At 44.0% G+C, this 57,671-nt stretch carries 48 protein-coding genes and 4 pseudogenes (1 of these 52 running past the window's edge); 9 read left to right on the forward strand and 43 right to left on the reverse strand.

The genetic code is table 11. The features are described 5' to 3' along the window. From HMPREF9412_RS21350 to HMPREF9412_RS21385, 8 genes are all read right to left on the reverse strand, one after another. A partial coding sequence (locus HMPREF9412_RS21350; RefSeq protein ID WP_009593843.1) for a family 20 glycosylhydrolase occupies positions 1-1,888 on the reverse strand: 1,888 nt, incomplete at its 3' end. Positions 1,889-3,264: 1,376 nt separating this feature from the next. After that, positions 3,265-4,431: an epoxide hydrolase family protein gene (locus tag HMPREF9412_RS21355; protein ID WP_009593889.1), complete on the reverse strand. Its 1,167-nt coding sequence runs from the start codon at positions 4,429-4,431 to the stop codon at positions 3,265-3,267. A gap of 646 nt (positions 4,432-5,077) precedes the next feature. Next, positions 5,078-5,716, reverse strand: coding sequence for a L,D-transpeptidase family protein (locus tag HMPREF9412_RS21360; RefSeq protein WP_254664093.1), 639 nt, complete (start codon positions 5,714-5,716; stop codon positions 5,078-5,080). Positions 5,717-6,047: 331 nt separating this feature from the next. Then, positions 6,048-7,745, reverse strand: a complete 1,698-nt coding sequence (locus tag HMPREF9412_RS21365) for an ABC transporter ATP-binding protein (protein ID WP_009593850.1) — start codon at positions 7,743-7,745, stop codon at positions 6,048-6,050. A gap of 155 nt (positions 7,746-7,900) precedes the next feature. After that, positions 7,901-8,953, reverse strand: coding sequence for an ArsR/SmtB family transcription factor (locus tag HMPREF9412_RS31775; protein WP_009593883.1), 1,053 nt, complete (start codon positions 8,951-8,953; stop codon positions 7,901-7,903). A 293-nt stretch (positions 8,954-9,246) separates the two neighbouring features. Continuing rightward, a complete protein-coding gene (locus tag HMPREF9412_RS21375; RefSeq protein ID WP_036673005.1) occupies positions 9,247-9,840 on the reverse strand; it encodes a histidine phosphatase family protein in 594 nt (197 codons plus the stop codon). Positions 9,841-10,194: 354 nt separating this feature from the next. After that, positions 10,195-11,472 (reverse strand): MFS transporter, encoded by a 1,278-nt coding sequence (locus tag HMPREF9412_RS21380; RefSeq protein WP_009593847.1) that lies wholly within the window; start codon positions 11,470-11,472, stop codon positions 10,195-10,197. Between the two features lie 616 nt (positions 11,473-12,088). After that, on the reverse strand, positions 12,089-12,907 hold the full coding sequence (locus tag HMPREF9412_RS21385) for an SDR family NAD(P)-dependent oxidoreductase (protein ID WP_139084038.1): 819 nt from the start codon (positions 12,905-12,907) through the stop codon (positions 12,089-12,091). A 186-nt stretch (positions 12,908-13,093) separates the two neighbouring features. On the opposite strand from HMPREF9412_RS21385, the gene HMPREF9412_RS21390 reads away from it, so the two are divergent. Beyond that, a complete protein-coding gene (locus HMPREF9412_RS21390) occupies positions 13,094-13,690 on the forward strand; it encodes a TetR family transcriptional regulator (protein ID WP_009593888.1) in 597 nt (198 codons plus the stop codon). A 479-nt stretch (positions 13,691-14,169) separates the two neighbouring features. Here the strand turns inward: HMPREF9412_RS21390 and HMPREF9412_RS21395 are convergent, their stop codons facing one another. From HMPREF9412_RS21395 to HMPREF9412_RS33700, 5 genes and pseudogenes are all read right to left on the reverse strand, one after another. Then, positions 14,170-14,601 carry a universal stress protein gene (locus HMPREF9412_RS21395; protein WP_036673008.1) on the reverse strand — a complete coding sequence of 144 codons (432 nt, stop codon included), beginning with the start codon at positions 14,599-14,601 and terminating at the stop codon, positions 14,170-14,172. Positions 14,602-14,606: 5 nt separating this feature from the next. Further along, a complete protein-coding gene (locus HMPREF9412_RS21400; RefSeq protein ID WP_009593859.1) occupies positions 14,607-15,839 on the reverse strand; it encodes a CynX/NimT family MFS transporter in 1,233 nt (410 codons plus the stop codon). Between the two features lie 208 nt (positions 15,840-16,047). Continuing rightward, positions 16,048-16,608, reverse strand: coding sequence for a helix-turn-helix domain-containing protein (locus HMPREF9412_RS21405; protein WP_036673013.1), 561 nt, complete (start codon positions 16,606-16,608; stop codon positions 16,048-16,050). A gap of 443 nt (positions 16,609-17,051) precedes the next feature. Next, on the reverse strand, positions 17,052-17,483 hold the full coding sequence (locus HMPREF9412_RS21410; protein WP_217492368.1) for a TetR/AcrR family transcriptional regulator C-terminal domain-containing protein: 432 nt from the start codon (positions 17,481-17,483) through the stop codon (positions 17,052-17,054). Positions 17,484-17,573: 90 nt separating this feature from the next. After that, positions 17,574-17,708: pseudogene (locus tag HMPREF9412_RS33700) on the reverse strand (TetR family transcriptional regulator); the annotation flags it as partial. Between the two features lie 125 nt (positions 17,709-17,833). Here HMPREF9412_RS33700 and HMPREF9412_RS21415 point away from each other — a divergent pair. The 3 genes from HMPREF9412_RS21415 to HMPREF9412_RS21425 all read left to right on the forward strand — a co-directional run bounded on the left by HMPREF9412_RS21415 (position 17,834) and on the right by HMPREF9412_RS21425 (position 21,140). Next, positions 17,834-19,408: an FAD-dependent monooxygenase gene (locus HMPREF9412_RS21415; protein WP_009593865.1), complete on the forward strand. Its 1,575-nt coding sequence runs from the start codon at positions 17,834-17,836 to the stop codon at positions 19,406-19,408. A gap of 209 nt (positions 19,409-19,617) precedes the next feature. Continuing rightward, positions 19,618-20,433 carry an ABC transporter ATP-binding protein gene (locus HMPREF9412_RS21420; RefSeq protein WP_009593845.1) on the forward strand — a complete coding sequence of 272 codons (816 nt, stop codon included), beginning with the start codon at positions 19,618-19,620 and terminating at the stop codon, positions 20,431-20,433. Then, complete coding sequence (locus HMPREF9412_RS21425; protein WP_009593890.1) at positions 20,430-21,140, forward strand: ABC transporter permease; 711 nt, start codon at positions 20,430-20,432, stop codon at positions 21,138-21,140. Before HMPREF9412_RS21420 ends, HMPREF9412_RS21425 begins: the two co-directional genes overlap by 4 nt. A 1,017-nt stretch (positions 21,141-22,157) precedes the next feature. Here the strand turns inward: HMPREF9412_RS21425 and HMPREF9412_RS21430 are convergent. The 4 genes from HMPREF9412_RS21430 to HMPREF9412_RS21445 form a co-directional block, all read right to left on the reverse strand. Beyond that, on the reverse strand, positions 22,158-23,027 hold the full coding sequence (locus HMPREF9412_RS21430; protein ID WP_009593862.1) for a deoxyribonuclease IV: 870 nt from the start codon (positions 23,025-23,027) through the stop codon (positions 22,158-22,160). Between the two features lie 378 nt (positions 23,028-23,405). After that, positions 23,406-24,029 (reverse strand): hypothetical protein, encoded by a 624-nt coding sequence (locus HMPREF9412_RS21435; protein WP_036673017.1) that lies wholly within the window; start codon positions 24,027-24,029, stop codon positions 23,406-23,408. 611 nt (positions 24,030-24,640) lie between these two features. Beyond that, positions 24,641-25,282: an NAD(P)H-dependent oxidoreductase gene (locus HMPREF9412_RS21440; RefSeq protein WP_009593842.1), complete on the reverse strand. Its 642-nt coding sequence runs from the start codon at positions 25,280-25,282 to the stop codon at positions 24,641-24,643. 17 nt (positions 25,283-25,299) lie between these two features. Then, positions 25,300-25,776, reverse strand: a complete 477-nt coding sequence (locus HMPREF9412_RS21445) for a carboxymuconolactone decarboxylase family protein (RefSeq protein ID WP_036673018.1) — start codon at positions 25,774-25,776, stop codon at positions 25,300-25,302. Between the two features lie 195 nt (positions 25,777-25,971). Between HMPREF9412_RS21445 and HMPREF9412_RS21450 the strand changes: the two genes are divergently transcribed. Then, a complete protein-coding gene (locus tag HMPREF9412_RS21450) occupies positions 25,972-26,838 on the forward strand; it encodes a sigma-70 family RNA polymerase sigma factor (protein ID WP_009593864.1) in 867 nt (288 codons plus the stop codon). Positions 26,839-27,482: 644 nt separating this feature from the next. Here the strand turns inward: HMPREF9412_RS21450 and HMPREF9412_RS21455 are convergent. The 4 genes and pseudogenes from HMPREF9412_RS21455 to HMPREF9412_RS21465 all read right to left on the reverse strand — a co-directional run. Beyond that, a pseudogene (locus HMPREF9412_RS21455) lies at positions 27,483-27,617 on the reverse strand (DUF2277 domain-containing protein); the annotation flags it as partial. A gap of 155 nt (positions 27,618-27,772) precedes the next feature. Next, on the reverse strand, positions 27,773-28,600 hold the full coding sequence (locus HMPREF9412_RS21460; protein ID WP_009593855.1) for a copper amine oxidase N-terminal domain-containing protein: 828 nt from the start codon (positions 28,598-28,600) through the stop codon (positions 27,773-27,775). Positions 28,601-29,043: 443 nt separating this feature from the next. Then, positions 29,044-29,187: pseudogene (locus tag HMPREF9412_RS32620) on the reverse strand (ABC transporter ATP-binding protein); the annotation flags it as partial. A gap of 108 nt (positions 29,188-29,295) precedes the next feature. Continuing rightward, positions 29,296-29,745, reverse strand: a complete 450-nt coding sequence (locus HMPREF9412_RS21465) for a MerR family transcriptional regulator (protein ID WP_009593877.1) — start codon at positions 29,743-29,745, stop codon at positions 29,296-29,298. 171 nt (positions 29,746-29,916) lie between these two features. Between HMPREF9412_RS21465 and HMPREF9412_RS21470 the strand changes: the two genes are divergently transcribed. Next, positions 29,917-30,768, forward strand: a complete 852-nt coding sequence (locus HMPREF9412_RS21470; RefSeq protein ID WP_009593878.1) for an aldo/keto reductase — start codon at positions 29,917-29,919, stop codon at positions 30,766-30,768. Positions 30,769-31,094: 326 nt separating this feature from the next. Here HMPREF9412_RS21470 and HMPREF9412_RS21475 read toward each other — a convergent pair whose 3' ends face one another. The 13 genes from HMPREF9412_RS21475 to HMPREF9412_RS21535 form a co-directional block, all read right to left on the reverse strand. Then, complete coding sequence (locus tag HMPREF9412_RS21475) at positions 31,095-31,601, reverse strand: prolyl oligopeptidase family serine peptidase (RefSeq protein ID WP_254664091.1); 507 nt, start codon at positions 31,599-31,601, stop codon at positions 31,095-31,097. Positions 31,602-31,777: 176 nt separating this feature from the next. Then, positions 31,778-32,032 carry a phosphotransferase gene (locus HMPREF9412_RS33705; protein WP_009593840.1) on the reverse strand — a complete coding sequence of 85 codons (255 nt, stop codon included), beginning with the start codon at positions 32,030-32,032 and terminating at the stop codon, positions 31,778-31,780. Further along, positions 32,032-32,379, reverse strand: a complete 348-nt coding sequence (locus HMPREF9412_RS21480) for a conserved domain protein (RefSeq protein WP_009593866.1) — start codon at positions 32,377-32,379, stop codon at positions 32,032-32,034. Before HMPREF9412_RS21480 ends, HMPREF9412_RS33705 begins: the two co-directional genes overlap by 1 nt. A gap of 1,150 nt (positions 32,380-33,529) precedes the next feature. After that, entirely contained in the window at positions 33,530-34,120 is a 591-nt protein-coding gene (locus tag HMPREF9412_RS33420; RefSeq protein ID WP_009593887.1) for a copper amine oxidase N-terminal domain-containing protein, read from the reverse strand. A gap of 511 nt (positions 34,121-34,631) precedes the next feature. Then, a complete protein-coding gene (locus HMPREF9412_RS21495; protein WP_036673036.1) occupies positions 34,632-36,422 on the reverse strand; it encodes a helix-turn-helix transcriptional regulator in 1,791 nt (596 codons plus the stop codon). Positions 36,423-36,542: 120 nt separating this feature from the next. Then, the gene (locus HMPREF9412_RS21500; RefSeq protein WP_009593879.1) at positions 36,543-37,130 is read right to left on the reverse strand and encodes a sensor domain-containing protein; all 588 of its coding nucleotides are present in this window, start codon (positions 37,128-37,130) and stop codon (positions 36,543-36,545) included. A 582-nt stretch (positions 37,131-37,712) separates the two neighbouring features. Continuing rightward, on the reverse strand, positions 37,713-39,053 hold the full coding sequence (locus HMPREF9412_RS21505; protein ID WP_009593851.1) for an erythromycin esterase family protein: 1,341 nt from the start codon (positions 39,051-39,053) through the stop codon (positions 37,713-37,715). Between the two features lie 307 nt (positions 39,054-39,360). Further along, a complete protein-coding gene (locus HMPREF9412_RS21510; protein WP_009593848.1) occupies positions 39,361-41,352 on the reverse strand; it encodes a DUF2207 domain-containing protein in 1,992 nt (663 codons plus the stop codon). 88 nt (positions 41,353-41,440) lie between these two features. Next, positions 41,441-41,845: a hypothetical protein gene (locus HMPREF9412_RS21515; protein ID WP_036673024.1), complete on the reverse strand. Its 405-nt coding sequence runs from the start codon at positions 41,843-41,845 to the stop codon at positions 41,441-41,443. Between the two features lie 22 nt (positions 41,846-41,867). Next, positions 41,868-42,473, reverse strand: a complete 606-nt coding sequence (locus HMPREF9412_RS21520) for a hypothetical protein (protein ID WP_009593856.1) — start codon at positions 42,471-42,473, stop codon at positions 41,868-41,870. Between the two features lie 556 nt (positions 42,474-43,029). After that, complete coding sequence (locus tag HMPREF9412_RS21525) at positions 43,030-44,427, reverse strand: catalase (RefSeq protein WP_009593853.1); 1,398 nt, start codon at positions 44,425-44,427, stop codon at positions 43,030-43,032. Positions 44,428-44,599: 172 nt separating this feature from the next. Beyond that, positions 44,600-45,673 (reverse strand): Gfo/Idh/MocA family protein, encoded by a 1,074-nt coding sequence (locus tag HMPREF9412_RS21530; protein WP_036673037.1) that lies wholly within the window; start codon positions 45,671-45,673, stop codon positions 44,600-44,602. 22 nt (positions 45,674-45,695) lie between these two features. Then, a complete protein-coding gene (locus tag HMPREF9412_RS21535; protein ID WP_009593875.1) occupies positions 45,696-46,856 on the reverse strand; it encodes a Gfo/Idh/MocA family protein in 1,161 nt (386 codons plus the stop codon). Positions 46,857-47,014: 158 nt separating this feature from the next. Between HMPREF9412_RS21535 and HMPREF9412_RS21540 the strand changes: the two genes are divergently transcribed. Next, on the forward strand, positions 47,015-47,884 hold the full coding sequence (locus tag HMPREF9412_RS21540) for an AraC family transcriptional regulator (RefSeq protein ID WP_009593884.1): 870 nt from the start codon (positions 47,015-47,017) through the stop codon (positions 47,882-47,884). 167 nt (positions 47,885-48,051) lie between these two features. Here the strand turns inward: HMPREF9412_RS21540 and HMPREF9412_RS21545 are convergent, their stop codons facing one another. The 5 genes from HMPREF9412_RS21545 to HMPREF9412_RS21560 all read right to left on the reverse strand — a co-directional run bounded on the left by HMPREF9412_RS21545 (position 48,052) and on the right by HMPREF9412_RS21560 (position 51,305). After that, the gene (locus tag HMPREF9412_RS21545; RefSeq protein WP_009593882.1) at positions 48,052-49,134 is read right to left on the reverse strand and encodes a nucleotidyltransferase domain-containing protein; all 1,083 of its coding nucleotides are present in this window, start codon (positions 49,132-49,134) and stop codon (positions 48,052-48,054) included. A gap of 506 nt (positions 49,135-49,640) precedes the next feature. Continuing rightward, on the reverse strand, positions 49,641-50,012 hold the full coding sequence (locus HMPREF9412_RS21550; protein ID WP_009593881.1) for a VOC family protein: 372 nt from the start codon (positions 50,010-50,012) through the stop codon (positions 49,641-49,643). A gap of 26 nt (positions 50,013-50,038) precedes the next feature. Beyond that, entirely contained in the window at positions 50,039-50,197 is a 159-nt protein-coding gene (locus HMPREF9412_RS33425; protein ID WP_009593892.1) for a luciferase domain-containing protein, read from the reverse strand. A gap of 155 nt (positions 50,198-50,352) precedes the next feature. Continuing rightward, a complete protein-coding gene (locus HMPREF9412_RS21555; RefSeq protein WP_254664092.1) occupies positions 50,353-50,802 on the reverse strand; it encodes a MarR family winged helix-turn-helix transcriptional regulator in 450 nt (149 codons plus the stop codon). 296 nt (positions 50,803-51,098) lie between these two features. Further along, positions 51,099-51,305: a DUF6366 family protein gene (locus HMPREF9412_RS21560; RefSeq protein WP_036673026.1), complete on the reverse strand. Its 207-nt coding sequence runs from the start codon at positions 51,303-51,305 to the stop codon at positions 51,099-51,101. A gap of 574 nt (positions 51,306-51,879) precedes the next feature. On the opposite strand from HMPREF9412_RS21560, the gene HMPREF9412_RS21570 reads away from it, so the two are divergent. Continuing rightward, positions 51,880-52,488 carry a TetR/AcrR family transcriptional regulator gene (locus HMPREF9412_RS21570; protein ID WP_009593869.1) on the forward strand — a complete coding sequence of 203 codons (609 nt, stop codon included), beginning with the start codon at positions 51,880-51,882 and terminating at the stop codon, positions 52,486-52,488. 314 nt (positions 52,489-52,802) lie between these two features. Here HMPREF9412_RS21570 and gap read toward each other — a convergent pair. After that, positions 52,803-53,803: pseudogene (gene gap / locus HMPREF9412_RS21575) on the reverse strand (type I glyceraldehyde-3-phosphate dehydrogenase). 105 nt (positions 53,804-53,908) lie between these two features. Between gap and HMPREF9412_RS21580 the strand changes: the two are divergent. Next, positions 53,909-54,763, forward strand: a complete 855-nt coding sequence (locus HMPREF9412_RS21580; protein ID WP_009593867.1) for an AraC family transcriptional regulator — start codon at positions 53,909-53,911, stop codon at positions 54,761-54,763. 159 nt (positions 54,764-54,922) lie between these two features. Here the strand turns inward: HMPREF9412_RS21580 and HMPREF9412_RS21585 are convergent, their stop codons facing one another. From HMPREF9412_RS21585 to HMPREF9412_RS21595, 3 genes are all read right to left on the reverse strand, one after another. Next, positions 54,923-56,095: an MFS transporter gene (locus HMPREF9412_RS21585; protein WP_009593873.1), complete on the reverse strand. Its 1,173-nt coding sequence runs from the start codon at positions 56,093-56,095 to the stop codon at positions 54,923-54,925. A gap of 24 nt (positions 56,096-56,119) precedes the next feature. Next, positions 56,120-56,938 (reverse strand): MerR family transcriptional regulator, encoded by an 819-nt coding sequence (locus tag HMPREF9412_RS21590; protein WP_009593868.1) that lies wholly within the window; start codon positions 56,936-56,938, stop codon positions 56,120-56,122. Between the two features lie 338 nt (positions 56,939-57,276). Further along, positions 57,277-57,671: the 3' portion of a dihydrofolate reductase family protein gene (locus HMPREF9412_RS21595; RefSeq protein ID WP_009593885.1), read on the reverse strand. 181 nt of this gene lie beyond the right edge of the window; 395 of the gene's 576 nt are visible here — the last part of the coding sequence; the start codon falls outside the window, past its right edge — the gene reads right to left on this strand; its stop codon occupies positions 57,277-57,279.

Consider the following 57,671-nt stretch of genomic DNA (forward strand, 5'->3'; position numbering starts at 1 on the left):
AGCTGCGGTACAGCTGCGGAACGATGTAGAGCAAATTCGTATTGGTATTGATAATATCGTAGCCGAGCTCCACGGCCTGCTGAGCGCTTCCGTACGGCTCATACCAGATGTCCATCGTCGCATTGTTGCTGACCGGCGTCGTGCCGTCGTATGCGGACAGACTGCCCCATAGACGGGCGCGTTTGCCTTTGCTGTTAATGTGGTTAAGGAGCATATCAGCGTACCTGCGGAACGCCTCCTTGTCGTCGCCGAAATATTCATCCGTGCCGACGTGCACGTCCGGGCCGACGAAGGTCGGATTGCTGCCGTCGAGATACTCGTCAAAGAGTGCTTTAATGAAGTCGAGCGTCTCTGGACGATTGATATCCAGCTGATTGTTGCTGCCCAACCGGGAATCGTAGGCAATGAACGCGCCGGAGTGGCCCGGCGTATCAATCTCCGGCACGACGTTTACGCCGTATTCCATCCCAAGCAGCTGCAAGTCTCTGAATTGCTGCTTCGTATAATAGCCGTCCTTGCTCGTCACTCCCGGAAATTTCTCGCTCTCCAGACGGAAGTAACCGACATCGCCGACATCATCGTTCAGGTGAATCTGGAACCGGTTCATCTTATAGTAGGACATCAGCTTGACATAGTCCTGCAAAAACTCGATCGTATAAAACTTGCGGCCGACATCGAGCATAAAGCCCCGATCTGGGTATTTCGGATAATCGCGCGATTGCCCTTTAGGCATCGCCTTATGATCGGCAACGTGGCCGAGCAGCTGCAAGATCGTTCTCGTGCCGAACATGACTCCCGTCTGCTCGGACGCAGCAACAGAAGCATACTCGCCGATATTCAGCTCATATCCCTCTTTCCCCAACCCCGCTTGCGCGGCATCCAGCATCAAATAGATATCTCCCTCTTGAGGAGAACCAACCTCAACTGTCAGTGACAACTTCGTTAAATCCAACAAGTCCTGCTGCAAAATGTCAGCCGTCCCCCGCAGAGCCGCTTCATCATCTGCGCGAATGACGATTTTGGATTTGTCCGACAAGCGGAACTCGCCGGTTGCGCCCAGCCACTCACGCAAAGAAGGAATGACGCGCGGCTCCGGGTTCCGATCGCTCGTCTGCTCGTAGAGACCGGGTACGGTGACTAGCGCATTATCCGTTAAGAGATATGTCGGATCGCTATCGCTCTGGATTTGGAGCAGCAGCTGAACCTGAGTATCGACAAGCGGCGCATGAATATTGCCCTGCACGTCGATCACCGGCAAGCTGTCCGTGTTCACCAGCGTCAGCGTATAACCTTCCGGTACAGCGGGCAGATTCAGCAGGGTGTCCCCTTCGGAAACGACGATGCTGTTTTTCACCGCGTCCATGATTGGCTGCAGTTGCGGTCTGCCTTTGTATACCTCGAATTCCCAGAAGGAGTATCCGTAATAAACGCCCTCAATAGGACGTCGCGTTTCCCCTTGAAACTTGACGTATTGCGCCACTGTCGGCTCGAAATCGATCGTATCTTCACCCGGCCCGGACGCGACGAGCACGCGGTTGTCCGCGAATACGCTCCGCCAGGATACCGCATCGTCGGATACAAGAATTTGATATTGCTCCGCCGGAGTCTGCCAGTTGATGATTACTCTTCCGATTTCTACAGGCTCGCCCAGATCAACGTAAAACCACTGATCGTCCGTTCTTTCCGAAGACCAGCGGCTTGCATGTTCGGTGCCCCCATCGACCGCTTTCTCAGGTCCGAAAAAATCCACTTCGTTCGACGACGAATAAGCCGTCTTCCCTAGAGCCATATTCCCTGTTGCGGCATTGGACCTCTCCGAAAGGGTGGTCACCATAATGAAAGCGGTAACAAATATAACAAAAAAAATAACCCTCTGCCGTAAACCCACGAATATCCCTCCCTTTGTCATTTGCACGAATTACCACAAGCAACCCGCATGACCTTCCATGCTATTTGCTGCGGCAACTTCATTATAAGTAGAGGGCAATGAAGCATCGATATACATGTGTTTACATTCTATATACAAATGTGGACATTTGGCCTTCTACGGTGAATCAAGGCTAAGCATGCCAGTATTTCGATCATAACTGGTGCGCTTCCACTAAACTCGGACATTAGTACTATTCGAGTCTCGTTAAATAGAAGTGGCTTTTCTTCATGTTATGGAATATCGAATCCTTCTATAGATTCCATCAGTTTGAAATATTCCTTTATATAATTCGGGTTTAAGGCACATAAAGAAACGCATTCGAGCAGCTTGTTCGATTCTAATTCTGAATCGTCAACGACGATTCAATAATTCGCCTTCAAGCTTCTGACCGCCTTTCATCGGAGTATTCGGAACAGAACAAATTGAACCGCCCTGCCTTCGACAGAGGACAGGGCGGTTGCTTTGCTTTAAGGAAACATAATGGTCTGCGGAGCATGCTCGCTTTCGAAAAAGTCGCAACGCAGCCAAAAAAATATCTTAGTGTGGCCAATTGTGTGGCCACGACTAAAAAATCTATTTTTCAAGAAGTGAGGACACAAGCCAAAAATGTTACGTACGCAAAACCGAAACGTACAGAGAGAAACAAAAATAAAAAAACCTTTTACGTAAGGATTTATCGGCATTTTGGTGGAGCTTAGGGGGATCGAACCCCTGACCTCATCGCTGCCAGCGATAGAACTGCTTTCCGATGAGATCCGATTAAAACTGCTGAAGCCTTTTCCTGTCTAGGTTTTCACAATTATCTTAAAGGTCTTATTTAATGTATCTTTCACATTTCACAAGCGATTCTTCGATCAATTCAGATTGGAGAGTAATCCTGCCCGTTGCCTTAATGAAATTGCGTGGAAATATAGTTAGACGCTTATCTAATCGGCAATCGGTACAAGTTCTTGTCTTCGAATAGGGACAAAAACTTGTACCAATAAATCAAAAAAGCCGCTAAATTAGCGACTCTCAATGGGGCTTTGTTCTTGTCCTCCGACATATGGTAAACCTTTTTCCCATATGCCCCGCCGAGTGATTTGCACTAACGGTACCCTATTCCGAACCACTCCCGCTGCAGCCTCCGGGCTGCAGCAAGGGACGTAATTGCAATGCGTTACGGGAAGCGTCTAGGTGCAGGGTCTGACGCGCTATGCGTACTAGCGAGCGATTCTAGTCGGGATTACTATAAATTTTACTGGGTTTTTGATCGATACTGCGTCTTGGATTTGCTCTTGTTCAGCTTACTCACGTGGAATAGCTCCTATCTTGTATAACCATATTAAATAGTGTCAACGGAATCTCCGAAAAAAAGACTGAATATCAGGGATTAGAAGATCCGGTGCATCCATTGCGGCAAAGTGGGTTCCGCGCTCAAATTCTGACCATTGCACAATATTCGTGTTGTCACGTTCAGCAAAGCGTCTTATAGATTTGAAATCATCTCCGAACACGGCCACTGCTGTCGGTGTCGTATTCGGTCCCTGCGGCTCCTGACTTTGGCTGTGCGCGTTCTCATAATACAAGCGAGAAGATGATTCCGCCGTATTGGTCAACCAATACAAGGTGACGTTCGTCAGAAATGCATCCCTGTCGATAAAATCCACATGGTCACCAAAGCCACAAAATAAATCGGCAATCCAAGCAAGCTGACCTGACGGCGAGTCTGTTAGCCCATAGGAGAGTGTTTGCGGGCGTGTGGATTGAATCGAATTAAAGCCTGCCCGTTCATGGAAATTGGCAAGGAATTGAAGTTTTCGCTGATCTTCTTCCGTTAAGTCAGCCATCTCTGCCGGATCTCCGGAAGGGAACGAAAACAGCTGCAGTACATGAATGCCACGAAGACCCTCCGGCTTCAGAATGCCGAGTTCTCTGGATACAAGTGCACCGCAATCGCTGCCGTGGGTACCGTATTCCTTATATCCCAAACGCTTCATTAAGACATCCCATGCTTTTGAAATACGAGCGATATCCCATCCCGATTCAAGAATTGGCCCTGAAAACCCAAATCCAGGAACGGAAGGAATGACTAGGTGAAACGCTTGAGCCGGATCGCCACCGTGATTGCGCGGATCGCTGAGCGGACCGATGATTTCCAAGAACTCGACAATCGAGCTAGGCCATGCATGGGTAAGCAGTAGTGGAAATGCGTCTGGTTCTGGCGAACGAACATGTAAAAAATGAATGTTGGCACCATCGATGTTCGTAGTGAATTGAGGATACTCATTCAGGCGAGCTTCGAATTTACGCCAATCGTATTCTTTCTCCCAATAGAGTGCTAAGTCTTTCACATAATCCAGCGATACCCCATATTTCCAGCCCGCTTCACCTACCTTTTCCGGCCAACGAGTCCGAGATAAACGATACCGAAGGTCCTCAAGATCGTCTTGCGCTACGGAGATACGGAACGGCTGAATTTCTGTGCTTTCCTCGGAAATAATAGGTCTTGTATTTGTCATGTGAACTTCCTCCTTTAAATGTTTGTTTTGCTGATATACTTATAATAATCCATGAACTCTGACTACATTATGTCAGGGTTCATGGGTTAATAACCCTTTTACAAAGCGAATTCAATTCAATTACATCTGCTCTCCTCATGCTAACGCGTTAAACTATGGGCATTAAATCATATACACCACATATTGGAAATATCCTGCCCGTTGGTTGAGAAAAAGCAGCCGACCCAAAAGCCGGCTGCCTCTTTATGTCTTCAATGAGCTATCGTTACCCGTTATTTGTTCATTCCAGTAGTTCTTCAACCTCTCATATTAAAAAAGAAGCCACGGAATAAGCGGACTTTGTAAAGCAACGAACCCGAGTATATCTAGTCTGAAAAACTAACATCACAGATTAGGTCGCTAATTCTTATTCGAATAAAGCAATAAAGCCGCCTCTCGGCGGCTTTTTGTTCACGAGCTCTATTGTTTTTCACATGATTCGTTTTTTATCCACTGCCTCTTTCAGATCTCGGGTCAATTTTTCAGGTTCGTCATATCCCTAGAAATGCAGGAAGAACAGCCCGCGGGGTTCGACCAAAACATAAGTGTCCATTTTCTTACTTTCCACAAGGAATGATACTCCGGTCGGTTTGCCTAGGATTCTCATCTATTCAACCAAACCTAACTCTTCATATTCTTTACTAGAAACAACACCATTTGGAATAAGGTGATGATCCCTCTGATATTTCTTAAGTGACTCGGTTGTATTGAAGCGGAACTTCCCGTCGCATTCCCCATTGTAATATCCTGCACTTTTTAGTCGGGATTGAATAAGCTGCACATCTCCACCAACATCCCCTTCAGCTAAATCCCTCGGGTTTTGATTGTCTTCTCCAAGTACATGACCGTATATCGTTACTTTGGTCCCAATCGGAATTAATTCGTACAGTTCAATGACATCCTTGTTATGCATTCGGATACAACCATGGCTAAGGTGTTGACCAATTGAATAGGGCTTATTCGTACCGTGAATTCCAAAATTGCCCCACGGTACATTTAATCCTATCCAACGTGGACCAAATGAGGGTCCCCAATTGGTTCCTTTATATTTAACTCTAAAATCTCCAACTGGAGTCGGTGTTGAAGGATTACCGACTGCTACAGAGTAGGTCTTAATTATTTGTCCATGTTCTCGTACAAGTAATTTGTGACGCTCAGGGTAAATAGCAATCTCAAGATTGCTTTGGTCATGTATAATCGGCAAGACAGGAGTAGTTGAATGAAATACTCCTAGCATTGTCAACATGATTAGAATAAATTTTGGATTAGTTGGTATCATGTATTTTCACCATGTTAAGTTAATTTCATATTGATCAAACATTTTTATTATTTAATCAATAACGCGATTATATACAGTTCATTTTTGTTGATTTCCTCCTTCCTATTCCTAAAGTTAAATTATTACATTTTAATGAATCCTGAGTATTCTTGAGATCCTGATTTCTCGATGACATTTCAGGGGTACTGTGGCAATTCATTCAGCTAGCCACATCGATAGTTATCCGGGAGCTCTGATCTTATAGGTGCAAGCATGTAGGGCATTATGTCGGTTCAATTAAAAGTTAGGTAGTTTCGGATTATTCTGCTACTGATTTTTCCAGAGTGAAAAAACGGCGGAACCCCTCACCCCGTTCAAGCAGTTCCTCGAGACTGCCCATTTCAACTATGTGTCCTTCTTCCATGTATATGATCTGATCATATAAGCTTAGTAAGTCTGGATTCATGTTATGGGTGATCGTGATCAATGTTAGGTCCGGGACATCCAGCAGCCTCTTTTCGATTTCATAAGCAGTCTGCATATCCACAGCCGAGGTGCCCTCGTCAAGAATTAGAATCGGCATGTTTCGAATCAGCGCCCGCGCAACAGCTATTCTTTGGCGTTGGCCTCCGGAAAAGTTGGAGCCGTTTTCTCCGACGGCAGACGACAACCCGTTCGGCAGTTGCGCAATCAATTTGTCAATCCCGCTCATTTGAACGGCAGACTGGATCTCTTTCTCTGAAAAAGCCTCATATAAGCAAATATTCCCCCGTATGTCTGTATCAAACATGTACACCTGCTGATGGATGGTCGATGTCAATTTCTGTAAGCGGTTCTTATCCAGCTGTTTGAGCTCGATACCGTCATATGTAATCGTTCCATGGTAGCCCGCATAGCAGCCTGATAGCAGCTTGACCAGCGTGGACTTGCCACAGCCGCTTGGTCCGACGAGCGCATATTTTTTACCCTTAAGCACGATCAGATCAATATTTGAAAGCACGCTCCTCCCCTCCTTATAGGCAAAGCCTAACCCGGCAGCCTGCAGTTTGTCGTGGAATCTGGGTTCGATCTCCCCTTTGAAAGAGGCTTCCTCATAATCAGCCAGAGCATCGATTCGCTTCACTACCGGCTTGACACCCTGAATTCTTGGCATATTCTGCATGATCATCATGACAGGGCCAACAAACCCGTTACTTAGTTGAACAAGAGCGACAAGACTTCCTGCTGACAGTTTGCCTGTAAGGATCAAGAAGGCGGCGATGAAGACGACGGCAAATTGGGTTAAGCTGCCGAGAATTTCGGACACGCCTTCATTAAGGGCAAGCGTGCGGTCAGCCGAAAATTTGGTGTTGGCGGCAGTTTCGTTCTCTTGCGCAAATTTCTTTTCCACATGGTTGCCCATGGAGTAAGACTTAATGACCTCGTAGCCGGAAAGCATATCTTTAAGCCTTGAAGTGAATACAGACATTTGTGAGGAAACGGCTATTTGTCTCTTTTGCAGGGCCTTACCGAAAAGGGAAGGAACCGTGAACATCAATATCATGCAGCCGACCAGAATCCCAGTAACCAGCGGACTGAGAAAAAGCATGATGAGGAGGGATGCGACAAAAATGATGATGTTCTGCAGCGTGATCAAAAGAGGCTGGACATAGTTTTCTTCGATTAGCTTGATATCGTTGGACAGGGCGGACAGATAGTCAGACGTATTGGTATTCGAGAATTCTTCAAAATTTCTTCTTAGAATCCCCCGAAATACTCTTTCCCGTAGAGTTACCGTCCAGCCCCGAATCAATGCCTTGCTGCAGATGGAATACAAATACCCAAAAAGGCCCAGCAAAGGTACATAAATGATGGAGAAGATCAAAGTTTGTTGAAAAAGCCCCATGTCGCCTTTTACAGCGGCATCAATGATTCTCTGCAGTAATATAGCGACAAACACGCTTCCTGACGAGACAATGAGGCTAAAGCACACGGTAAGCGTGATCAGTCCCTTATTCTTTAATAAAGCTTCTCTCATAGCTACTCCCCCAATAGTTAGATAACTTTCTAATTTGTAATACAAGGATATAACATACATAAAATATTTGTCAAATGCATTAGATAAATATCTAATTACAAAACAAAAAAATCTCCCTCTTCTATGAGGGAGATGTCTAAAGACAGCACAACGGGTCAGAGCAGAAACTGCTCTAAATCACCAAGGAAACTCTTAATTTTTTCTTGGTCAAGGTGGTAATACACTTTTCCGTTCTTCTTTTCGATCGCGACCAATCCACAAGCGAGCAGTACATTCATGTGGTGGGACATAGTAGCAGCCGTCAACCCCAGATGTTCGGCGATTTCGAGATTGTATTTCGGACTGGTTTTGAGGGAAGCCAGAATTTGTAATTTACTCTTGTCCCCCATCGCCTTTAGTCTGAGAAGAAGCAAGTCCTCGGAGCCGTCATTCTTTGTATTCTGAATCGGCAGTGCATCGACCAAAAGGCCGTAATAACAATAATCCCTGTACAAGATCTGACTCAACGGCATGATCAAGGTTGGATATACACAGGCTTTTTGGTATTCGAATACCTCAACAAATTTAAAAAAGTGGCCCCCCTCTTGCTTTTGCACAGTCTGTCGATGCTTTTGTATAAGTTTGTCCAGCGGTTTCTGAATCTCCAGCCGCGCCCGTTCAAATGCCGCTAGGTGACGATTCACAATAGCCGTCAGCGTCTGAATCCGCTCGAGGGGATCGTTTACCAGGATCATTAGCTTCCATTTCATTTTTTCATCGAAAGGAGTTTTGTCCAAGAAGGAAATGATCTCATCTAGTGTTTGTATGTTTTCAAGCCGGAGATTCTCAGGTAAAGCCGCATGGACTTCCTCATCTCTGGCAATCAGCTCTAGCATCTCGAGTCGGACTGCCTCTTCACGCATCATATTGGGTGCGGTCATCCAATTTGGATTCTCGCATACGACGCGAACGAGCATATGGAAAAATTGGTCGTCATCATCACCAAAGAAAAACTCAGCTTGTTCATCCCATTCCCTATGTTTTAAAAAGGCTCGAATGAATTGGTCAAACGATTTCAAATGCTTATTATAAAATATTTCTCCATCCACACCGAATTTATTGAGTTCACTAATGCTTGCTTCTTTGACCTTATCGGCATGTCTACTATGATACAGAAGACCTAGCGTTTCAAAAACCGGATCTAGTTCGAATTGAAAATTAAGATTCATGGCACCTCCAGGTACATTTAAGATTCGGCCAATATCTAATATATTATATATGCATGGAATTCGGTATTCAAGTTTCCCTGCAGGTCAAATAACCTGTGGGGATTTATTGTTGTTTAGATTAAGTCAGGGAAACGAAATGGACTCACTAGATGAGGAGCAACAGCTCTATCCACCATTCACCTCTTTTGCAAGCTTCAGTACCGATCGTTAGCTCAACAAAGGGAGCCGATATCGTTTACGGCAGCCTTCTTGTCTTCTTGAACTAACGTTTCCCGTTGGTTGAATTGTCTCACTTACTTCAATGCATCTAGATGAGAGATATCGTTAAGGAAATGTACAATACGTTGCGTCGCAGTTATTTCAATAAGATGAATTGCAGTATCACCACTTTTAAACCAAAACTCCTTTTCAACAGGCATCTTAAAAAATGAACGAAGTAGACAATTTATCACACCTCCGTGTGCTACGATAGCAATCCTTTCATATTTTGAGGATGTTATTATTTTTGAAAAAATGCTTTCTATCCTCATTCGAAATTCGATTGCTGATTCCCCATTTTCGACTCGTTCATGCAGTTCTTTGGGGGGGGGAAATTTTTTTGCTTCTTCAAAGGATAAGCCTGCCAATATCCCATTATTATGTTCCATTAAGTCATCTTCAAATTGGATGTCACACCCAATCGTTTCAGCAAGTGTAGATGCAGTTTCTTTTGCCCTTTTTAAGGTGCTTCCCCAAATGAAATCGGGAGGAAATTGTGTTTTTACTTTATCAGCCATCAATCTTACTTGTTTCCGACCTAATTCAGTTAGTGAAAAATCGGCTCGACCTTCATGAACTCTCAATATATCAGCTTCAGATTCACCATGACGAATCAAAATAATTTGCATATGTAATACGCTCCCTTCAATAAATTAAATTACAAACCCAAACTACTCGCTATTTTAACAAATAGTGGATACTAGGATAGAGAGAAAATATTACGCTATCCTGCCTATATGTTGAAAAAAGACAGCTGACTAATTAGCCAGCTGTCTGTATGAATTACCTTTCAATGTCCTTTTGAAGCTCTCGACACAATTTTATTCCGATTATGACTTTAAGCAGACTTATGCTTGGTTAAGTCACCCATGATTGTGAAATAAACTATAAGTCTGCCTAAATGCACTTTATGCTTCTAAATACTCATGGCAAGTTTATGCTTCCTTTAAGCTTGTGCGGTTTCAAGGTTCATCTCCTCGGACTTAACCGATTGTTCTGCCATGAGCGGCTCTGTCCCGGAAAGCCCGGTGACTCAACAAGCCTACCAAGAGCGCTAGCATGGTCAGGCCGGCCGCGAACAGGTAGAGGTTCACAATCCCGATGTATTCGGCAAGCGAAGCCATGCCTAGCAGCGAAATGCAAAATACTAGATGCATAAGTGAAGCTTGGGCAGATAACACCTTGGGCAGCAAAAGTTTGGCTACGCTGTGCTGAATTAAGGTGCGCCGGTTAATAACGGAGAGCTCCGCGAAAGGCCCCATCAACATAACGAAAATAAGCGCAACGTAGGGCTCTGTATTGAGCGCGTAAAGTGCGGTCAGAACCCCATAACCGGCCATGCCGATCATCATCACCGCTAGATAGCGGTTACCTATGGCCCGTGCTAGTGCCAGTACCAGCAACCCACCACCTATGGTCCCTGCAAAATAAGCGGCATTAATAAATCCCCACCATTCTTCGCCTTGTCCAAGTGCAACTTGAACGAAAGCAAGGGTAAAGGCGCCTACCCAAATCGAAGCGCCAAGCATGTCGATGATGTCCATAAAGGTAAGCACCCGCAGGCGAGGCGTTTTCCATATCATTTTCCAGCCTTCGGTTAGAGTATGCCATCTGGATGTGCCAAGTGCCAATATTTTGTCAGTGGGCGCATCCAATTCCTTGTCTCCAAGTTCCAATTCCGTAGGTTCTTTGACGCCCAGCGTAAATACCGCGGCAAAACCATAAATAACAGCCGTCAGCAACAACGTAGGGCTAGCTCCCATAAATGCAACGACGATGCCACTTAATCCCCAGCCTGCGAATTGCACAATCTGATCGCTGACGCTAATCAGTCCGTTGGCTTTAAGCAGACCTTGCTCACGCATTACTAGACGTGGTATAAGTGCATTTCGGGCCGGGTTTGTCCATCCGTCGAGAAAGGACATCACAAATACGAGTGAAAATACCAAAACAAGCGATGAAGCCTCTCCGCTAAGCTGTAAATAAACGGCTAGGCAAACGAACAGCAGGAATTGCCCCACTTGCGACAATAAAAGAAGATTGGACAACTTGAAACGATTGATCAGCAGAGGCGCAATCAGGCTACTCAGCATTTGAGCCCCACTGCGCATCAGCGGCATCAGTGCCGCAGATACGAGAGAGTCGGTCCGATCAAGGACCAGCACCGTAAGCGCCATAATGTAAAGCACATCAGCTGCATTCGCCGCGGTTTGGGTCGTCCACAGGAAATAAAAAGGACGGGTCAAATCTGATGACTTCATGAAAGGTTTTTCTCCATTTTTTAACAAGTTACCTTATTAAACTAATAATAAGAGTTATTCAAAAAAATATTTCAATAAAAATAAGATTACGGTAATTAAATAGGTTTTACAACAAGAAACAGGAAAAAACAAAATATAAGTAAGCAGCAGCAAGTTCTCGAACGGTTTACACAAAATATTTCATATAGATTCGTAACTCATGTAGAACAAAAGGATGCCATAATTCCGGCATCCTCTTTCTGCTATCTATTTAAACCGTCCTGCCCTTTAGCTTGATGAAATTGCATGGAAAAATAATTAGATTCTTGTCTAATCGGCAATCGGTACAAGTTCTTGTCCTCGACTCTGGACAAGAACTTGTACCGATAAAACTGAAAAGCCGCTATTTTTAGCGACTTTCAATGTGACTATGTTTTTGTCCCCCGACATGTCAGTATTATTTATATTTGTCGGATGGTTACCCTTTTCGGCTATTCGCTTTACACAGAAAAAAACAGTCAGACCTAATATGTAAGGTCTGACTGTTGCAATTATTCACCTGTCAATTCATCATTCATTCTTTGTATTTCAAATAGATATCAATAGCGGCCTATCCAACATCAATTTCGGCCAAATGTTAAAGAATATGCTTGGTCAACTGATATAATTTTAGTGCGTCCTTCTTGCTAAGCGTTGGGAGATCGAGATCAACGGGCTTGGTTCGGTCCCAGGCGATGAGGGGCTGGGATGGAGGATTATCCATCAGCTTAATGATCGGTTGAATACTCCTCTCCACCGGCTGTGCGAAGAGCTTGCCCATAACGCGCAATATTCCCTTGAAAGGCTGGGCCAAATGATTCGTACCGCTATGGGTATATCCGGGATGGTTAAGTATGAAACGTGTCTTCCCGGTCTTGTGGTTCTCAGCATACGCAACCCCCAGCAGATCATTCGCCCGTCCTCCCTGCAGAGTCGCCTTCAGCAGACCATACCCCTGTTGAAGTGTAAGGTCATCGTAGTGAACGGCTCCCTTCGTCATTCCAGTGCCTCCGATGCTTACAATGACCGGATTGATCCCCCTCTCCAACAATTCCGTTAAACCATAACTCAGAATAAATCGGCTGACATAATAGAGCGCAAAAGTGCTTTCAAAACCATCCGGAGTCAATTTCCGTTTAGGAAATTGTTGCATCGCTGTAAGCACCAGTCCGTCAAGCGATGCATGGTGTTGTTGAACCTCTTGAATGACCCGGCGGTTCTCAGACAATGACAATAGATCAGCTTGAATAAAGGATGCCCGTTCTGCGGCGCCAAGTCGTGCAGCCTCGTCTAGAAATTCCTTACCCCGGAGACGGTTGCTTCCTGTCACCGTCACTCTGCTGCCCTGGCGTAAATAGTAAATGGCGAGCCCTTTGCCCATCCCGGAAGTACCTCCTGCTACGAATAAGTCCTTCACCTTCCCACTCTCCCACATATGAATTAAGCTATTAATGTTGACTAGACAACAGTTGTCAATTACCATATTAATAGTAATCTCCAATGCGAATCAATCAGCAAAAGAGCAGATCTGTTGTGTAGACAACAATAGATCCAAATTGTATTCTTCCCGGCTACAGGTCGCGAGACAAGGAGATGGTGAGGGATGGGTATAGTGAACCCGAATGATCCTCGCGCAAAGCGAACGAGGAAATATATTCAGAAAGCATTTACGGATTTGCTTGTAGAAATGGACTTCGAAGACCTCTCGATTCAGGATATTATGGATCGTGCTGAACTGAACCGAGCCACCTTTTATAACCATTATCAAGATAAATATGAATTGCTTGAGTTAACCATGACCAGCGCATTTACGGAGATTCTATCAACACGGATTCCTCCCGGTACGCAAATGCAGGGCACAGAGCTGTTGCGCAATCTGATGCTGGCAGTCTGTGAGTGGCAGATTGAAACGACGAAGCAGCTGAATGCACGGCGAACCCTTTCGCAGGCGATGGAGGACAATGCCAAGCAACAACTTTACAATGTCATCATCTCTTGCATGGCGCATGTCAAAGATCTACCGGCGGAAGAGCAGCGTAGAATGGAATGGGTAGCTACGATGATCAGTTGGTCAATTTATGGGGTGGTTGTGAAGTGGAGTCAACGGCAGGAAGAGCCGGTGGAACAATTCATCGAGCATGTGCTGCCCTTCCTGATGTCGAACTTGCGTACGCTTAATCTGCAAGACTCACAAGAGTAGTCGAGGTAGTCCAAAAGGATATTTAAGTCTATCCACACCCCCTATTTTTTGCCGGCGCGTATGGTATTGTTCTCCGTGACTAATCTTCAACTAAACTGCTTGCATGGAAACATAGTTAGATACTTATCTAATCGGTAATCGGTACAGTAACTTGCCCTTTTCCCTCTTAGATTTTCTGTGACCGATAAAACAAAAAAGCCGCTATAAAAGCGACTTTCAATGGGACCACGTTCTTGTCCCTCGACAGATGTCTAATGACCTTATCACCTTTCAGCCATTACGGTGGTGATCGTTGTGGAGCACCGTGTGTGACAGGTCCTCCCTCCCGTCATCTTTAGCGTCAGCATTTGAGCAACTAAGAGATATAGAAACAGCGGCATTGTAGGACACAAATATCCTAGAATGCCTCTGTATGATTCATACTATAAACACTCCCCCGCCAGTATAACAATGCATCATCTCAGCAGTTCCCGAAGGAGTTAATGTACAATGAGGACTGGGCAACTTGATAACTGCGAAACCTTGTGGCTGACACTTCCAAGCATCATTCCTCTTACGCCCCTTAGCCCACGGCTTCCGATAATAATAAGTTGCTGCTCGGTTTCCCTTGCATAATTCAATATTTCATACCCAGGATCTCCCTTAAGATGAACAGTTTTCGGGTTAATCCCCGCAGACTTTAATTTAGATTTGGCTTGGTGCAACTGCTCCAAACTCGCTTTTTCCATTTCGTTCAGTAGGTCTTCCAAAAAATTCTCTGGTACATATGTCATTCCGTTCGACACATAATCCTGGCTGACATTTACCAAGGTAATTTGAGTTTGTTTATTATGGGCTATTTCAACGGTTGCATCAAGGAGTTTGTTCGTTATTTCACCTTTATCAATGGCCACCATAATTTTGTCAAACATAGTGATCATCCTTTCCGTGGCAGCTGGTAACTATTTCGGCTACCTACAAAACGATTACTTGCTGCTCCTATACCTACTAAAAAGAGTAAGACCGAAGCCCCTAGCAGAATGAAAAGCGGCAGGTTCCAACTATTTGTCGCATCATGCAGATATCCTATAAGGGCTGGACCGATTGCGGCAAGAAGATATCCGATCGATTGGGCCATGCCAGACAGTTCCGCTGCTTGATGCGCATTTTCAGTACGTAACCCGAAAAACATCATGGACAAACTAAAGGCGAAGCCTCCACCAATTCCGAGTAAGATGATCCACAACAGAATGATATGGGAGCTCCCGTAAAGAAGTCCGAGCGTTCCCGACAGAAGCAAAATGGTTGTAATGACCACTAACAAACGTTGGTTAGACATGCGCCCAGCAATTACGGGGACAATAAAGGTAAATGGAAGCATGGCTAACTGCATGATCGAGAGGTACCATCCTGATTGGTTGGAGTCAATTCCTTGCTGCTTTAAAATTTCAGGCAACCAAGCGATCAACACATAGAAAACCATGGACTGTATACCCATAAACAAGGTTACCTGCCAGGCAAGCGGAGATCGCCAAACATTCACATCGTAGCTGACCATCCTTTGACTCGTCGTGGCTGTTTGTTTTGTTTGATTTCTTAATTGGGGTATCCAACAGAGGATCGAAACAAAGCTTAGAATCCCCCATATTCCCAATGCTCCCTGCCATTTTAGACCTGCGTTCACGGCTAGCGGTACACTGATTCCCGATGCGATTGCTCCACATAAATTCATTGAAATGGAGTAAACACCCGTCATGGAGCCAATTTTATTTGGGAAATCCCTTTTGATTATACTTGGCAATAATACATTGCATACGGCAATTGCGAATCCAAGAACAGCTGTCCCAATAAACAGATTAAGTGCGCCAGATAATGAACGTATGACTATACCAGCAGTCAGAAAGATTAGAGCAATCAAAATGATACGCTCAACCCCATATCTTCGTCCTAATTTTGGTACTAGAGACGATAATAAAGCAAAGGCGAGCAAGGGTACCGTTGTGATCAGGCCTGCTAATGTATTTGAAATATGAACGTCATCCCTTATAAGACTCACTAAAGGACCGACTGAGGTTAAGGGAGTACGTAAATTAGCTGCAATAACAATAATGCCGAGAATGATTAGTCCTATTGAGGATTGCACGAATTTTTTATTATGTTTTTTCGGCATTCTTCTTTTCTCCTTCCTGAAATCATACTAATTATTTGTTTCTATATGAGAATAACATCCGCGCGAACAACAAAAGTATATTATAATATATTAAAATAAACAATAAATATTTTTTAATATACTAAAATACATCTAAACAATAAAAATACAACTCTGAATTCCCGTTAAGGGATTCGGAGTTGTATTTAATAAGTGGATTTTTCGACTTTTAGAAACCATATTTTAAGGATATATGGAGCACTGTTTCGCTATTCGTATGATTGGTATAAGAGTGAGGACAGTCCGCACGAAAACTGATCGTATCATATTGATTCAATGTGTAAGTCTCTCCATTGACTTGTATCTCAATGGAACCAGCCATTACTGTCGCAATTTCAGTTGTATTCTCATGATGACCTTCTGGGTAATACGAGCTATTTGGCTGTAAGTATGCCCGACACATTTCAATATCGTTGCTTTTAAAGATTGGTTCAATGATCCAATTTTTTTCATCATTAGAAAACCGTAATCCTTCGCCTGCTCGATACAAGCTAACAGGGTTCTCTGATTTGAACAAAGCCAATAGCGGTAAAGATATGCCTTTTGAAATTTTCCATATAATTGCCAAAGTTGGATTTGTCTCGCCACGTTCGATATTTCCCAGAGTAAGTTTGCTTACGCCCGTCAATTCCGATAAGTCGTCTAAGGTCATGTTTTTTTCTTTTCTGTACTTTTTCAATGCACCGCCGATTTGTAATACAATTTGTTTTGATTCATCGATTTCATCCATTTGATATTCACCTCAACAAAAAACTATATAGCTAGTATATTGTTTATCTAGATTCTTTTCCATACGATACCACGTGTAAGCCCAGCGGATTTCCATACTTCCCTAACGCACCTAAATTGTTCACAAGTTCAATATTTAATAAAATCCCGATAAAAGTTGAGGGTTAGTTTTGTCGGAATTCCTGTAGCCTAATTAGGATAGTCACGGCTGCCTCCACTTTCTTTAAAACGCCGGCGACAGTCGAGATCTGTATCGTCCCACGCTATCGGGTATAAAAAACAGAGCCATCCCTCCAAATAGGACTTCGCTCTGTTTTTATATTGGATCCGCCAACATTTTCTGAACATTATCGGTCATCAGTTTTGAAATGCCAACACGTCCTTAGCGTTTATTTACGTTAAATTGTGGCTCCACCAGTCTTTTATCGTTAAGCAAAATCGCAATCAGTTTGATAGTTGATTTTCGTTTTGAACGGTGCGTTTTCCATAAGCGCAAAGAAAGACGCGTACGCCTTCGGAGATGATACGTTTGGTTTGTTCCTCCTCCAAATTTCCTGCTTTTATCGGTTGATCAAATACCAATAAAAACGTTAAGGCAGCGAAGTGCTTTGTAGCCATTACAGGGTCTGGTACATCGAGCAGTCCGTTTTGTCCAAACTCGGTAAACCTCCTGATAATCCCCTCTTCCGTTGCGTTATCCAGCTTTTCTAAAAACGAGGCTGGCAGGTTGGCGGCTTCCATTGTAACCAGGCGAATCAGAGCGCTGTAATCGGACGAACCGTTCGCAGAAGCTACGAATTGTTCGCAGAATAAGACGAGCGCCTGCTCCAGATCCTCGAATTCCCAGAGGTAGTCTGATATCCCTTGCTTGATCATGTCCAGAACCGCCCGACTGGTTTCTTCCACAACAGCAAGCAGCAAGTTCTGTTTGTCGCCATAATAATCATAAACGGTCCTTTTGGAAACCCCCGCTTTAGCTGCGACCGCATCGACGCTGGAGCGATCAAACCCATCTGATAGAAACAGTTCTCGTGCCGCTGCAATAATTTTAGCTCGTTTGTCTGAAGAGCCTTTGCGGTATTTTTTTGTTTTCCGTATTATCCATGCTTACGTTTCCCCCCTACAGGTATACTATCAAAAATGAGTTCCACTTTACAAACTACACTGCACGGTGTAGTATAATCAATGCAACGTATCAAAATCAATGATCAAGGAGGATTTTATCCATGAAAACCGTGCAGTCTTTTGTTGATGTTCTCATTGTCGGGGCCGGACCAACAGGGCTTACACTTGCCTGCGACCTTGCCCGTCGAAACGTCGACCATCGTATTATTGAACGAAGCGCCTTATATAACGTAGCGTCTCGCGCCAAAGCAATCCAGCCCCGCTCGCTAGAGGTCGTCGATGATTTGGAGGCCGTTCGTTACATTATTGACACAGGTGTCGTGGATTTGCCTGTTCGTTATTATACCGCAGATGGCAGGAGTGTGGATAAGCCGGCGATTACCGTTGCAGCCAGCGCTGAACTCGAGACACCCTATCGTGATCCGGTCTGGATTGCTCAATTTGATGTGGAAAAAGCATTGCGCGACCGCTATGCGGTGCTTGGCGGCCAAATCGAGTTAGGCTTAGAAGCTGTATGGCTTGTTCAGGATTTGGATGGTGTAACGGTAACCGTGAATACACCGCAAGGAGAAGAGCAAATTCGCGCTCGTTATGTAGTCGGCGCTGACGGGGGCAAAAGCAATATCCGCAGGTTTATCCATTTGCCGCTGGTTGGAGAAACACACGATCAGGAGCGATGGTATCTTGGGGATGTACGATTGGAAGGGGAAGGCCTGGATCGTGACCGTATCCATATCTGGACCTCTCCGGAGGGGATGGTCGGGGTGACGCCGATACCAAGATCCGACATTTGGCAGCTGCAGGCTACCATTCCGGCAGACATCGAAGAACCAGAGCAGCCGACGCTAGAGGTGTATCAAGCCATGTTTGACCGTCGCGCAGGAGCCGGACGTGTTCGGCTTACGGATGCCTCCTGGCTGTCCATCTATCGGATCAACGTCCGCATGGTTGAATGTTACCGCAACGGCCGGGTTTTCCTTGCCGGCGATGCCGCTCATGTTCATTCGCCGGCCGGCGGTCAAGGCATGAATACGGGGATGCAGGACGCATACAACCTCGGATGGAAGCTGGAAGCCGTCGTTCGCGGAGCTGACACCGCCTTGCTCGACACGTACGATGAGGAGCGCCGCCCCGTAGCTCAAGCCGTGCTCGAGGACAGCACGAAAAAAATGGGAGGGGTCGTAGAGACGGCCACTGAACGCGGAGCGTTATCCCAATCCTTGAGCACCATATCCGACGATCTGACGAGCGGACTTCTCATTTCCTATCGGTCAAGTTCTCTTACCCACCCGTCTGTTCAACTGAATGTTACCCGTTCATTGCCCGGGGATCGTGCTCCTAATGCCGAGGGTCTGCAAGGTTCAGGGTTTGCAGGAAATGTATTTGACCTGTTGCGCGGCCCACACTGGACGCTTTTGGCTTTTGTAAACCGCACAGATCATCTTTCTTTGGAGAACTTCACCTACGACGAACTCCATGTGCATTGCATCCTGCCATCGCATGTGGAGGGAGCGGAAGGCATAATCGACGCAGCAGGGAATGCCTATCGAATTTACGATGTGGCAAGCGAAGAACTCGTATTGATTCGTCCCGACGGTTACATCGCACTGCGTACCTCCATTGATGATACCGTATCGATCTTGAATTACTTGAATTTCATTTATCGCGAAAACTGATTTGGAAAAACCGTCGGCGTTCTTTTACAACATCTCAGGTGACCGCTGGCACTATTAATGAACTGAGTTAAATTGATGATACGGGAAGGACTGTTTTTTATGGAAGAAATTATTCGAACCGTTAACCTGACAAAGCAATACGGAAATAAAGTCATTGTAGATCGCGTTTCGATTTCCGTTAAAAAGGTGAAATCTATGGATTCCTGGGGTTGAATGGCGCAGGAAAAACGACAACCATTCGAGCTCTTCTTGGAATGAGTAAGCCTTCTTCCGGAGAAGTGTATTTGTTTGGTCAGCGCTGGGAGAATGGGAATCCCAATTTGTCGAGACGAGTAGGTTATATGGTGGAAGTTCCTTATGCCTACCCTAACTTTACGGTTAGGGAAAACTTGAGTTTGATGGCCAGGTTGCGAGGATTACCGGTTCCGAGGGCAGTTAACGAAATTATGGAGCAATTGAATCTGACCCAATATGCGGATAGTAAGGCAAGAGATTTGTCACTTGGTAACGCGCAGAAACTTGGATTGGCCAAAGCGTTAATTCATAAGCCGGACGTTCTGATTCTTGATGAGCCAACCAATGCGCTTGATCCAGCCGGAATTGTCGAGATAAGGGTAATGCTGAAAGCTCTAGCTTCTCAACAAGGGGTTACCGTGTTTATCTCGAGCCATATCCTTGAGGAAATGTCCAAAATGGCTTCTCGAATCGGCATTATTCACAAAGGCGTATTGCTTGAAGAACTGACAACAAAAGACTTTGAAACCATTCGCCGAAAGCAGTTGATGATCGGGGCGAAGGATACTCGGAAGGCTCAAGCTATTCTTTCAGACTCCGGGTATGCGGTACATTCGACTTCGAATAACTGCCTTGCACTACCGGATGATCATGCCGTGAAGCATCCCGAACATATTGCGAAATTGCTTGCTCATCACGAAGTGCCGCTCACCATGCTTAACGTTGAAGAAGAGAATTTGGAACATTATTTTCTCAAAGTAATCGGAGCCCAGGAGGGAAAACGAAAATGAGACCATTGTTGACAGCCTGTAGCGTTGAAATTTACAAATTGCGTCGATCCTTTGTTTTATGGGGCACGCTTCTGTTTATATTGTTTGTCATTACGTTGTTCTTGGGGCAGCCCGATTGGCCTTCTTTTTTTGAACGGACTGCGTTTTTGTATGCATCCGTGTTTGGGCTGCTGGGGTTTGGATTGGTGACAAGCTGGACATTTGGCCGTGAGTATTCTGAGCGGACGCTCAAAGATTTGCTCGTTTTGCCCATATCGCGCGGTAAAATAGCGATTGCCAAATATGTCGCAATTATTTTCTGGTGTTTTGTAATGATGTTGATTAGCTTTGCTTATGCCTTAGTACTTGGTTTTGCTATTGGACTTCCTGGCTTTTCGTTTGCGATTGTACAACATTATTTATTCCTAATACTTATCATTGGCTCTCTCCACCTATTATTAAGTGCCCCTCTTGCCCTATTGGCCTGTATATCGCGCGGTTATCTTGTGCCGATCGGCTTTGCTTTTACAACTTTGATGTTGGCATTGGTATTCGGGTCTACTACCATTGGCACGTATCTGCCCTGGTCTGTACCTGCTTTGCATTTGGAGGAAAACGGCGTCGCATCATTTCCCTTGGCAGGAATCAGTTATTTTCTGGTATTTATAATTGGCCTGGCAGGCTTCATTGGGACGGTTAAATGCTTGCAAAACAGGGAGCAACGATGATTTACTAGAAAATACTTCTGCATAGAAATACATTTGGAAGAAAATGATGCACGCTCAATGTGCCTTCTAACTCTTAGAATCGCTTCATATTTTCACCGAACTAAGCCTGGGTGTAAACGGGGCGCATCCGTTCAAAATTAGAATTAATCATCCGAAACGTATACGGCTAGACTCTAAATCTAAGTTTACACTTTTTCAGTTTTAAGGAATAAATAACGACAACCGGTCATGTTTAAAAACTTAACGTATATTTTCGTTAAAATGTTGGCGGTCCCCCAATAAAAGTTTTCTGGACCGCTGCAGCTCCTTCCGCGCTGACATAGGGTCGGCAGTAGATCCGCCCAAGAAATGATCGTCGTATCGCGGTCAAGATGGCCGGAGCTCAGGAATGGCAGATGCTTGGCTACGAAAGAGCGTTCACCACTCTAATATATGCCCAGCTGCGAGGTGAGCAGCGCAGAGAAATATATCGCCGGTATTACACTAGAAGTTGATTTCCCGTATCCATTGCACATAAGCCGGATTCCTTAGCGTACGGAATTTCCGGCTTGTTTGAGGATATTTTCGCTTAGCGTACGTTTTCCGCGTTTTGTTGGCGAGACCCAAGTTGTGATTGTACAATTAACAGCATTTCTTTTGTGTCATAATCATCGTTCCCCTTCCTTTCACCGTTGTTCTTTTGATACCTATCGTATTTTTAGCGACTTTATATGGGACTATGTTCTTGTCCCCCGACAACATTGTTTACATCTCCCTGCTCTTAACAAAAGTATAGCTATACTAAGTTTTCATATCGCAACTATTTGTGCAGAATTAAGTTTCCTTGGAGAATTCATGTCGTCCGAATATGTGACGGATGACATTAGGCCTTCAGTAACTATTCCCACCCCCTAAGACATGTGACCTCCATAATATCCACCTCAAAATAGAAATCAATATTTCGCATACATGAAATTTGTTGTAATTATGTAAATGAACGATGAATTGGAAATGATATGAATGTGTAATGTTTGGAAACTACTTCTTGATTGGTTCTGTTATTTCTCTTCTTAGCAAGGCGATTTCATGTTTATAGGGAGGGTTCTTGTATTTAATTGGTCCGATAGATGGGGTTTCAAGAAGTTTGGGCAATTCAGATAGCTGAGGATGATGGACAATATAGTCCAAAGAACGCAAACCTATAAATCCATGACCGATATTCTCATGCCTATCCTTACGAGATCCGCGCTCATTCTTGGAATCATTAATGTGGAGTACTTTTAATCGTTCTAACCCAATTATGCGATCAAACTGATCAAGAACGCCATCAAAGTCATTGATAATATCGTACCCAGCGTCATGAATGTGGCAAGTGTCAAGACAAATTGAGAGACTCTCATTATATGTTACTCCGTCTATAATACGTGCCAGCTCCTCAAAGCGATAGCCACATTCCGTTCCTTTTCCAGCCATCGTCTCTAACGAGACTTGAACCTTATCATCTCGTGTTAGAACTTCATTAAGACCTTCAATTATCTTATTAAGTCCTTTCTCTAACCCCACACCAACATGCGATCCGGGATGCATAACAATCTGTTTGGAACCTAATGCTCTTGTTCGTTCTATTTCATCGTGCATAAAGGCTATGCTGTGGCTGAATACCTGGTTATTTACTGAATTGGCCAGATTGACCAAAAAGGGGGCATGAACAATGATATTGCTGATTCCATGCATTTTCATATGTAAATGACCCTCTGAAATATTGTAATCAGAGATTGGTTTTCTTTTCGTATTTTGTGGAGCACCGGTGTAGACTAAGAATGTATTTGCACCATAGGAAGCAGCTTCTTTACTGGCTTTAAGAAGCATCTCCTTTCCTCCCATGGATACATGACTACCGATAAGCATCTTTATCCCCCCCCTCCGTGAATATGATTAGTTTTTACTGGTAGAAGGAATTTATTTATCTGATTTTTGACCATTGGTATTTTGAATGGCGAAATTCGTCTCGAGGATGCCGTGGTATTTTATTCAACTATCGTTCCTCATCAAAGGTAATTTACCTACCATGCCGATGTTTGTAACCCTATCGGTCTCTTTCTATATGATTTAACTATGTAGACGGATGACAAGAACTTGATAACATTCCCCCTTCTTGACTTTCATAGGATTCTGTAGATACAACAAAATTCAAACCATAAAAAAAGCCGCGTAAAACGCGGACTTAAATGGATATGTATGATCTTTCCTCTAACAAAAATACTATGCAAGTGGCAATAAACTTTCCTATCTATTATTGAGCCCGCTATCGTCCTTAGTCGTGCGATTGTAGACGACGGTTTCTTTGGTGCCGTCCGCGTATTCCAGGTCAACTTCGTCGATACGTATTGAATCCAAAGCACCTTGATACGTGAAGAGCTCAAACACACCGAGTTCTAACCCCGGTATGACCGGACCGACATATTGAAGATTGAATGAGTTCTTTCCGGAGTGCTCATCATACGAAGGGTCTCCTACGGGATTAAATGTGCTGACCTTCACGGTATAGTAGTTGATCGTTTTGCCGGTCAAATTATCGACGAGCCACGTCAGCGTGATACCGTCCGCTGAATTGACACTGTATCTGAACTCTCTTGGGTCACTGAAACGATTTTCCGCTGTCACTCGGGTAGCTTCGGGTTCGTCGTTGGCCGTTTCGTTACCTCCTTGATTCTGAGCCGTGGAAATCGTTGCGCCTTTTTCGCCATTTCCGTTGGAAGGCTCGTTTTCGGCATCCACTGTTTGCCCAGCTTTAACTATAGTTGGTTCACTCCGACTATAACCCAAGTCTTCCGAGAAATACACACCGCAGCTGAACGCGATGATAATAGATATTAGAAAAGATAAAAAGATATTCAATTTTTTAGCCATGCTGATGTCCTCGCCTTTTCCGTTATTTGTTTTATAATAACAGATCTAGGTCCAATAGGACAGACAGAAAGTAGTAATATAGAACTATGATTATACAGTAAGACCTAACTCGCAACTCCTTGTCCCTACTTCTTACATGCATTCTTTATTATGAATTCCTGCGAATCGTGAATCTTCCTCTTCCATATCTCCATTATTAGAATCTGATGTTATCAAAATCCATATCGAGATCCTTTCACGATAAACTGCCCGTTACATCTATAAGAAAAGAGGAGCCACATCGCAGCAAGCTCCTCTGCTATCGTATCCCGTTTGTTTAAGGCGGCAATTGGTAGCTAACGTGCCCATCGCCATGCGACTACCGTCCTCTTCTTCGAACAAGAGAAGCATACCAAGGTTTATCAGCATGAAAACTAATCACTTTGTATCCGTCAAAATTAGCTTTTAAAGTAAACTGAACTATATCCGAGTATTATTTGTTCGTAACTTGTTCCTCTAGTATGAACTTTTCTTGAGGATAAGAGTTCGATTTCCTCAAAGGTAAGCTATGCTTTCTATCGATGAGAATGTATCAATTCCTGCTGTCTGCTTAATATATGATTGAGGCAAACTTAGAAATTTAAAGCGATTTCGCACGCTTGTTGTATCGCCTTTACTTTAGTCTCGGGTTCCTGATCGGTTTTTGCAGCCATTCCCTCAACAAAAATCCCCTCAAAACTAGGAATCCCCACGAAATCCATAATGACTTTCAGGTGGCGATGACCCATTTCTAGATCTGCATCATCTGAGCCTGGTGACAAGAAGCTACCGCTAGCTTGGATATGGACGGCTTTTTTATCACTCAACAAGCCGATTCGGCCAGTATCTGGTAAATATTCGAAGGTCTTGCCTGCTATACAAATGGAGTCAATGTATGACTTCATAACGGGTGGATACGAATAATTCCAAACTGGAGTAACAAATACATATTTATCTGCAGCAACAAATTGATCAGCCAATTCATTGATTCGGCTCAGCTTCGTTTTCTCTGCTTCCGTCAATTTTTCAAATGTAGTGCCCGCCTTCAGTTTGTCCCATCCGTTAAAAACATCAGTATCAAGTTGTTGTATATCCATTTTATATAGATCAAGATGAATTACCTCATCATTCAAATTGGCAGATCGATAAGCCTGTACAAACTCATTACCTACTAACATGCTGTATGATTTTTCATGATCGTGTGGATTTGCCGTAATATACAAAACTGTTGCCATGATGACAATACCCTCCTTCAATATTTGCCCTCGGAAACTGTTACGATCTGCCTTGTAGAGACGTTTAGTCTATTCCAGAGATTGGCCGTAGCAATCCCGGCGATCAGCGTGGCCAATGCCTGCACATCGAAGTGTCGGGCTGCCTCGTTAAAGATCTCATCCGACACTGGGTCCACTCGGTCATTGAGTCGGGTAACAGCTTCACTGAGCGCAAGTGTAGAACGCTCGGAGTCATTGAAGTATTGCGTCTCACGCCATGCCGACACGGCCAAAAGTCGCTCTGCAGATTCACCTGTCGCCAATGCATTACGCGAATGAAGTTCGACGCATACACTATCCCCATTAATTTGGCTTGCCCGAAGATATGCGAGAAAAAGCGTGCGCTTGGGAATACCTGTTTGCTCTGCGGATTCAAATAGGGCTTTGCCAAGGGCTTGTAAGGCTTGAGTCGCATCGGGTACGATCGTGGCAGGACTATCTATTCTTGATTTCAAATGAAACACTCCTTTAATTAAGAGTAGAACCGGTTTTGGCTCTCCAATATGCTGACGGATCTGACCTGGGGATGTGTGACAATATTTCTTGAGAAACGTAAAAATCAGTTGAATGCGACGTCTTGTCACATTGTTCAGCTTTCATTCGTCAGTACTTATAGTGGTTTATTATTTTTGTACGAGGGAGTTTGAAGGATGAGCGAACAGGATTGGTTGGCAAATACATTCGAAACGCATCGGAAGAACCTTCAGGTTGTTGCTTATCGAATGCTTGGATCATTAAGCGAGGCGGAAGACGCGGTACAGGAGTCTTGGTTGCGTCTTAGTCGTGTGGATGCAAGAGGCATTGAGAACTTAGGGGGATGGTTGACCACCGTTGTTTCGCGTGTATGTCTCGATATGTTACGATTGCGTAAATCTAGGCGCGAAGAATCGATCGAAGCTCATTTGCCCGATTCTTTCAACAGCCAAGAGAATATAAGCGACCCTGAACAAGAGGCCATATTAGCTGATTCTATCGGTGTTGCACTATTAGTCGTGCTCGATAATTTGAAACCTGCGGAACGCATTACGTTCGTGCTGCACGATGTTTTCGCCATGCCTTTTAATGAAATTGCTCCTATTGTAGGAAAATCGGAAGCCGCGACAAGGCAGCTTGCGAGCAGGGCTCGTCACCGGGTTCGAGGGGTGAAAGCATCGGAAGTCGACATTGCTCATCAACGCAAAGTTGTTCAAGCTTTTCTTGCTGCTGCGCATGCAGGCGATTTCGATACGCTAATAGCTGCGCTTGATCCGGACGTTATACTTCGTGACGATCGTCAAACTGAATCTTCAAGAGTAACGCGAGGAGCGATCGCTTTAGCCAAACAAGTATCGGGACGTGCACAGAAAGCAGCCCAACTAGCCTTGGTGAATGGAACCGTAGGAATCATTGCGGCCCCTCAAGGAAAATTGCTCTATGTACTCAAATTTACGATAAGTCACGGGAAGATTGCCGAGGTCGACCTGATCTCCGATCCAAAACGCGTACGCCAGCTTGATCTGGCGGTGTTGAGTAATTGAGCCTTAAACTCAACGTCTTTGACGGTGTTAAAGACATAATCACCCGGATAAAATATAACAGTTATTAAAACCATAACACGCTCAAGCGGCACCCAAAGGGTGCCATTTTCTTTTTAATGTCCGTTTGTATCGTCTTTTACATAATTACGTACGGATATTTTGTCTCGTAAAGACCTTACCTTGGAACTGGACTGCATCTTTTATCCTTTATTCAGTGAAATTTGACAGGTGATGGTAGTTCGTCTATGGGGAATAATCTAATTTCATCAACTTCCTTACCATCTGGAATCGGTTCACCTGACACACCATAAAGGTGACTCGGGACAAGAACTTATACCGATAAAACAAAAAAGCCGCTAAATTAGCGACTTTCTATGGGAGTATGATCTTGTCCCCCGACAGGGCTAGTCGGAAGACTAGAACTTGATAACATTCTCCACCCATACAATACTTGAGAGATCCCGAATGGTAACAATTAACCCCCGTCTGGCATTTTTATGTTGAACGTCTTCTTTTGTCCGTGGAAACAATGAAGCTTTAGGCGGAGTTTCAATATTTCGACAGCGTTTATACGTTCAGGAGTCAAAACGATCGAGTTCCCAAAAAAACTTAGGCACCTCTAATGCGATTCCGTCTATACCCGCTTAGGATTCCCCGAATCGCTTAGCGGCTCGTGTCCGGGCCCGAGCGATCTCGACCTCTCGATTGCGGGGTTCGGCTTGAGTCACCAGAGAATCCAGCAGCTGCCGTGCAACGACGGTAAACTCTTGCACCGCTTGAAATGAACGCACTTTGTTGTATCCAGTATTATATAGTTTGTTCATTCCAGTAGTTCTTCAACCTCTCATATTGCTGCTTCTTTCGTTTACATGGATAATGAACTAAGTCAGATTCTCTCTATCCATTGAGCTGGGCATGATTGGGTTAGATATCACTACTGAAGATCGGGTTCCAGGCTCATATTAGGGATCTGTCTCAAATGATCGCTTACCTTGTCCACCTTCCAAGCTCCATTAGCATAAATAATGTGCGCTTCCCGATCAAAAACATAATGCAGCTCGCCCGTTAATATATTTCCTGGAATATAGGATTGAATAAGGATCGCGCTAGTATTGCTTGCATAGTTTACCGTTGCCGTATTCATATCAAAATTCATTTCTTTAAAGTGAAGCCCTTCCTGCTCTATGATTTGCTGAATTAGACGATCCGTAAAAAAAGGTTTGAAGTAAGTGCGAACCTGTTTCACTTTCGATAGATCAGATGCCTCGTTCAATTTCTCCGATAACCGCGCAATACGAGAATCACTTAGTCGTTGGTTGGTAGGTACTTGATACTTCGGCTTCATCAACTTAACGACGACTTGCTTGCCATCGAGGATAACGGTGGCTTCTTTGGTTTTCTGATCCCACTTCACATCTGCTCCCATGGTTTGGCTTACGAACCTTAAAGGTACATAAGTTGTGTTTTGGATGAGCTCAACCGGAGCATCAAAATCAACGCGGTCCTGGTTTACTAAGGCCCTTTTGAATTGAACCGCAAGTGTGATTACGGTCTCGCCTTTGGTCAATTGAGCTGTTTTTTGAAATTGGTTCCATTTCACATCGATACCCAAGTTCTGAGATACTGCCCGTATAGGGATCAGCACTCGATTATTCTTTAGAATACCATGCTCGATTATTTCATTGCCTGATGCTTGTGTTGGAATGACGTTCGCAAGAAAAAAGATCATGACCGTCGATATGCTAATCAATAACTTTTTCAAATGCTCTCCCCCTCAAATCAGCCCTAATTTGTTCCAGTCCTATTCATTTAGACGTCCTATTCCATGAAAAAGTTGCCCAAAATGAACGGAATACCTATTTCCGCCTCTCCCTTGCGAGAGATAGAAATTCCGCCTTGTGTTATCGCGATGCCAAGTTCACGCAAAGCTTCTTCCGGAGAATGGGTAGCTCTGCTGCCTGCCGTCTCCCCGCATACCGCCGATAGAAGCAGATGGCTTCCCGGCTCAAGGTCTGCCAGCAGAGTCGGCAGGACTGCTCAGGGATATAGTACATTTGTATTGGCATTCGGATATACCAGCTCTACCCTTTCCTACCCTTTCAATCCATAAATACCGCTTCGGCCAAGCGCATGGTTGACCGACAATCCCAGACTGCCTGTTTTCTTGATGTGTTGATCTTGTCTTGTTTCCATGGAATAACCACCAAGTTTCTTCATTGCGTCTTTCTTCCCTGCGCCGTTCGCACCAATAAAACCCATAATGTAGCTTTTCTCCAATTGAAACGATACATTTTTAAGTTGAAAATTGGGGTAACTCTTATATACGTTTCAAATGTCTAATGCAAGCAATTCATACATCCCCCTCCCCGAAAAATTGTGTGTATCGTGCATTCACAATTAATCCGTAGGAAGTGAATTTGTCAATACCTACCAATAAAATAGGCGTTCATAACGATCTCACGCCTTACGAGCAGAGCGCGAGTAAAACACGTCCCCATGCATATGCTGAATTCTGCCCCAGTGGGCGGGATTCATCGTGTCTGGAGAGCGGTTCTCCAGAATGGCCTGATACAGTGCTGTCTTCTCTTCCAAATGGGCAACGTGCTGTTTGGCTTCTTCGAGCTTAGCGAGCGCTGCTTCTTTATGCTCCATCATGAGTCTATAGCGTTGTGGAATGGTAGAATCCCCATCGAGACATAAATCGATATACATTTTTATGACATCGATCGGCATCCCGGATTGCTTGAGGCATTTGATGCCATGCAGCCAGTTGATCGATTCTTCGTCGAATAATCGAATATTATTCTCATTGCGCTGTACGCTTGGCACCAGACCTTTATCCGTATAAAAGCGCACGGCGTGCTCAGTGAGCCCCGTGATCTGAGCGGCTTCTTTGACCGTATACATGTGGAATCCCCCTTGGATAAAAAGAATAAGAGCCTCTTGCCTTCGTGTAACACGAAGGTACTATGCTTATTGTAACGCAACTGTGTCGTAATCGGAATTCCCGCTCCAGTCCCCGATGTTGGGGATACGCGCCGGTTGCTGTTATACATTTGAACAATTGGAGGAATCGCAATGCAAACTGTAACTTTGAACAACGGTGTGAAAATGCCGATCCTAGGCTTCGGTGTCTACCAGATTCCCGATGCTGATGAGTGCGAAAACGCGGTGTACGAAGCGCTGTCGGTCGGTTACCGCTTGATCGACACCGCCGCCGGTTACCTTAACGAGGAAGCGGTCGGACGCGCAATCAAGCGCAGCGGCGTACCGCGTGAGGAGCTGTTCATTACGACCAAGATTTGGGTTCAGGATGCCGGCTACGAGAGTGCCAAGCTTGCATTTGCAAAATCCCTGAAGAAGCTGCAGATTGACTATCTCGATTTGTACCTGATTCACCAGCCGTTCGGCGATTACTACGGCACATGGCGCGCGATGGAAGAACTGTACCGTGACGGCAAAATCAAGGCCATCGGGGTTAGCAACTTCATGCCCGATCGTCTGATGGACCTCATTGTGCATAACGAAATTGTGCCCGCCGTCAACCAGATTGAAACGCACCCATTCTACCAGCAGACAGAGAGCGCTGCTTTCGTAAAGGAGCAGGGCGTGCAACATCAGTCGTGGGCGCCGTTCGCTGAAGGACGAAACAATATGTTCGGCAACGAAGTGCTGACCTCGATCGCGGAAAAACACAACAAATCCGTCGCCCAAATCGTATTGCGATGGCTTGTTCAACGAGAAGTGGTTGTCATTCCAAAGTCAGTACGAAAAGAGCGGATCGTCGAAAATTTCAACATTTTTGATTTTGAGTTGGGCGCGGTCGATATGGAACACATTTCCACTCTCGATACTCAAGAGAGCCTATTCTTATCGTACCGCGATCCGGGAGTCGCCAAGATGATGGGCAACTGGAGAGTCGAACTGTAAATCTTGGTCCGGCTTCTCCATTAAGTAAGGACAGGACCGGAGCTCCTGTCCTTTAAACTCATTCGCTTGCTTATCCTAATTGCTCGCTTAACGTACGTAAATGAGAGGTCGGTAAAAGCCGCATTCTGATATCACTTATGATGCAACAAAAAGCATCAGATCAAATGACTTTTTCATGAGGAAATTAACTCCCTCTAAATCTTTCTCTCCACTCTGAATTCCTTGCCTGTTCCCTTGTGCGTTTCAGGTCAAAAATTTTGCCCTACTTATGGTAAGGTTCAACGTGCTTGATCTTCAATTACCCTGCCCGTTAGTGTAAAACAACTTCATTTCCTTAACATTAAAGAATGACCTAGAAACCAGCTATATAGTTCCGGATTATTGTATGTTTCTGTCCAGGAGTCATGATTCGACTCAGGATAAATGGTGAAAGAGACATTTCCACCGTTTTCGCGAAGTGCGTCTACCATTTTTTTTGATTCCGCAATGGGCACTATATCATCCTTCGCGCCATGGAATGCCCAGGTGGGTGTTCCTATTAGTTCATGTACCCGGTTGGGGTTACCTCCACCACATATTGGAGCGATTGCTGCGAACCTTCCTGGATATTCTGCTGCTAAGTGCCACGTCCCATAACCACCCATGCTTAGCCCCGTCAAGTATATCCGATCTGGATCTACGTTATAGTTTGCAATGATCTCATCTACTAATGCCATCAATCCGTCTTGTTCAGCATTCCAAAAAGAATCCTCCGGGCATTGAGGAGAAATCGTAATGAATGGAAAAGAAGGATCGCGTTCTGCTATCATAGGAATTCCATGTGCTTTTACCAACTCCAGATCATCTCCACGTTCACCTGCCCCGTGAAGAAATAAGATTAAAGGCCACTTAATTGAGGATTCTTTTCATGATGATCTGGTAAATGTAAGAGGTATTTCATCCGTACTCTTTTTGTTATTTCTTTTTCAAATTTATTTACGGTTTGACTCATCGTATCTCCCTCACTTTACTAATATCTCCCATAGGGGGTAAAAATAGAATTCCCCATATTTCCCGAAATTCCTTCAGTTGCATTAAACCACCCGTTAGCAATATCGTTTACGAAATACGTATAACCGCAATCATCAAAATCGAACAAATAAATGTCTCCGTTATGCAGATAAAAATTACTTTGATGAAAATCAGTATGAGTCAAACCGTATGTATCTTTGGACTTGGGCAGAGAAGTAAGTTTTGTTAATCTTTCTTTTAGAATTGAAATCATTACATCATCAGGTCGCAGGTATTTCTCCGCCTTAAATTGAACTTCTTGGTCCCAGGCTTGGCAATTTCTTCAACCATATTACCCCAGGTCGATGGAACAGCATTCGAAACTGCCAGTCCTTTATTCGACAAATAATTTAAAAATTCAATTTCACCCCGTATATTATTGCTTGATCTTCTAATTGTATGTGAGATTTTTAATATGAAAAATGTGTTGTTTTTCTGGTATTCATAAACAAAGCTTTCATAACCGCCCAATGAACGAACAGTGTCTTTATTAATGTCATATCGCTTTATTGCTTCGGTAAGGATCTCTTCTGTGAATTGCTCTTCAATTTCTTGTATCATTTTCTATACCTTCTTTCATTCAACACATTTTCGCTTCTTTCTCACCCTTCCCTCTGTAACCGTTCTACCCGTCTACTTTGATACTAGCGTCTTCGCTAAAATGAAAAAGCACGCAAATCTTCCTCTAATTGATTACCTTTATATTCCATATGAACATTGACAAGAACTTGTACCGATAATACAAAAAAGCCGCTAAATTAGCGACTTTCTATGGGATCTTTTCTCCGAACTTACGAACTCCTTTAATTTTAGACCTCACAGGTTTCAGACAACCCTAGCTTTTTGTCCTTTTACCTATTTAGACACTTACTGATATAATTGACCCAACTCTCTGAAGGATCAACAATCCTTTATCAATACTCTCAATGAAGTACTTCTTATCATCTAAAACAACAACATCGCTTTGATTCAATTTGACTTCGCTTTTAAAATAAATGAAGTTATCTGATCCAGGTACTGCTCCTTTATAGTAAATCATGCTGTTCTCAACTCCTTATAAAACGTATTCCACTTAAACCAAAAAACCGACTTTCCGCCTGTACCTTCGATAGCTCTGATGTATTTTCAGGCCTTTACCGTAGCTGTATTGTTTACCGACAGGCTGCTCCAACCGATTTCATCAGTCACTGCGATACCATCTTTCTAAAAAGCTAGGATAACCGGGTATGCCATCATCAGCTCTCCGACGCCCCATATTTTGGAAAGCCTGCTCCACCTCTTCCCTGCACATCCCTAGCCGAAAAGGACCGATACTGACATGCGGCGTTACGATAATAATTGCGTCAACTGCAAACTCCTTTTTATGACAACTTCTAATTATTTTTCTTCTGGAATGTCAACAATAATATAGTTTTCTTTTAGATTTACTTGAGGCAGTTCGGCTTGTTTAAAAACAACATCATTCCAATTCTCCTTAGTGATTAAACCATATCCAGTAGAAGTAATATGAGGCATCCAGCGAAAGTTGGCGAATGTCGTATCTTTAAAATTTGGTAGGGAACCATTCTCTTTTGAAAAGGCGCGGTTTATGAAATAAAGGTTATTTTGCGTAGTGGTCTTTTCGCTAATGAATGCTTGCCACTTAAGGTAAGCTGTGTTCTTCGTAATTTTATAATAGCGGATTACATTATTATTGACCTCGATGAATCGGTCATTTGTTTTCCGGAAAATAATACTGAAGACTGGATGCTTCCATAAATGGTTCAAAGTCCTTCGTGAGCTGTGAAACTCTAGGAAGATTGATTGCAGCATTTCTGGCCGTGCTTAATGCACTACTCTTAAAGTCAGTCAGCAGTTTCGTGCTTGGTTTTGAAACAAACGCCGTTTGGGTCTTTTGATTCCAAGTTACCGAACCGTCCAACGCTTCTGCAACAAAACGTAAGGGAATCATTGTTTTACCGTTTTGAATAAATGGAGCAGTACTTAATGAAACTGAAGTTCCATTTTTTTGTGCTACTTTATTATTCATAGTCAACTGCAAGTTTGTGTCGCCCCCCTTCACTGTCACTTGCTTAGTAGTATTATTCCAGGCAAACGTTAAGCTACCTAAACCTTTGAGTGAAGTCAGACTAAAAAATACCTGATTGTTCATAATGAGAATATCTTTTGAATCTAAGTCAATATTATTCACAACAACTTGTGTTCCTTTTGGACTTTTTACTGCTGCGGCTGCCTCATTGGTTGGAAGTAACAAAAGCGAAGAACATAGAACAGCAAAAGAAAGTAATACCAATTTCTTCATCGCTAAAACCTCCTATATTTTATAGTCCTTATATTAATCATTTCTTTTAAAAATAGAATATGAAAAATATATCACTCCACCAACACCTAAAATCATTGATATCCCAAACAATATCCACACTATTTTCACATCAGTATCACTAAGACCGTTACCTACTGGACCAACTTTTGGTTCGAAAAAATGATTAAGTTTCCATATACCATAGACAATGAGAAATATTGATGCGAACAATCCAACAAGTTTTTTCTGTTTAATGTTTCACGCCCCCATCCGTACTGATATTAAAGTAACGCGGTCATTAAGTTAATAAATAGATAATACCACATATTGGAACTAAACTGCCCCGTTAGCTTAATGAATTACATGGAAACATAGTTAGATGTTTATCTAATCGCTTATCGCTCATGTTAAAGTAAAAATGGCCTTTAAAAATTGAAATGACGGGTGTCGATCATAAGGAGTAAATCACTCCCTATGATCGACACCCGCCACCAGGATACATAACTTGGGGTTATTCCAGAAGCCCAGCCTCCCTGGCTTTTTGCACCGCTTCCTCCCGGTTGCGAACCCCCAGCTTCATATAAACCGATGACGCATAGTTTCTAACCGTACCATCGGATAAATACAATTTGGAAGCAATGCTTTTATATCGCAGCCCTTCGGACACGAACTGTAAAATTTCAAGCTCCCGCGGCGTTAAATCATAGGCCGAGGACACTTTGATTGACGAAGGATCATCACCGCCATTGTCCGCTTCCAGTTGGGCAAATAATTTGTGCGACATGCCCTGATCGATCAGCGTGCCCCCGCGGTGGACGGTGCGAATCGTTTCAGCCAGCTCTAACGGCTGCATGGACTTCAATAGGTATCCATCCACCCCGCTTCGCATTGCCTCCAGAGCCTGTTTGGTATCCTCGAACGTGGTGAGAATCAGAATCCGGATGTGGGGCCACGATTCTTTTATCGCACGGGATGCGGAGATTCCATCCACATTCGGCATTTCAACATCCATAAGCACCAGCTGCGGCCTAACCTGCCTGCACAGCTCGATCGCTTGCTCGCCATCCTCTGCCGTCCCGACAACCTGAAAATCCTGCTGCTCTTCCAGCAATGTCCGCAAGCTTTCACGGATTACGGAGTGGTCATCGACGACCAACAGGCGGATGACTTCATCCTTAAGCTCCGTTTGTCTGGGTAGCGTGCAGGTAACGAGAGTGCCTTTTCCCCGCTCCGTATAGACGGCCACATGACCTTGCAAAGCCATCGCCCGCTCCTTCATGGCGCTGAGGCCAAAGCCCTCCCTTCCATGCTCCATCCCGCGGCCGTTATCATGAATTTCCAGTCTCGTCTGCTGGGGCTCGAATTGCATGGAAACCTTAATCTCTGTCGAGTGTCCATGGCGCACGGCATTCGTCAACGACTCTTGCAGGCAGCGGTAGAGTGCTGTCTTCGCTTGCTTCATTACAGGGTATTCCTCCCCGTAGGCATGAAAAGTAACCCGCACCTTGGCATGTTCCTGAAACTCCACCGCCAGCTTCCTCAAAGATTGAAGCAGCGGGAGCGCCTCATGCGGTGATTCGATTTGATGCACGTAGCCTCTGACCTCCTCCATATTTTGGCGGGCCAGGTTCAATAGGGAATCGAGACTTTCGGTTCCCGTATCCGTTGCCATCTGAGGACGCAACGTTTCCAATCCCATAATGAGCGAAGTGTAGGCATGACCGACGGTATCATGAAGCTCTTTGGACAGCCGGCTCCGTTCTTCGGCAAGCGTGATACGCTCGATTTGGGACAGGTACTGCTCCAACACCGCATTTTGCTCGCGAATCGTTTCGCCTTGACGATGGTTGAGCACGAGTAAATGAAAGGAGAACCCGAAGATATACGCCATCCCGATGTGAACGGCCATGACCAAGTATTCACTCTGCTCTGCAAGCTGCTTGATTATGGCGGGCAGGAGCAATATCGATACAGGCCCTGACCAGAGATAGGCCCTATGCGCGCTGTGGGCAGCAATAAAAAATGCATACAGCAGGAATGCTATGTAGGCTTGCGGAAAAAATGAAGCCAGATACAAACACAACCCGCCCGAGATCACGATTTCGGTAAACAGGTAGTATTTATAATTGAGCTGCAAGCAAAGCCATGGAACGGAAAAAGCAATCAACTGCCATAGTACAAGGACCATAATCGGCAGCGTGAAATATTGTTGCAGACTTATTGTCGTAAACGCGAGAGAAATGCTGGTTATCAGGCGGATTATGAACATGAGCCAGTCGTACCAGTACCATTGCTTGACCATATCGAACAAAACCATCATCCCCTAAAGACTTTCAGTATGACATTACGTAACTATTATAAAGTAAACTGCTATAGAGTACACTCTACTCTGCCGACTTATGAGGGGAGGCCGGGCATTCGTCTACCGGTTCACATGCTTGATCATTAGACGCGTGTAGCCGCCTATCCAGCGTGCCAAGCGGTCCGCAAGCCAGTAGCTCATCATCATCAGTACGACCCCTGTGCCCGATACCATCATAGCTTTGGCAAACGTGTCTACCGTTGCGCCCATAAAGGAAAGGTCGATAAACGGATAGAGGAACGGGACCGCAATCAATACAGGCGGCGCCACATAGAGTAAGGCCGCACTGATCAGACTTAAAATCCCTACCGGAAACTTCAACATCAGCCAGCCAATAGTGATCCAGTTGCGTCGGTTCAGCAATTCCTTTTTCGCTTGGAGCCAGTTGGACACTTTCGGGTTGACGGCTTTAATACAAGGCTCGGTCGTGATATCCATATAGATCTTGGTTTGTACTCGTTCGAATTGCAGGAAGGCAGTTGTCGTTCGCAAAACGTTAGCCAGGAGAGGAACGCCCACGACAGTAAACGAAAGACTCAAACCCAGAATAATGGCAACCAGATAAAAGCAGAAGTAAAACAATCCGGTGACAAAAGTAAACAGCAGGAAATAGCCGTTTTGAACAAAACAGGCGACAGTTCTTGCCATCAAGAGCTCACATCCTTTGCAAGTAGTAAACGTATCCTACTGCTCTTGATGTCAAATCTGCCAGTGTCAAAATGTCATATGACATAAAATGAACGAAGTGTGAGCTACGGTCATGACCAACTGCACAGTAGAATTGTTCAAACTCAGGATGACCCCTGTTTGTCAGTAATAAAGGTACAAACAACTCATTATGTCTTTTCTTATACGATGCTATTACGCTACGCTTACCTGCACCTTTTTCGAGATTTCAATTAACCAGAATAAATCCGTATCTTCCCCACATACTTCACTTTTCTTTAAGTCACCTTTTAACCTAAAATAATATGTACAATCCCCAAGCATTCTTATCTTACAAGGAAAAAAGTAATAAAGCACTATGCCATATCAGCCAGATCCCTGACGCCCATAAGCGCTCTGATATTTTCTCTACTAAAGTTTGACAAAATGAGGTGCAGATAAGAACTCACGTTTTTCCAGATCCTGCAAAGAAAACTTCAAGTCTATTGGTTTTTGACAAAAACATAAATCGTTAAAACAAAAAAGCCGCAACTAAGCGACTTTTAAGCATACATAATTAGAATTTTATTGATTCAATTGAGATGGCTTCACTTTTTGAATTTGAACGAGGATGTCAAATGTTTTACCTAATGATAAATCAACAGTTGTTGGGATATCTGGACCTACCGTTGTTACTCCGGCAAAAATGGGATGTTGCTCGTTTAGCCAAGTTTTAGTCACTCCGCTTGCCTTACGTAAATCAACAAAAAACTGGTCGTATTTTACTTGTCCAAAGGTATAGTTGAAACTATTCGGGTCATCTAATTTTAATGTTCCATAGGGTCCATATTCTTGGTTACTGTTGTAAACATTGTAACGTCCCTCATAGACGGATGTTCCAATGGATACATACCGTTTTCCATAATGTTCTGCTAAATGCTGCCCAGCTACTTTAGGGTATACGAAAGGGATCATGTTTGTTTTCGATATGTGCCCATTATGGCCCCACACGATTGTTTTTCCTATATGTTCTTCTGTCCATTTTGCATTTTCATACATGGCAATATCGTGTTTCAAATAAAAGTCTTCCAGGTTATCAGGATATGCGGCTGTCATTGTCGTAAATTGCTCGATAATACGGGCATTTTGTTTGATCCATGCGAACTCTGGGGATTTTCCATTCAGTTTATTTTTATTTTGCTCTAATAAAGCGCTGATTTGTTTCGCATCCGAAACATACCGTGCTTTCATTTCTTTCTTAAGACCGCCAAAGGTATCTAAATCCTTGGTTACAGGAATAAGGCCTTTCATCTTTTGTTCGAAGCGAGTGACAAGTTTTGGATCGTATTTCTTTACATACGCTAGGATATTGTTATAAACACTCTCGTTTACGGTTTGGATATCCATTCCGATGATCCGTATTTTGGATTTATGCTTTGGATCAGCATTATATTGGCGTATCCATTGAAGCAGATCTATGATTTCGTTCGTGTTAAATACAGGATTTAGATATTGGCTTGGGTCCCCTTTACCCGTAAGAACATAGCGATCGAGTCCCAATGCTCTGTCCCATCCCTCTTCTAACACTAAGGCCTTAAAGCCCATTTCAGCTGTCAAATAATTAACAATGCGATGTTTCATGGTAAAAACTTCGTGAGCTCCATGCGTCGCTTCGCCTAAACCAACAATTGTAGCTGATCCGATCATATCCTTAAGCGGTCTTAAATCCTGAAGAGATGCTGTTGGATCCGTTGACTTTAATGGCATGGCATGCTTTTCTAACCAGTTTATCTGCTCGGCATTTTGATTTGAGTTGTAGTGAGCTATAAGAGAAGCACCTACTTTCGAAGCTGCATGAATATTTCCTGTAAAACCAGCCAGTGTGATCATCGAAGCAGCAATTGCGATAACCATTTTCTTTTTCATAAAATCCTCTCCTTAAATACTTTGTGATTTGGTTTGATGAGATATATTCTAGTTCCCAGAACTCTCTTCTGTATCCTACTGCACTCGTTGTTATGTACAACAGTGTCAAAATGTCATATGACACGCCCTTCCCCCTTAACTTAATAAAAAGACTTCTGCTGCCACAATGAAATCAAATCGGAAATGTAACAACGTTCTTGTCATTGCATTTTGACAAGAACTTGATAACCTAAATATAAAAAGCCGCATAATCAGCGGCTTCTAATGTTACTATGTTTTTGTCACCCGACAATTTTTACTAACTTAGTCAATCTCCTCCCCCACCGCCATCTCCCGAACCTCCATCACTGCCACCGTCACTACTGTAGTCGTATGAGCTCCCCCCGTCTGCTCCACTGTCACTATTACTGCTCCAAGTTCTCCCGTAAGATGTCCTCCCAGGTATTCCCTTCCAAGAACGATTAAAGACATAATCGATAGCGGTATCCACATCGTTATCAAACAGAGAAGAAGCCTCTGAGAAAGTAAAATCCGGGTTTTCTTTGCTTACATTCCTCATAAAACGTTCTCCTACACCAAGTAATAGCGCATCTTCCCTCATCTTTTCCAGCCATTTGATGCTATTACCAGCCCTTCCTACGTCATGTCCGCCTCTAGCCAGCTTTCGTCGATACCGCTTTATAGCGCTTCGGTAAGCTGCCGAACGCCGATCTAATGCTCCTCGGGGTAAAAACCCAACAAGTAAAAACGAAAGAATTACGAAGTTCAAGTATTCGTCTACCAAGGGACCATACAAAATTGGAGCTGCAACGAAAAAGCAAACGACCAAAAAGATGATGATGTATCTTTTGAGGCGCCAGCGAAAAGAAGCCAACAAGAGTCCGCCGCCTAAAATAATGGCCAATACTCCTACCCATCCCCAAGTTGTTACGTCTGCAATGTACAGATAAATGAGCAAAGCCAGATGTATGAGAGCTAGAGCCGGTATGATGACTTTTCTCGCCGCGTATTCCTTGTACATGATCCCTTTGCTATTCTCAGTCTCCACAAGCTCCTGCCAGCGGCTCAGTCCCTTTTTAAGACTTCTCATGCGCTTTATGTACTTACCCATAGTCGCTTTATTCCTGCGCTCTGTTTTCGTAGGGCCAGAAAATTTATCCAGGTTCAGGACAGTCGTACCGTGAGACAGCCAACCAAGCAAGTAACGGTCTGGTTTTTTCAGGGCTGTACGATTACCCTTGAATGTAAACTCGGGAAGCCTCTTCGGCGCTCTCGAATCTTCCTGGAATCGCATACCTGATGGCACTAAGGAAACACTCACCATGCCTTTACGGCGCAGCGAAAATACACCTGCCAGCCCATCTGCAAGTCGGAGCTTTCCTTTCCGGAAAAGGTAAATCATATCGATTGGATCCATCGCTGAGAGATCTTCGAAGCTGATCCGCCTACCACTCCACCAGGATGAAATCCTACGCAGCGAAAGGGCATAATAAACGATACCTGCTATGGCTGCATAGGTCAGCCAGCGGCTGATATGTTGACCCGCATTCAGTAAATGTTCACGCTTTTCGAATCTTTGCTGAAGCTTCTGTTCATCTAATAGTCGTTCCGAGAGTAAGGCTGAGGGCTCTTCTGTTTCCCTCTCCGTCAGCACCTCTGGGGGGAAATACACCTTCAGCCTCGCACTATCCCCTTCAGGTAATAGCGTGTTTTCGTACCTGATCCAACGATTGTTTACTTCTGTCAAGCGGCCTCTTGAGCGATCGTAAGCAAATCCAGATAATTTCTCTTTTGCAGGCTGTTCTGTATATACCCTAACGGTTACGTTGTGATGATCAAACCTGTTATCTTTGAGTACGGTCCAATCCAGCTCTCCACGATCGTTATATTTCACGGCTTCTCGATCAAGCCTATAGCGATAATAGATCTGCCTCGTTTCATCTTTAGCTTGTAATTCGATGTAATAAGAACCTGATTTAGTTCTTAAATGGACCGGATAACGCTCCAAATTAACATAACCAAGATTACCGAGCTCTCGGTCATTCGGTGGTACGTAAGCTTCAAAAAATTCAATATTCGATCCCCCGAAATTATCCATATATCTAGGAATTCTTTCATACTCTCCTTGTACTGTGTAAGTGAATAGCTCTTCCACATATAAATCCCCGTCCGCCATTACCTTGGCCATAACGTCCACTTGATCAATCGTTAACTCATTGTCGTTGCCACACCCGACTAAGATAACAACCCAAACAATACTAACTGCCAAAAGCATCACATGTTTAATCCTTACTTTCAAAGTAAACCTCCCGTTAATATACCAGGGTCTCACTGTCCATTTGTTGAACAAGAAGGCAGCTGATCACATTGAGATAAGCATCTTGCTTCTATTGATAATAGATGTCTATCTGCTTCCAGATTCCATTGTCACACTCTATGATGGATCTTAACTCTACGTTTACATAATCTCCCCAATATCCCAGTGTAATTGAGTTTTCATGTAATGAAATCCACTGCAATGACACGATAAAATGTTCTATTTTAAAATTACTGTTTTCATAGACCTCTTTACAATAAAGCTGCACTCCATTATCAAATACATCCAATTTAGATAGAAAGTGTTCAAACATTTGATGAGAGATATTTTGGATACCGTCTACTTCTATTGACCAATCCGAATGGGCGGATTCTAATAGTATTACATCTTTTGATTTATCCGCGTTTTCCCATGCTGTCAAAACTTCATTTGCTGAGAATCTGTTGAATTTAAATAACAGTTGTTGTTTTATCATTAGTGTCACTTCCTTTCAAACTTCAATTACCTCTGCTCCAAAAATCATCAAGCGTCTTCTTGCTTTCTCCTAATGAGCGAAGTTGGACAATATCCCCTCTTTCATTTAAAGTAAAATGACCTTTGAAAGCATCTGGCATGGCATTATATTGTTTTTCTTCCTGCTCATATGCCTGGACAAAACAAGCATATCCATATTGATTTACTAAATACGGCAGCCCAAAAGCAGAACGAAGCAGTTCATATTCTTGATAGTTATAAGGCGTGCTTTCAGGACGCTTCATCAGAATTTCTATGAATTTAGTCATCAGTTTCTCTACTTCTTTCTCAGTTGCATACTTTGCATAGCCTCGAATTGCAGTCAATCTCATATCCAGGTAGCGCTCTTTTTTAAACGCTTTTAAGAAGAATTCCTTTAAATCAATATCTTCACAGAACACAAGTGCTTTCAATATTGTGTTGCGAATGTACAAATTTTTAGCCTTAAAATACAGTTCTATTAAAAATTCAACATCTTCATTTGACAACGTTATATCCTTACATCTTTCCAGCAGCTGTTGAAAATCGTCTTTATTTTCATACCCTCTTTTTTGGGACATCTTCTTAAGCTCTTCAATTATGTTTATCATTTGAATCCCTCCACCATTTCCTTCTCTTCTCTGGCTTTACCCTATTGGCACATCATTCACCCTTATCCTTTTAACTTCATAAACCTAGTTAAATATTCACTGACCCATTGGATTAAATTGAGGATAAAAATAGCCAATCACTCATCTTGATCTCCTTGTGTTAAATTGCACTAACATGTCTCGTTAGTGCAATGGAGTGTCACCTAATATTATAAAGGAAACATTCCCCATCTGTCTGATAATAATGGCCACCCATTACGCAAAACTGCCCGTTAGCTTAATGAATTGGCATGGAAACCAGTTAGACATTTATCTAAATGGTTATCGGCTCATGTTCTTGTCCATTACGGCAATCGGCACAAGTTCTTGTCCTCGACTCGGGACAAGAACTTGTACCGATAAAACAAAAAAGCCGCTATTTTAGCGACTTTCTATGGGACCATGTTTTTGTCCCTCGACATGATTTCTTTCTTTGGCACTTATACCTATAGCTATGATCCAAAAAGGCAACCGAATGAATTGGTTGACCTCATTCTCCTTCACGTAATTGCGTGAATCATCCCTTCTTCGGTGCGGCGATCTGACGAGCTACCCTATCGGCTAATGTTGCATCTGCCTGGAATAAATAGCCTAACACAACCCTCTGAATCTCATGAGAAACCGCCGATAAGTCACCAGCGAGGTTCTGAACAAGATGATCCTGCTGAACTTGTGTGAGCGATTGGTAGAATTGTCCCGCTTGCGTGAAATTATCGGCTTTCGGAATATCGGATCGAACGAGCCGTCCGGCTACATAGCGACCTTCCCCGCTCGTTACCTGTTCAGTCGGTGACCAGTTTGCTTGATGGTTAATCGGAATTTTGCGGAAATTCGATCCAAGGCGATGCCGCTGTGAATCCCAATAAATATTGCTGCGACCTTGCAGCATTTTATCATCGGACAGCTCGGCACCATCCAGAAGATTTGACGGGGAGAATGCCAGCTTCTCGATCTGCTCCTGATAATTAGTAGGGTTCGTATCCAATACGAGTCGACCCACTGGCAACGGAGGGAAAAGATTCACATCCCACACTTTCGTGTCATCCAGCGGATCGAACGACAGCATCGCCTCATCCTGTGGGTTCATCAACTGCACATACAGCCCGTATTGGACTGGTGTGCCTTTGGCAATCGTGTCATACAGATCTTTACCCGAATAATCCGGGTTCTCGCAGGCCAAACGAGCTGCTTCTTGCGCATCGATATATTGCTCTCCAGCCAACGGAATCCAGCGATATTTGACGTAGAAGCGAACGTTCTGTGCGTTTTTCCAAACATAGGTGTTAACACTGTGTCCTGGCGTATGGCGGAAGCTCTTGACCGTCCCTTCGTCCGAGTACAGACGTACAACGAAATGGGTTGCCTCTGGCGCTGTAGCAATGAAACCCCAGAATCGATTCGGATCGATGAGATTGTTAACTGGTGATGGCAGGAAAGCATGAATTGATTCAGGGAACCGGATCGGGTCTCGTACGAGGAACACAGGGATATGATTACAGAGCAGGTCGAATACGCCATGCTCGGTATAAAATTTCGTCGAGAATCCACGCACGTTGCGGGATGTATCTGGTGTCCCTTTATTGCTGACCGCAAGTGAGAAACGAACTGTAACGGGTACCCGTTGTCCCGGCTGCTGCAAGAAGCACAGGTTCGTATAAGCGGCCATCGAGTGAAGGGTTTCAAAATAACCCATGGCACCAAACCCCTTCACGTGGACCGGACGCTCTAATATCTTTTCGTGGACAAAGGTTTCAAGTGTTTCATGCAGCATGCTGTCCTGTTCCAGAATCGGTCCCCGTTCACCCACCGTCTGCGAATGGTGTTCCGGCGACTGCATAACGCTCCACTGTGATTGAGCATTGTCTCTCTGCCAGCTTCGACCGTTTGCCTGATTGTTAGCTTTGTTACCGTCCATTGATCCGCCTCCCATACCTACATTCTCGGGGATATATATGCATGGCTATGTATGGGTATGACAGCATGTCAAATTGTATATTGAATCGAAATGAGTAAATGTGCATTCCATCACACAGGAGAGAAATCATGTAAACACATAGTCTTGAAATGTAATAATGCAGATGCTTCCACTACGTTATCCGCATAGCTTTCTGCTGCGCTTTCAGACACAGTTCTGCCGCCATAAAAGCGTGCGCTTGGGTCATGGCGTTCTCAGTTCGATTCAAGCAGTCGAGAATCAGTTCGCCGAAGAAGGGATATCCAACCTTACCGGACACTTGAAAATGATACTCTCCTTCTTTGTTGACTAGATAAACATGATCGCTGGCTCGGTCGCGAGCGATATCGATATACTTTCTTAACTCGATGTATCCTTCCGTACCCAAAATGAGCGTACGACCGTCCCCCCAAGTGCCTAACCCGTCCGGTGTGAGCCAGTCAACTCGGAAATAATGCGTGGCTCCGTTATCCCCTAACAGCGTAGCGTCGCCGAAATCCTCAAGCTCCGGGTATTCAAGACTATGGTAATTACCAACTTTGCTGTGGAGCACCTCCGCCTTCTCGCAGCCGGCGTAAAAGAGGAATTGTTCAACTTGGTGACTGCCGATATCGCACAGGATTCCTCCGTAGCGTTCCCTTTGGAAGAACCATTCCGGCCGGGAAGGTGCATTCAGGCGGTGCGGACCGAACCCTGTCACTTGGACTATTCGGCCAATCGCGCCTTGCTGGGTAAGCTGTCCGGCATAAACCGCCGATTCCACATGCAGCCTTTCGCTGTAGTACACCATATACTTTCTTCCGGTTTCACGAACTTTTGCTCTGGCAGATTCCAGTTGCGTAAGCGTCGTAAACGGCGCTTTATCCGTAAAATAATCTTTACCTGCATCCATGGCCCTAAGTCCAAGCGCGCAGCGTTCCGATGTAACAGCCGCCCCTGCGATCAGGTGAACGTCATCATCGGAGAATATCTCGTCTTCGGATGAAGCTATTTTGACTTGAGGAAAGGTTCGCGCAAATGCCTCGGCTTTGGCAGGGTCGCGGTCATATACCCACTTTAACGTTGCTCCCGCTTCGATCAACCCGTTCACCATACCGTAAATATGTCCATGGTCGAGCGCAACAGCGGCGATGATAAATTCGCCCGGCTTCACCACCGGACTGGGCTTCCCCTTCGGGGCATAGTTCATTCCGTCGCTTTTCTGCATCATGATAAGCCTCCCACCCATATCATTTTTTTTCGCCATAATTGCTTCCTGTCGTGATCTTCCCATCCTCAAAATTCTCAATGCTCTTGCCCTTTTGGTAAAAATAAGGAACGTTTTGTTGAGCACCCTCTTGCGTATAGAAGGGATCATTCTTTTGTAGCGGGAGGTGCACGTTCTCTTCCATGCTTGCGGATTTGTAGATGCTCATGATCAACTCCAAAGTGCTGCGGCCGTCTTCTCCGTCGATGAGCACGGGCGTTCCATGCTCGATCGCGCTCAACACATTGTCGATCTGACCAGTATGACCTTCGTACGGCAAATCCGGCATTTCGTCATAGTATTTCTGAATTTTTTCTTCCAGTTCCAAATCGCGTTCAGGGAAGCCGTTCGGCAAGGAAGTGGAAGCCGTTACCCGCCACGGGGCAGAAATCCGTGCATACTTTCCTTGGAAGATGTATTGCTGTTCTTCTCCGTGGTGGACGACGGAGCTGGTTAGCTGTCCCAAAGCTCCATTCGGATATTTCATCATCGCGATGGATAAATCCTCAACCTCGGCATTGTCGTGCGCGACGTTAGCCATGTAAGCTTGTATGTGGCTAGGACGACCAAGCATCCACAGCAATCCATCGATATGATGTACGGCATGATTCAGCGTAGGGCCTCCCCCCTCCTTCTCCCAAGTGCCGCGCCACCATAAATCGTAATAACAATGGCCCCGCCACCAGAAAGAATCCACTTGGGCATGCAGAATCTTGCCGGCCAGGCCGCTATCCAGCACTTGTTTAAGCTTCATAATCGGATTTCTGAATCGATTCTGGGCGATCACGGACAACACCTTGCCGTTATTCCGTGCCGCTTCGATCATGTCATCACATTCCTTAAGCGACGCTGCCATAGGTTTCTCTACAATGACATGGCTTCCTGCGTTCAGGAAATCGACCGCAACCTGAGCATGAACGTACGGGGGCATACAAATGGACACGAGATCGATTCCGTCTTGAAGCAGTTCCTTATAATCGTGTACGATTTTAGCTTCCAGTCCGTACTGCTCCCGCCTCACTTCAGCCTTCTCTGGGTAAAGATCGCATAAGGCAACAATTTTACAGCGGTCCTTAAACTGCAGATAGGCTTCGATATGACTGGGCGAAATTGCACCCGTACCTATAATCGCAACCGTTAACATACGTTATTTTTTGCCTCCCAACTTTATTTTTATATAAAAATTATATCCGGTTCAAACTTATAAATGTGTTTTGCTATGGGGGAAAAATAACGCTAGATTGCGGATTGTATGGTATATTCAATGCATGTACGAAGACGAGGAAGAAGGAGGCAAACAAGTTGTCATTGGTTGCAAGCAACTACAGTATCTCTCCCTTGTACTTTGCCTATAGACGTAAAAGCGAAAATTACGAGCATAAAGAGACTTTCCATTCCCATCTTGGCCTTGAAGTGTTGTTCATTCATCAAGGAAGGGGAACCATGATCGTTAACAACCATAGCTATGAGATTAAGCCGGGCATGCTTTGTATATTTCAGCCCTGTCAACTCCACCACCTAAAGCTTGAATACGACGATCATCAATGCTTCGAACGTTCGATTGCGATTTTTGAACCGACCGTGTTTGAGGTTTATTTTAAACAGTGGCCCGCTCTCCATGAATTTTACAATTATATTTATCTAGGCAATCTTCCTTTCCCTTGTTTATATGAGGTCGACGACCCTTACCTGGACGGTGCATACAAGAGCATGAACGATCGATTCCCGACGCTGTCCAACACGGAAAAATATGAAGAAATTTCGCTGTTTCTTGTTGCACTTTTTCGCTCCTTGAAACCAATCTGGGATAAGCGGAGAGAACGGAGTTCAACTTACCAAACCCGTAAAAATCATCGGGTGGAGCACATCTTAACCTGGATTGAAACGAATTATACGATTCCTTTCCGATTGGACGATATGGCGAAGTCGCTGCATCTATCTCCCTACCATTTGTCACATCTCTTTAAAGAAGCGACAGGGATCAGCATCACGGAATACATAGCAGCCCGAAGGATTCATCAATCCATACAGCTCCTAACAACGACAAAAAAACCGATCTCGCTTATTGCGGAGGAGATCGGATTAACGAATAGCTCTTATTTTTGCAAATTCTTTAAGACGCAAATGGGAATCACGCCGCATCAATATCGAAAAAAATGGACGAGTACTTAAATAACGGGAATGCGCCTGATAATTATATGGACCATATATAAGAAAGGAAGGCTGTATCAAGCATGATCGAAGATAGTAACACTCAAAAATCCCATTTTACTGGATAGATTGTCAACAGTCACGTTTCCGCCGGACTTATTACGAACTGGGATTTAAGAGATATAAGATCAATGATTGATATAATGGTCATATAATTGCTCGAAGGTTGTAAAACGTTCGACTTCTCTACCGACCTTACCATATTCGTCTACATATTCATCCATCATTTCAAGGAACTTCTCTTTCATTACTGGTAAATCACTTGCATCAAAGTACTGCATGAGATCAAATTTCTTGGTTCCTTTCTCCGCAGCCATTTCATCAAGATATCCTTGTGCTCCAAAGGCCGAAAGAAAGGCATAAGAGGCATCGTTCGTTTTAACACTGTTCAAGATTTTATTGCGGTAGTTGCACCACAATTCTTCGTAAGTTCCCCTCAGATTATCAAAAGTCGGAGCGGGTTTAACAATGAAGTTATCACACATCTTTGTATGTAACCTCGTAACGCTGTTCAACATATTAAATGTGGCAATTCGGATATCTTCAATGGTATGAGCTTCGATGACTGACATGTATAAGGATTCGAGATCATCTGGAACATAGCGATACGAGCGTATTTCTTCTAAATAACGCTTGATTCCTCGTTTGATGCACGTGTTATTCATACTGACCAAGGCATTGACCAGATTGTACAGAACGTCGGCAGATGCATGTCTCACTGAACCGATATTATCACCCAGCATCGTATCGCTGTACGCTTGCTTAGCCAGATCGATCCATTTTTTTGCTCGATTAAGACACGCTTCTCCTATCGGCTCCGCAAGGGCATCAAGAGCTTTTTGCCTAAAGTCGTTCAATTTCTCCAAATCCTCAGGCTTTCCATAATAGAGAATTTTGAGCTCGGTTAGGCTCGATACGTTGGGACTCTCTAAAATGGATTGTGCGTGTATTCTTGTATCCCATGGTGTGCAATAGATGTCATAGCCAACGTCATCTAAGATGAAGCAATCGGATATTCCCCATCCTCTTTCTGTATTATTTATGATAATTAAATCAAGATCGCTCTTTTCGTGAAAGTCCCCGGTGCTAAACGAACCTGTAAGCCCAATAATTGCGATATCGTCTAGAAAATCTCTTCTTGCGCGTTCGATCACCATGTTGATCAGCAGTTCATTTTTGTCCAGCAGCTTCTTCTTTATGATTTCGTTCATTCGTTACACCCCTTCGAATGAGCCGGCCGTCCTTCATCACAACAACCTCAATTAGAGTCTACCGATTTAGAGGTGCGGTTGCTATGTATAAGTTGATTTAATTCATCTTTGCACAAAACCGCTAAACCGTCGAAATGACGATTTAGCGGATTACAGTAGTTCTTTTTATTAATAATTTCAGAGAAATTGCCTCTATGTATGATACGGTTCGCCGAGCTTGATCTTAACCACCCTCCACTTTAGCTTAATGAAATTGCATGGAAACATAGTTGGATTCTTATCTAATCGGTAATCGGCTCACGTTCTTGTCCTTTTGGCAATCGGTACAAGTTCATGTCCTGGACTCGGGACAAGAACTTGTACCGATAAAACAAAAAAAGCCGCTAATTTAGCGACTTTCTACGGGACCATGTTCTTGTCCCTCGACAGGAAACAATACTTGTTACTGTTCTTAAAGAGTCTACGAGTCGCCCAATAGGACGACTCCGCATCTCGACTTCTCAGCATTAAGTTCGATAATAGGACAGCACCCAGCACACGCCGTTTCGGTCGGTAACGATAGCCAATAGTCCGTTAAACGGAGCTTCATATGCTTCCGAGTTAATAATCCCTTCGGCCGCAAATTCTCCGTAGATCCTTTGGAACGCTTCCTCCGTCTCGATTCTTAAGAAAACTCTCACATAATCGCCTTTCATTACCGGTTTTGCCGCTTGAGTATCAGCAAACTTAAGGGTTACCCCCTCTACATGCAGGTCCGCGTTAAGCACCTCTTCCCCTTGCTTGCGAAGAATGGCAATCTCACCACCAAACACGCTTTGATAATACTTGATTTCGTCTTTGCAATTCTCCACTACAATGAACGGATTTGCTATCATCATTTACATCCTCCTAATTTTATTTGATCTTATTTAGAACGTGCGATTTCAATGGCATGTGCAACATCTTGCTCGGTAATTAAATAAACGGATACCCAGCCCGAATCGGGATACATATGATGCGGCCTTGCCTTCCCTTCTTCAATCCATCGATCACGTTCCGTTTTCGGGATGAACAGGTCAAACAACGGTTGCCGTGAAGATGCCCAATTTCATTGCCGTTCAACTGAAATTNTCCCCCCCCCCCCCCCGAACTCGATGAGAGGCATAGTAACGCCAGACCATGTCAACAGCTCTTCGCTCAAGCCTGCCCCTCCGTTCCCACTCATTCTTTCATCTCCTACTACTCGCTCAGATTCCGAAGCACGGTTTTAAGCAGGGCTACAAACAAGTCATACTCCTCATCGGTAATGCCCTTCCGGGTTTTGTTCTTAACGCGGTCGAGCGCTTCCTGAACCTTCGGAACCACCTGACGTCCCGATTCTGTCAAATAGAGCAGCTGATAACGGTTATCGGCGGGATCGGCTTCCCTCCGCACGTATCCTTCTGCTTCCAGCTTGGTTATCGCCTTGGCGGTAGTCGTCTTGTCAATGAGCAACTTCTTGCTTAACGCCTTCTGCGTAATTGGCTGCTGAAAAGCAATCGCCATCAGAAATATATACTGTCCGCTTCCGACTCGATATGGCGCCAGCTCGGCTGAGATCAATATCTGCATGTGGCGATAGATGGCTGAGATGTAATGGCCGTGCGATTCCGTTGCGCCCATATCAGGTTGTCTCCAATGCTCGCTCAATTTACTCTCTCCTTAAATAGGGTGTTATTGCAACTAATTTCATAATAAGCCATATAGAATGCTATTGCAACTGTTTTTATGTAAAATTCCACCATAGTAGTAAACCAAAAAAGCTGGCAAATAAGCCAGCTTCTAGTCTTCCCAGTATTCAGTTACTGCGGGCTAAAACTTATTGGTTTACTCACATAAGAAGTACAAACATAAGATGATGACTCGATCCTATTAAGAAAAAGAAGTCTGAGCATTCATAGACAGGCTTTCTCAAAAAACAAAAACCATTAATAAAATTCTCTTACTTAAAAATATTGGGCAATTATAAGACCAACAATAATAACAATGATTAATACTACAGTGCCTTTCCAACCTAAACTACCTACTAAATCGACTAAACCATACTGAGACCTACCATTTCCGTGATTCATATGACCAAATGGATTGTTTTCCAGTTCTTCTTGTCTTAGTCTTTCTCTTGTTTTTTCAGGAGTTTCATAATCATTTCTCATTATTTGCCCCCTAGATAAAAAATTTAAATTAGATATCCAATATCACCAAATTGATGGAGTATTATAATTATAACATAATTATGTTATTTAATGGGATTTGATTGAATGTTGAATGGATCTTAAACTATACTGCCCGTTTTGCTTAAAGCAATTGCATGAAACATGGTTGGATACATATCTAATCGGTAATCGGCTCATGCTCTTGTCATTTTTGTCTTGAAACCTAATCTCTGCCGGTCAACAGTCGTCTCCCTAACTGTAGTCGTGCTTCAAGCTCGATCCTGTCTTTGCAATCTTCGCAGACATGCATTCCTTTAGAATTTCGTTTCACACGGTCGTAATCTTGAGTCCCCTCAATGACATAAAACTCTCTTCTGCAACTATAACAGGTGCAATGAAGACGAAAAAACCCATCGCTTTGCTCTTGCATTGCATCCCCTCCCGTCAATCACGACAAAGTCCAGTATTATTGACATGATAACTGCAACACGATATAACTAAATAAATTCTAAATAACACAGTGTGTTATTTATTTTAATTCATTGTGCTAAATAAAACAAGGGGGCGTTTACCGTTGCCGAAAGTCGTGGACCATGAACAAAAAAGAAAACTGATCGCCGAATCAGCATGGAATATTATTAAAGAAAAAGGTGTCGAACATGCGTCAATCCGTGCCGTTGCAGGTGCGGCAGGGTTGTCACCGGGCGCATTGCGGCATTATTTTTCAACACAGGATGAGCTGTTGTTATTTATCGTGGATTATTATTTGACAAGAGGAGTTGCCAGAACAGAAGAGCGCCTGGAAATAAGCCCTATTCCGATGAATGCAGCGAGGGAAATTCTGTTACAACTGCTCCCTTTAGATGCGGAAAAACGAACTGCCAGCGGCGTCTGGTGGATCTTCGCCATCCGATCCCTCACGAGTTTGGCATTACAAGCTAAAAAAGACGAGCTCACGGACGGACTCCACTACCTGACTAAAGCCGTCCTCGAAATTCTAGATGAGGCGAAACTTCTCCCCTCTTCGGTAGACATTCAACTCGAAACCTTAAGATTGGCTGCGATTGTCGAAGGTTTGACGATACTCGCATTGCTCCGCCCGGAGCTATACACACTGGAGACCGTTGAGCAGATCGTCAGCCGCCATCTTCAGGAGCTATGCTCGCAAGCTACGGATGGATGAGCATGTTGACGATTCCGAAAAACTTGCCGTTATTTATGGTCTGTTATACAAAACACCTCCAAGTAGTCTCCATATCTTACGATATGATGGCATTCTTGAAGGTGTTTTTAATTTCTCTCACGTTATGGGGTTAGTCGCGTCCTCACAATACAGTGAATTTGAGATCCTTATTTATGTTTTAGATGTTATGTTCCCACGTCATTCGAACAATTTGGGTACAGCCCTTTTCCCGTGTGTGATATGCCCTGTTTCACTGCTTATGGCAGCGCTTGTGGTTATTCGCTCATTCTTAGTATCCTTTAGCCCGCTAAACATTATAATTGGGCTAAGTATTTTGCAGTGCGTATTAACTGGCTGGTAAAGGAGTTCTCGTTATCATACCACGCAGCAATTTTCACCAATGTATCTGTTCCTAGCTCTGTTACCTTTGTCTGTGTTGCGTCAAACAAACTGCCGTAAGTCATGCCGATAATATCAGACGAAACAAGCTGTTCATCTGTATACCCATATTCCTTCGATTGGGACTGTTCCATCTTCTTATTGACCTGCTCTGCTGTCACGGAGCCGCCTACCACTGCGGTTAATTCTGTCAGTGAGCCCGCCATGACCGGCACCCTTTGCGATGTTCCATCCAGCTTGCCATCCAAGGACGGGATCACTAGCCCGATTGCCTTTGCTGCACCGGTTGAGGTCGGGATGATATTGCCCGCCGCAGAACGCGCCCGCCGCAGGTCAACTTTGGGATGGGGTCCATCCAAGGTATTCTGGTCGTTTGTGTAAGCGTGAATGGTCGTCATAAATCCCTTTTTGAGTGGTGCAAGCTCGTTCAAGAAATACGCCATTGGCGCAAGGCAGTTCGTCGTACAGGAAGCAGCCGAAACAATGGTATCGTCCTTAGACAACGTATGTTCATTGATACCGAAAACAATAGTGGGAACATCGTTCCCGGCGGTGGTGGAGATCAGCACCTTTTTGGCACCTGCTTCAATATGTGCTGCTGACGCTTTTTTGATGCGAAGAAGCCCGTGCATTCCAGAACAACGTCTATTTGCAGTTCTTTCCACGGGAGCTTTCCGGGGTCTTTTTCGGCATAGATCGGAATATCTACACCGTTCACGTTCAAGCTGTTATCGCTATAGCAAATCTTGGCATCATAACGCCCTTGCGTGGTGTCATGCTGCAGCAAGTGCGCAAGCATCTGCGGACTTGTAAGATCATTAATGGCTGCAACTCTATATCCTTCAGTATCAAAAAGCTGCCGAAATGCAAGTCTGCCAATTCTGCCAAAACCGTTAATTGCGATGTTAATTGCCATCATCATAACCACCTTTCTGTCAGTATCCAAATTATATCCCTTGAATTTTTGTGATACACTGTCATAAGTGAAGCATTTAACTATACTATCTGTCAGGTGAGAATCATGCCACAAATTGACCGCCATAAAAACAGAACGGTAAATATCGAATTTGTAGCTGCCGAGGATTTTGCACATATTCCCTACCCGGAGCGGTTTACTCTCGTTTTTGTTACGAATGGATGTATAAAAGGGATATTTAACGAACGCCCGGTCACTATTTCAGCACCAGCGATTCTTTGTTTGTCTGCAGAGGATACGATACAAGTTATAGAAAAACACAACGCTTCAGCATCATCATTTTGTTTTCATCCGGATTTTCTTAACTCGACTCCCCATTCTGAAACAGAAGATTACTTTCCGTCCGATTTGAAAATACAAACAGGTCTTTCGCTGTTTCGTAAGTCTCCTGAACGAACTGGGATACCTCGCATAACCGAGAAGGCATATCCACAATTATTTGAGTGGTTCTTTGTGCTTGGCACAGAAGTGTATGCCCAAAGCGATGCACTCTGGGCATGTAGAATAAAAAAATATTTTATACAAATATTGGGGGTTCTTGAAGATTTAAACCGTCACAGCGAGCAATCACCTGTAGATTTAGTTCTGGAATATATACACACCCATTATTCGGATAAAATCATCCTGGAAGATTTAACAAAATGCGCGTACTTGAACCGCGTTTCGCTTAATAAGATGTTTCAGGAAAGATGCGGGTGCACAGCGATGGGTTACTTACTGTCGCACCGCTTGAAGGTTGCGGGGAATCTGCTGACTCATACAGATATGAGCTTAAATGAAATTGCACGTGCTACCGGATTTGAGTATGACACTTACTTCATAAAACAATTTTCGGCTAAAAAAGGCATGTCACCAACAACATATCGGGAAATCTCCCGCAAGTTCTCTGCTGCCCAATGATGAAGGAAATCTAGACTGCCTTGGGTGTGAACCGGCTTTGGTATTGTTGCAATACTGCACGTCGCCCACGGTTGCCACCCGCCGAATTCGGTGCTTCAAGCCGACGAAACTGCGCACCGTCTCCTGGATTGACTCAATCGGAGTCCAGTCCATTTTTTATTAAGTAGCCATAGGATTTTTAATCCTATGGCTCATTTTTTTAAATAACAAGATGGAAAGAAGTAAAGCTATGCTTACAGCGGCCAAACCCAGCCAATTTAAATACAGGACAGATGTGCGACTGATGACAACCCCGCCTAATCCAGATCCCAATGCAAAACCAAATTGGATGAACGAGGTATTTACGCTAAGGGCGATGTCTGGATTTCGAGGCGCTAGAGTAACCAAATATAGTTGCTGGGCAGGGGAAATACTCCACGTTGCTAACATAAAAATCATTAAATTCAAAATTAATACCAAGAGATGGACACCGGCTAGAGCGAATAAAAGAAGAGTCGCCCCTTGTAACAGGAGCCCGAGACATATGGTAAACTTCGATCCCTTTGCATCTGCCAATTGTCCACCCACTCTTGAGCCGACAAAGCTGCAAACTCCCGCCAGGAATAAAACACCGCTAATTTGGGCTATGGAAAGAGAAGATGTAGCCTGCAAGAAAGGCGTAATATAAGTGAACAGTGTAGAATAGCCGCCGATGTACAATAAAGTAATAACCAAGGCGGTCAGAATGGATGAATTCCTTAAAATGGAGACCTGCATTCTGAGGGTAACCTTTTCTTCTTCTTTGATTGCCGGAACCTTTTTATAGATGATAAGTAATGGAAAAACACTTAATAAACCAATTAAGATAAATAGAACTCTCCAGCCAAACATCTCACTAAAAAATGTGCCCATGGGAACACCAAGCACCAGCGAGCTGCTAAGTCCCATCAAAATAATACCGATAGCATTGCCTCTTTTTTCTTTTTCAACGAGTCGTGTCGCTACTGCCATGGCCACTACGGTTGCGATTCCTCCGCTAGCTCCTTGTATAATTCGTACCCATAGTACTATTTCATAAGGAAGATCTACAAACATAAATCCATTGCTGGCAATAAATATACTTAGGGTGGCTATCAGCAGCTTCTTCCGATCTGCATTGATCGTCACTGCAATCAAAATCGGAGCGACAATGGCCGCGGCAAGAGCAAACACAGTCACCAGTAACCCAGTTTCGGAAGTTGATACTCCCAAGTCCACAGCAATCATCTCAATGATTCCTGTAATAATATATTCAATGGTTCCAATCAAAAAAACGGCTAGTGCCAAGACGTAGATGATCCCTTTATTTTTCAATTTATTCCAACCCACCTTCTTCAGTTATCTATTTAGTATTGGAATTTGTATTTCGATGAATTGTGCATCTCGTTCTGGAGATAACGATATATACAGTTCTCTACCCGCTTCGTTTTCTTTGATCTGATAGTTATTTTTCTCAATCCATTTCGCTATATGAATACAGGCCGCAACATCAAATTTCGAATTTGAATGAAAAGCCATTGTAGCCATCATCGGTTCAGGAGGAAGAATCCGTAGTTGAAATGGCTCTAGAGATGATTGGAGCTCACAGGTTAAGAAATAACCGACTTCAAACTCAAACTCTTCCTCTTTTCCGTCTATGTTTTTCCACAAAACAACTTGAGGGCCTTGGATCAACTGGCGTATTTCCGTTGTTAATAACAGATCCAATTGATGAAATAACCCTGGTATGTCTTCTTCTCTTCCGTATGCTTTTTGAAAAAGAAATGTTTGTGCACCTTCGGATTTGATTCGTATATCTTGGCCAGTTTCGAATTGTCCCTCTCTTTCTATAAGCTGCATACGCTCCTCAATCCTGACAAGTTTGGCTTGTTCCGAATCGATTTTTTGCTGAATTTCGCTTCTTTTCAGCTTAAACATGCCTTGAATATTCTCTAATGTAATATCTTCCTCGAGCAGCTGTGTGATTTGGGGCAATGTAAAACCCAATTCCTTATAAATTAAAATTCGATTGAGCTCAAGAAGCTGATCTGCAGAATAGTACCGGTAACCCGTATCGTGGTCTACCTTTCTCGGCTTAAGTATGCCAATCTGGTCGTAATAACGCAGTGTTTTTAGGGAGAGCTTGCTTAGCCTGGAAAATGCACTGATTTTGAACAAAGTATCATCTCCAATCCATATCATAATGTGAGTATACAGTCTCCCGTGCAGGGGAAAGTCAAACCCTAATAAGATATACAACAGAACATAAGAGTACGGTTTCCAGAAAACCGTACTCTCTAGCTCTATCCATATATATTCGACTTTAGTTTACTGGCCGAGAAGTCCGGCCAAGGAATCCAGCGGCTTTCCCTAAATAACAAGCCGGCTTCTCCCTATTCATCACAGCTGTGGCAATAGATATCGAAAAAGGTAGCCGGCTTTGGAGTCGGCTACCTTCAATGTCTTCATTGAGATATATCATGTCCCGTTAACGTAATCTACTTTTAAAGTCAGAGTCATCTAATCGTCTGGTAAACGAGGCCTATGGCTCCAGAATCAAATGTCGTGTTTTCGATAAGTTTAAGATTGATCTTCTCCCTGAGACCTTGGAATAACGGCAACCCGCTGCCGATCAGGACGGGAGAAACCGTAATTTTATACTCATCTATTAAATCAAGCTGCATAAGGTAGTGTGCGAACCTAGGACTGCCGAGGATGACCATATCCTTGCCTGGCTGCTGTTTGAGGTTTTTGATCTCTTCCTCGACATCTTCTTTCACCAGTCTGGAATTGTTCCATTCGACGTTCTCCAGCGTCGTTGAAAAAACGACTTTGGCTGTCTTTTCGATCCACTCGGCATGATTAAGTTCATGCTGTGAAGCTGATGGGTTCGAGGGCACAGATGGCCAGT

The organism is Paenibacillus sp. HGF5, from assembly GCF_000204455.1.
In the GTDB taxonomy this organism is placed as follows: domain Bacteria; phylum Bacillota; class Bacilli; order Paenibacillales; family Paenibacillaceae; genus Paenibacillus_AQ; species Paenibacillus_AQ lautus_A.

What these genes read in the sequence shown, in the direction of transcription:
- HMPREF9412_RS21355 (WP_009593889.1), bottom strand. Translation starts at nt 4,431, where the DNA reads ATGACAAATACAAGACCTATTATTTCCGAGGAAAGCACAGAAATTCAG.
- HMPREF9412_RS21360 (WP_254664093.1), bottom strand. Translation starts at nt 5,716, where the DNA reads ATGTTGACAATGCTAGGAGTATTTCATTCAACTACTCCTGTCTTGCCG.
- HMPREF9412_RS21365 (WP_009593850.1), bottom strand. Translation starts at nt 7,745, where the DNA reads ATGAGAGAAGCTTTATTAAAGAATAAGGGACTGATCACGCTTACCGTG.
- HMPREF9412_RS31775 (WP_009593883.1), bottom strand. Translation starts at nt 8,953, where the DNA reads ATGAATCTTAATTTTCAATTCGAACTAGATCCGGTTTTTGAAACGCTA.
- HMPREF9412_RS21375 (WP_036673005.1), bottom strand. Translation starts at nt 9,840, where the DNA reads ATGCAAATTATTTTGATTCGTCATGGTGAATCTGAAGCTGATATATTG.
- HMPREF9412_RS21380 (WP_009593847.1), bottom strand. Translation starts at nt 11,472, where the DNA reads ATGAAGTCATCAGATTTGACCCGTCCTTTTTATTTCCTGTGGACGACC.
- HMPREF9412_RS21390 (WP_009593888.1), top strand. Translation starts at nt 13,094, where the DNA reads ATGGGTATAGTGAACCCGAATGATCCTCGCGCAAAGCGAACGAGGAAA.
- HMPREF9412_RS21395 (WP_036673008.1), bottom strand. Translation starts at nt 14,601, where the DNA reads ATGTTTGACAAAATTATGGTGGCCATTGATAAAGGTGAAATAACGAAC.
- HMPREF9412_RS21400 (WP_009593859.1), bottom strand. Translation starts at nt 15,839, where the DNA reads ATGCCGAAAAAACATAATAAAAAATTCGTGCAATCCTCAATAGGACTA.
- HMPREF9412_RS21405 (WP_036673013.1), bottom strand. Translation starts at nt 16,608, where the DNA reads ATGGATGAAATCGATGAATCAAAACAAATTGTATTACAAATCGGCGGT.
- HMPREF9412_RS21410 (WP_217492368.1), bottom strand. Translation starts at nt 17,483, where the DNA reads ATGATCAAGCAAGGGATATCAGACTACCTCTGGGAATTCGAGGATCTG.
- HMPREF9412_RS21415 (WP_009593865.1), top strand. Translation starts at nt 17,834, where the DNA reads ATGAAAACCGTGCAGTCTTTTGTTGATGTTCTCATTGTCGGGGCCGGA.
- HMPREF9412_RS21425 (WP_009593890.1), top strand. Translation starts at nt 20,430, where the DNA reads ATGAGACCATTGTTGACAGCCTGTAGCGTTGAAATTTACAAATTGCGT.
- HMPREF9412_RS21430 (WP_009593862.1), bottom strand. Translation starts at nt 23,027, where the DNA reads ATGCTTATCGGTAGTCATGTATCCATGGGAGGAAAGGAGATGCTTCTT.
- HMPREF9412_RS21435 (WP_036673017.1), bottom strand. Translation starts at nt 24,029, where the DNA reads ATGGCTAAAAAATTGAATATCTTTTTATCTTTTCTAATATCTATTATC.
- HMPREF9412_RS21440 (WP_009593842.1), bottom strand. Translation starts at nt 25,282, where the DNA reads ATGGCAACAGTTTTGTATATTACGGCAAATCCACACGATCATGAAAAA.
- HMPREF9412_RS21450 (WP_009593864.1), top strand. Translation starts at nt 25,972, where the DNA reads ATGAGCGAACAGGATTGGTTGGCAAATACATTCGAAACGCATCGGAAG.
- HMPREF9412_RS21465 (WP_009593877.1), bottom strand. Translation starts at nt 29,745, where the DNA reads ATGTATACGGTCAAAGAAGCCGCTCAGATCACGGGGCTCACTGAGCAC.
- HMPREF9412_RS21470 (WP_009593878.1), top strand. Translation starts at nt 29,917, where the DNA reads ATGCAAACTGTAACTTTGAACAACGGTGTGAAAATGCCGATCCTAGGC.
- HMPREF9412_RS33705 (WP_009593840.1), bottom strand. Translation starts at nt 32,032, where the DNA reads ATGATTTCAATTCTAAAAGAAAGATTAACAAAACTTACTTCTCTGCCC.
- HMPREF9412_RS21480 (WP_009593866.1), bottom strand. Translation starts at nt 32,379, where the DNA reads ATGATACAAGAAATTGAAGAGCAATTCACAGAAGAGATCCTTACCGAA.
- HMPREF9412_RS33420 (WP_009593887.1), bottom strand. Translation starts at nt 34,120, where the DNA reads ATGAAGAAATTGGTATTACTTTCTTTTGCTGTTCTATGTTCTTCGCTT.
- HMPREF9412_RS21495 (WP_036673036.1), bottom strand. Translation starts at nt 36,422, where the DNA reads ATGGTCAAGCAATGGTACTGGTACGACTGGCTCATGTTCATAATCCGC.
- HMPREF9412_RS21500 (WP_009593879.1), bottom strand. Translation starts at nt 37,130, where the DNA reads ATGGCAAGAACTGTCGCCTGTTTTGTTCAAAACGGCTATTTCCTGCTG.
- HMPREF9412_RS21505 (WP_009593851.1), bottom strand. Translation starts at nt 39,053, where the DNA reads ATGAAAAAGAAAATGGTTATCGCAATTGCTGCTTCGATGATCACACTG.
- HMPREF9412_RS21515 (WP_036673024.1), bottom strand. Translation starts at nt 41,845, where the DNA reads ATGATAAAACAACAACTGTTATTTAAATTCAACAGATTCTCAGCAAAT.
- HMPREF9412_RS21520 (WP_009593856.1), bottom strand. Translation starts at nt 42,473, where the DNA reads ATGATAAACATAATTGAAGAGCTTAAGAAGATGTCCCAAAAAAGAGGG.
- HMPREF9412_RS21525 (WP_009593853.1), bottom strand. Translation starts at nt 44,427, where the DNA reads ATGGACGGTAACAAAGCTAACAATCAGGCAAACGGTCGAAGCTGGCAG.
- HMPREF9412_RS21530 (WP_036673037.1), bottom strand. Translation starts at nt 45,673, where the DNA reads ATGCAGAAAAGCGACGGAATGAACTATGCCCCGAAGGGGAAGCCCAGT.
- HMPREF9412_RS21535 (WP_009593875.1), bottom strand. Translation starts at nt 46,856, where the DNA reads ATGTTAACGGTTGCGATTATAGGTACGGGTGCAATTTCGCCCAGTCAT.
- HMPREF9412_RS21545 (WP_009593882.1), bottom strand. Translation starts at nt 49,134, where the DNA reads ATGAACGAAATCATAAAGAAGAAGCTGCTGGACAAAAATGAACTGCTG.
- HMPREF9412_RS21550 (WP_009593881.1), bottom strand. Translation starts at nt 50,012, where the DNA reads ATGATGATAGCAAATCCGTTCATTGTAGTGGAGAATTGCAAAGACGAA.
- HMPREF9412_RS21560 (WP_036673026.1), bottom strand. Translation starts at nt 51,305, where the DNA reads ATGAGAAATGATTATGAAACTCCTGAAAAAACAAGAGAAAGACTAAGA.
- HMPREF9412_RS21580 (WP_009593867.1), top strand. Translation starts at nt 53,909, where the DNA reads ATGCCACAAATTGACCGCCATAAAAACAGAACGGTAAATATCGAATTT.